Source organism: Enteroscipio rubneri (assembly GCF_002899715.1).
Lineage (GTDB): Bacteria > Actinomycetota > Coriobacteriia > Coriobacteriales > Eggerthellaceae > Enteroscipio > Enteroscipio rubneri.
This window is the reverse complement of record NZ_PPEK01000001.1, coordinates 461374-519044: the sequence shown is the minus strand read 5'-3', so window position 1 is coordinate 519044 and position 57671 is coordinate 461374. Positions and strand designations below refer to the sequence as shown.

At 63.9% G+C, this 57671-nt stretch carries 43 protein-coding genes, 2 tRNA genes and 1 riboswitch (2 of these 46 only partly in view); of the genes, 8 read left to right on the top strand and 37 right to left on the bottom strand.

Annotated elements, in window-relative coordinates; translation table 11 throughout:
- Positions 1 to 370, bottom strand: partial view of an amidohydrolase family protein gene (locus C2L71_RS02165; protein WP_103264123.1) — the 5' portion only. Its footprint begins 932 nt before the window's first position; the window shows 370 of its 1302 coding nt (coding positions 1-370); the start codon lies at positions 368 to 370; its stop codon lies off the left edge, out of view.
- Positions 371 to 499: 129 nt separating this feature from the next.
- Between C2L71_RS02165 and C2L71_RS02160 the strand changes: the two genes are divergently transcribed.
- The gene (locus C2L71_RS02160; protein ID WP_103264122.1) at positions 500 to 1342 is read left to right on the top strand and encodes an Mrp/NBP35 family ATP-binding protein; all 843 of its coding nucleotides are present in this window, start codon (positions 500 to 502) and stop codon (positions 1340 to 1342) included.
- A gap of 33 nt (positions 1343 to 1375) precedes the next feature.
- On the opposite strand, the gene C2L71_RS02155 is transcribed toward C2L71_RS02160, so the two are convergent.
- Positions 1376 to 2887: a response regulator transcription factor gene (locus C2L71_RS02155; RefSeq protein WP_103264121.1), complete on the bottom strand. Its 1512-nt coding sequence runs from the start codon at positions 2885 to 2887 to the stop codon at positions 1376 to 1378.
- A gap of 380 nt (positions 2888 to 3267) precedes the next feature.
- Here C2L71_RS02155 and C2L71_RS02150 point away from each other — a divergent pair, with 380 nt between their 5' ends.
- Both C2L71_RS02150 and C2L71_RS02145 read left to right on the top strand, forming a co-directional pair.
- Positions 3268 to 5073 (top strand): FAD-dependent oxidoreductase, encoded by a 1806-nt coding sequence (locus tag C2L71_RS02150; RefSeq protein WP_103264120.1) that lies wholly within the window; start codon positions 3268 to 3270, stop codon positions 5071 to 5073.
- Positions 5074 to 5152: 79 nt separating this feature from the next.
- Positions 5153 to 6421: a hypothetical protein gene (locus C2L71_RS02145; RefSeq protein WP_103264119.1), complete on the top strand. Its 1269-nt coding sequence runs from the start codon at positions 5153 to 5155 to the stop codon at positions 6419 to 6421.
- Positions 6422 to 6511: 90 nt separating this feature from the next.
- Here C2L71_RS02145 and C2L71_RS02140 read toward each other — a convergent pair whose 3' ends face one another.
- Positions 6512 to 6991, bottom strand: a complete 480-nt coding sequence (locus tag C2L71_RS02140) for a hypothetical protein (protein ID WP_103264118.1) — start codon at positions 6989 to 6991, stop codon at positions 6512 to 6514.
- Between the two features lie 264 nt (positions 6992 to 7255).
- Here C2L71_RS02140 and C2L71_RS02135 point away from each other — a divergent pair.
- A tRNA-Ala gene (locus C2L71_RS02135) sits at positions 7256 to 7331 on the top strand.
- Positions 7332 to 7438: 107 nt separating this feature from the next.
- Here C2L71_RS02135 and C2L71_RS02130 read toward each other — a convergent pair.
- The 3 genes from C2L71_RS02130 to C2L71_RS02120 form a co-directional block, all read right to left on the bottom strand.
- Positions 7439 to 8551 (bottom strand): NADH:flavin oxidoreductase, encoded by a 1113-nt coding sequence (locus tag C2L71_RS02130; RefSeq protein ID WP_103264255.1) that lies wholly within the window; start codon positions 8549 to 8551, stop codon positions 7439 to 7441.
- A 118-nt stretch (positions 8552 to 8669) separates the two neighbouring features.
- The gene (locus C2L71_RS02125) at positions 8670 to 8969 is read right to left on the bottom strand and encodes a CDP-alcohol phosphatidyltransferase (protein ID WP_103264117.1); all 300 of its coding nucleotides are present in this window, start codon (positions 8967 to 8969) and stop codon (positions 8670 to 8672) included.
- A 231-nt stretch (positions 8970 to 9200) separates the two neighbouring features.
- The gene (locus tag C2L71_RS02120; RefSeq protein ID WP_103264116.1) at positions 9201 to 10037 is read right to left on the bottom strand and encodes a TspO/MBR family protein; all 837 of its coding nucleotides are present in this window, start codon (positions 10035 to 10037) and stop codon (positions 9201 to 9203) included.
- A 96-nt stretch (positions 10038 to 10133) separates the two neighbouring features.
- On the opposite strand from C2L71_RS02120, the gene C2L71_RS11890 reads away from it, so the two are divergent.
- The gene (locus C2L71_RS11890; protein WP_129588462.1) at positions 10134 to 10364 is read left to right on the top strand and encodes a hypothetical protein; all 231 of its coding nucleotides are present in this window, start codon (positions 10134 to 10136) and stop codon (positions 10362 to 10364) included.
- A 55-nt stretch (positions 10365 to 10419) separates the two neighbouring features.
- Here C2L71_RS11890 and C2L71_RS02115 read toward each other — a convergent pair whose 3' ends face one another.
- From C2L71_RS02115 to C2L71_RS02005, 22 genes are all read right to left on the bottom strand, one after another.
- Complete coding sequence (locus C2L71_RS02115; protein WP_239926232.1) at positions 10420 to 11595, bottom strand: peptidase U32 family protein; 1176 nt, start codon at positions 11593 to 11595, stop codon at positions 10420 to 10422.
- Positions 11596 to 11723: 128 nt separating this feature from the next.
- Positions 11724 to 13226: a cysteine--tRNA ligase gene (cysS, locus tag C2L71_RS02110; protein WP_103264114.1), complete on the bottom strand. Its 1503-nt coding sequence runs from the start codon at positions 13224 to 13226 to the stop codon at positions 11724 to 11726.
- Positions 13227 to 13296: 70 nt separating this feature from the next.
- Positions 13297 to 13812, bottom strand: coding sequence for a 2-C-methyl-D-erythritol 2,4-cyclodiphosphate synthase (ispF, locus tag C2L71_RS02105; RefSeq protein ID WP_103264113.1), 516 nt, complete (start codon positions 13810 to 13812; stop codon positions 13297 to 13299).
- 145 nt (positions 13813 to 13957) lie between these two features.
- Complete coding sequence (gene ispD, locus C2L71_RS02100; RefSeq protein WP_103264112.1) at positions 13958 to 14800, bottom strand: 2-C-methyl-D-erythritol 4-phosphate cytidylyltransferase; 843 nt, start codon at positions 14798 to 14800, stop codon at positions 13958 to 13960.
- 146 nt (positions 14801 to 14946) lie between these two features.
- The gene (locus C2L71_RS02095; protein ID WP_103264111.1) at positions 14947 to 17511 is read right to left on the bottom strand and encodes an ATP-dependent Clp protease ATP-binding subunit; all 2565 of its coding nucleotides are present in this window, start codon (positions 17509 to 17511) and stop codon (positions 14947 to 14949) included.
- A gap of 553 nt (positions 17512 to 18064) precedes the next feature.
- Positions 18065 to 20050, bottom strand: a complete 1986-nt coding sequence (lysS, locus tag C2L71_RS02090; RefSeq protein WP_103264110.1) for a lysine--tRNA ligase — start codon at positions 20048 to 20050, stop codon at positions 18065 to 18067.
- Positions 20051 to 20306: 256 nt separating this feature from the next.
- Positions 20307 to 20777: a transcription elongation factor GreA gene (gene greA, locus C2L71_RS02080; RefSeq protein ID WP_103264109.1), complete on the bottom strand. Its 471-nt coding sequence runs from the start codon at positions 20775 to 20777 to the stop codon at positions 20307 to 20309.
- Positions 20778 to 20956: 179 nt separating this feature from the next.
- Positions 20957 to 21226 carry a twin-arginine translocase TatA/TatE family subunit gene (gene tatA / locus C2L71_RS02075; RefSeq protein ID WP_103264108.1) on the bottom strand — a complete coding sequence of 90 codons (270 nt, stop codon included), beginning with the start codon at positions 21224 to 21226 and terminating at the stop codon, positions 20957 to 20959.
- Positions 21227 to 21353: 127 nt separating this feature from the next.
- A tRNA-Pro gene (locus tag C2L71_RS02070) sits at positions 21354 to 21430 on the bottom strand.
- 222 nt (positions 21431 to 21652) lie between these two features.
- On the bottom strand, positions 21653 to 22978 hold the full coding sequence (locus tag C2L71_RS02065) for an FtsX-like permease family protein (protein WP_103264107.1): 1326 nt from the start codon (positions 22976 to 22978) through the stop codon (positions 21653 to 21655).
- Between the two features lie 74 nt (positions 22979 to 23052).
- Complete coding sequence (locus tag C2L71_RS02060) at positions 23053 to 24384, bottom strand: FtsX-like permease family protein (RefSeq protein WP_103264106.1); 1332 nt, start codon at positions 24382 to 24384, stop codon at positions 23053 to 23055.
- On the bottom strand, positions 24381 to 25115 hold the full coding sequence (locus C2L71_RS02055) for an ABC transporter ATP-binding protein (protein WP_103264105.1): 735 nt from the start codon (positions 25113 to 25115) through the stop codon (positions 24381 to 24383). The genes C2L71_RS02060 and C2L71_RS02055 overlap by 4 nt, the downstream gene beginning before the upstream one ends.
- A 192-nt stretch (positions 25116 to 25307) precedes the next feature.
- Entirely contained in the window at positions 25308 to 26261 is a 954-nt protein-coding gene (locus C2L71_RS02050) for a helix-turn-helix transcriptional regulator (RefSeq protein ID WP_103264104.1), read from the bottom strand.
- A gap of 285 nt (positions 26262 to 26546) precedes the next feature.
- Entirely contained in the window at positions 26547 to 26990 is a 444-nt protein-coding gene (locus tag C2L71_RS02045) for a PaaI family thioesterase (RefSeq protein WP_103264103.1), read from the bottom strand.
- A gap of 175 nt (positions 26991 to 27165) precedes the next feature.
- Positions 27166 to 30174 (bottom strand): bifunctional diguanylate cyclase/phosphodiesterase, encoded by a 3009-nt coding sequence (locus C2L71_RS02040; protein ID WP_239926230.1) that lies wholly within the window; start codon positions 30172 to 30174, stop codon positions 27166 to 27168.
- A gap of 84 nt (positions 30175 to 30258) precedes the next feature.
- Positions 30259 to 31734 carry an extracellular solute-binding protein gene (locus C2L71_RS02035; protein WP_239926228.1) on the bottom strand — a complete coding sequence of 492 codons (1476 nt, stop codon included), beginning with the start codon at positions 31732 to 31734 and terminating at the stop codon, positions 30259 to 30261.
- A gap of 178 nt (positions 31735 to 31912) precedes the next feature.
- The gene (locus C2L71_RS02030) at positions 31913 to 33139 is read right to left on the bottom strand and encodes a lysylphosphatidylglycerol synthase transmembrane domain-containing protein (RefSeq protein ID WP_239926226.1); all 1227 of its coding nucleotides are present in this window, start codon (positions 33137 to 33139) and stop codon (positions 31913 to 31915) included.
- Between the two features lie 30 nt (positions 33140 to 33169).
- Positions 33170 to 34318: an ATP-grasp domain-containing protein gene (locus C2L71_RS02025; RefSeq protein ID WP_103264102.1), complete on the bottom strand. Its 1149-nt coding sequence runs from the start codon at positions 34316 to 34318 to the stop codon at positions 33170 to 33172.
- 399 nt (positions 34319 to 34717) lie between these two features.
- On the bottom strand, positions 34718 to 35566 hold the full coding sequence (locus tag C2L71_RS02020; protein ID WP_103264101.1) for a J domain-containing protein: 849 nt from the start codon (positions 35564 to 35566) through the stop codon (positions 34718 to 34720).
- 155 nt (positions 35567 to 35721) lie between these two features.
- Complete coding sequence (locus C2L71_RS02015; protein WP_103264100.1) at positions 35722 to 36900, bottom strand: phosphoribosylaminoimidazolecarboxamide formyltransferase; 1179 nt, start codon at positions 36898 to 36900, stop codon at positions 35722 to 35724.
- A 19-nt stretch (positions 36901 to 36919) separates the two neighbouring features.
- Positions 36920 to 37555 carry an IMP cyclohydrolase gene (locus tag C2L71_RS02010; RefSeq protein ID WP_103264099.1) on the bottom strand — a complete coding sequence of 212 codons (636 nt, stop codon included), beginning with the start codon at positions 37553 to 37555 and terminating at the stop codon, positions 36920 to 36922.
- An 84-nt stretch (positions 37556 to 37639) separates the two neighbouring features.
- A riboswitch (ZMP/ZTP riboswitch) is annotated at positions 37640 to 37723 on the bottom strand.
- A gap of 179 nt (positions 37724 to 37902) precedes the next feature.
- Complete coding sequence (locus C2L71_RS02005; RefSeq protein WP_103264098.1) at positions 37903 to 39780, bottom strand: MDR family MFS transporter; 1878 nt, start codon at positions 39778 to 39780, stop codon at positions 37903 to 37905.
- Positions 39781 to 40007: 227 nt separating this feature from the next.
- On the opposite strand from C2L71_RS02005, the gene C2L71_RS02000 reads away from it, so the two are divergent.
- Positions 40008 to 40523 carry a MarR family winged helix-turn-helix transcriptional regulator gene (locus C2L71_RS02000; RefSeq protein ID WP_157938916.1) on the top strand — a complete coding sequence of 172 codons (516 nt, stop codon included), beginning with the start codon at positions 40008 to 40010 and terminating at the stop codon, positions 40521 to 40523.
- 9 nt (positions 40524 to 40532) lie between these two features.
- On the opposite strand, the gene C2L71_RS01995 is transcribed toward C2L71_RS02000, so the two are convergent.
- The 6 genes from C2L71_RS01995 to C2L71_RS01970 form a co-directional block, all read right to left on the bottom strand.
- Complete coding sequence (locus C2L71_RS01995; RefSeq protein WP_103264096.1) at positions 40533 to 41522, bottom strand: XdhC family protein; 990 nt, start codon at positions 41520 to 41522, stop codon at positions 40533 to 40535.
- A gap of 144 nt (positions 41523 to 41666) precedes the next feature.
- Complete coding sequence (purN, locus tag C2L71_RS01990) at positions 41667 to 42284, bottom strand: phosphoribosylglycinamide formyltransferase (RefSeq protein ID WP_103264095.1); 618 nt, start codon at positions 42282 to 42284, stop codon at positions 41667 to 41669.
- Between the two features lie 343 nt (positions 42285 to 42627).
- Complete coding sequence (gene purM, locus C2L71_RS01985) at positions 42628 to 43773, bottom strand: phosphoribosylformylglycinamidine cyclo-ligase (RefSeq protein WP_103264094.1); 1146 nt, start codon at positions 43771 to 43773, stop codon at positions 42628 to 42630.
- A gap of 120 nt (positions 43774 to 43893) precedes the next feature.
- Positions 43894 to 45360, bottom strand: a complete 1467-nt coding sequence (purF, locus tag C2L71_RS01980; protein ID WP_103264093.1) for an amidophosphoribosyltransferase — start codon at positions 45358 to 45360, stop codon at positions 43894 to 43896.
- Positions 45357 to 46232: a class B sortase gene (gene srtB / locus C2L71_RS01975; RefSeq protein WP_187143224.1), complete on the bottom strand. Its 876-nt coding sequence runs from the start codon at positions 46230 to 46232 to the stop codon at positions 45357 to 45359. The genes purF and srtB overlap by 4 nt, the downstream gene beginning before the upstream one ends.
- 626 nt (positions 46233 to 46858) lie before the next feature.
- The gene (locus C2L71_RS01970; RefSeq protein WP_103264091.1) at positions 46859 to 48631 is read right to left on the bottom strand and encodes a polyphosphate--AMP phosphotransferase; all 1773 of its coding nucleotides are present in this window, start codon (positions 48629 to 48631) and stop codon (positions 46859 to 46861) included.
- A 347-nt stretch (positions 48632 to 48978) separates the two neighbouring features.
- On the opposite strand from C2L71_RS01970, the gene C2L71_RS01965 reads away from it, so the two are divergent.
- Positions 48979 to 49902 carry a Ppx/GppA phosphatase family protein gene (locus C2L71_RS01965; RefSeq protein WP_103264090.1) on the top strand — a complete coding sequence of 308 codons (924 nt, stop codon included), beginning with the start codon at positions 48979 to 48981 and terminating at the stop codon, positions 49900 to 49902.
- A gap of 49 nt (positions 49903 to 49951) precedes the next feature.
- Positions 49952 to 52663: a polyphosphate kinase 1 gene (ppk1, locus tag C2L71_RS01960; protein WP_103264089.1), complete on the top strand. Its 2712-nt coding sequence runs from the start codon at positions 49952 to 49954 to the stop codon at positions 52661 to 52663.
- Between the two features lie 296 nt (positions 52664 to 52959).
- On the opposite strand, the gene glmM is transcribed toward ppk1, so the two are convergent.
- From glmM to C2L71_RS01945, 3 genes are all read right to left on the bottom strand, one after another.
- Positions 52960 to 54294, bottom strand: a complete 1335-nt coding sequence (gene glmM, locus C2L71_RS01955) for a phosphoglucosamine mutase (protein ID WP_103264088.1) — start codon at positions 54292 to 54294, stop codon at positions 52960 to 52962.
- 1 nt (position 54295) lies between these two features.
- Complete coding sequence (locus C2L71_RS01950) at positions 54296 to 54787, bottom strand: phosphoribosyl-ATP pyrophosphatase (protein WP_103264087.1); 492 nt, start codon at positions 54785 to 54787, stop codon at positions 54296 to 54298.
- 317 nt (positions 54788 to 55104) lie between these two features.
- Positions 55105 to 57671: the 3' portion of a DNA-directed RNA polymerase subunit beta' gene (locus C2L71_RS01945; RefSeq protein WP_103264086.1), read on the bottom strand. The gene runs 1849 nt beyond the window's last position; the window shows 2567 of its 4416 coding nt (coding positions 1850-4416); the start codon falls outside the window, past its right edge — the gene reads right to left on this strand; it ends in the stop codon at positions 55105 to 55107.

The following is a 57671-nucleotide window of genomic DNA, read 5'->3' as shown; positions in this document are numbered from 1 at the left end:
AGTACATGTCCGAGAAGGCCACGCAGCCGTAGCGCGCCATCTCGGCGCAGGCCAGAAGCGCGGCCCAGTAGCAGTCCTCGGGCGTGATTTTTGCCTCGAAAGGAAACACGGCGTCGTTGAGCCATGCCTGCAGCGGCAGGTTCTCCGCATAGCCGCGCAGAAGGGTCATGGGCGCATGGGAGTGCGCGTTGAAGAACGCCGGTATGAGCAGCCTGCCGCGCCCGTCATACACCTCGCCATACGCCGCGGCCTCCTCGCCCGCCGGCGGCTCGGCGCCCAGGTAGGCGATGCGCCCGTCGCGCACGCCGACCCACTGGCCGCTTCGATGGTCGAGGTTCTCGTCCAGAAGGTCAATGTTCGCGAACAGCATGCTCCGCTCCTTTTCGTCAGCGCGCTTTCGGGCGCACCGTGCGCCGTCGGGCCACTATGCTATCATGCCCGGTATGACGAGCGGCGCGCCCGCGGAGAGCGGACGCTGAAAATCCGGAAAGAGGGAATCATGGCAGAAGATTGCACGCATGAATGCGGGAGCTGCGGCGTGTCCGGCTGCGGAGACCGAACGATGCAGGGGCCGTTGACGCTTGACGCAAACGCACGGTCGAACATCAAGCACGTCATCGGGATCGTCTCGGGCAAGGGCGGCGTGGGCAAGTCGCTCGTGACGAGCCTTCTGGCCAGCGAGATGCAGAAGCGCGGCTGTTCGGTGGGCATCCTCGACGCGGACGTCACGGGCCCGTCCATACCCAAGACGTTTGGCATAAACGCCCCGCTGACCGCCGATGCCGACGGCGTAGTGCCCGCCTCCACCGCCAGCGGCATCAAAATCATGTCGACGAACCTCATGCTGCCGAAGGAAGACGTGCCCGTCGCCTGGCGCGGCCCCGTGGTGTCCAACGCCATCAAGCAGTTCTACTGCGAGACGAACTGGGGCGACATCGACTACCTGTTCGTTGACATGCCTCCGGGAACCTCCGACGTGCTACTCACCGTGTTCCAGTCGCTGCCGGTGGACGGCATCGTCACCGTGTCGGCCCCGCAGGAGCTCGTGGCCATGATCGTAGGCAAGGCCGTGAACCTGGCGCACAGTATGAACGTGGAGCTGCTGGGCCTCGTGGAGAACATGGCGTACTTCGTCTGCGACGACTGCGGCAAGAAGCACCATATCTTCGGCGAGCCCCAGGGCGCGGCCGTGGCTGAGCGCTATGGCATCCCCGCCTACGCCACACTGCCCATCGACCCCGCGTTCGCCCGCCTGTGCGACGCCGGGCGCGTGGAGGACTACGACGTGGACGGCGCGCTCAACGCCATCGTCGCCCAACTTGAGAAGGCGGCCGCGAACTAGCGGAGGCCGCAAGCGATCAAGGGGCGCGTCCGCTCACCCGTCGTCGGCGCGGCGGGCGCGCTCTTCTAGATACGAGATGAGCTCCTGCTGGGAATGCACGCCCACCTTTCGGTAGATGCTCTGCATATGGCTTTTCGCCGTCTCCTTCGAGATACACAGCTCCTCGCTTACGGTCTGGCGGTTCTTGCCGCGCGCGACATGGGCGAGCACCACCCCCTCGCGCTTGGTGAGCCCCGCATCCGAGGCGAGCATCGCCACGGCTCGCCCGAACGCATTGTCGAGACCCGATTCCGTGTCGGGTTTCGCAAGCCCCCATCCGGTGCGCAGATTATGACTGCTCATCATGCACAGCGCCGCGCCGAGCACGATAAGGAGCATCGTGACGTTAACGCGGTCGAGCATGTCGGAGGCGTCCGCAAACTGACCGGCCGCCGCGCTCACCACGCCTCCGACAAGCTGCCCGAGCATGAACAAGCACGTCGAGGTGCCGATGACCCATGAGGCTGGCATATCGAAGCTCTTGATGAGGAACGCGCACGCGCCCCACATCACCAGATGGAGGAAGCAGAACCCCGCAAGCTGCACCGACACGCCCACGAGCGCCGCGTCGTCGACCGTTGCAATAAGGTAGATGCCCACGGCGATGATGGGGAACCCGATCTGGTAGATCAGCGTATTGAAGCTCAATCGCGCCGAGATGGCCGCGGCCAGGATGAGCGCCGCCGCAACGGCATATCCCAGCACAGCGCAAGCCAAAAGAGCGCGGTTACCGCTCTGGAACAGGGGGTTTCCCAGCAGCACGCCCAGGGACACGCCGTGGAGCAGGGCGGTCACCAGCAGCTTGTACGGAACGTTCAACTCCGCGTCCACCCCGCGGCCGAACAGCTCTTGCTTCGTGAAGCCCCGGCGCACGCGCAGCAGGCACGGCGCGATGGGCAAAGGCGCGAGCACGAACACCGCACACTGCACAGCCTCGGGGACGAACGAGAGCACGAGGATGGCCGAAACGGACACGAGCATGGCGACCGACCCATGGAACAGCACGTGCTCGGACCCCAGGCTGCCGAATATGCGCTGCAGCTCTATGCAGAGAAATGCTGACGAGGCGCCGAACAAGACCGAGCCGGTGGCGTACAGAAGCGCGCTCGCACCCGCCATCGACTCGTGCAGCAAGATCATCGTGCCGCCCGTTCCCGAAGGGGCCATCGTGAATGCCAGCCACGACACGATGAACGCCGAGGACACGGACATGGCGACGCACACTGCCGTGACGAACGACCCACTCTTGAACGTCCTGCGCGAACGGGCGAACCAGACGCTGATGGCAAGGTAGGCCGCGGCGCTCGCGAACAACGGCCCGAGCTGCGAGGGCACCGAGATCCCCGCACCCATCACTACCGGGCGGAACACGACGGGCATCTGGAACCCCAGATTGATCCACAGCCAGTAGAACGTCATCGCCACGCATAGCAGAGGACGCTCAGCGACGGAGGCGACGAGTCGTCGCCACGAACGCGATCCCCTGCCACCCGATGTCCTGCGCATAGCAACCCTCCCCTTGTTGCATTATAAGCGCATCGAGCGGCCGTGCGGACGCGGGCGATGCGGGCTCGGCGCGAAGCAGGCCCATCATGCGCCGAGAGGCCGTCCGAATCCCTCCCCCTAGCTGGGGGATTTTCCCAAAATCGCCCAAACTACCCGGCTGATGGGTGACGCGCCGCCGCCTCGCCATCCTATAGTCGAGGCGTCCGCCGCCCTCGTGGGCGATCGGACGCGCTCCTCGCGACGAAGCGGAGCGCAGGCGCGTCCGGCAAGGGCGCGCATTGGGGAACACGGGCCATCATGTTCGGGAACGGCTGCGAACGGCGGCCCCATTCGCAGGGGAGCCGGAGCGCGCAAGCGCCGGCTCGGAACAGGAGGGCACCATGAGCATAGGGAAGAACACGCAGAAGAGGTCGTTGTCGCGCAGGCAGTTCCTTATCGGGTCGACGCTCGCAGGCGCGGGTATCGCCGGGGGCGCGCTCGCAGGATGCGCGCCCGCAAGCCAGGGCGGCGCTCCGGCTTCGGAGAGCGCCGCCGCTTCGGCCGAGCACGAGATATTCGACCTCGACTCGAAGAGCATGACGCAGGGCACGTGGAGCTGGAGCACGCCGCCCGAGGACATTCCGGAAGGTGACATCGCGGAGACGGCGGAGTGCGACGTGCTCGTCATCGGCGCGGGACTGGCGGGCTGCTGCTCGGCCATCGCCGCGGCCGAAGAGGGGGCGCGCGTCATCGTGGTGGAGAAGAGCCCCACCGACACCGTCTGCGGTCGCGGGCTAGACATCGCGGCATTCCACACGAAGAAGCAGCAGGAGCTCGTGGCGGAAGGCCTCATGGAGGAGCCAGACTACCGCCAGCTCATCCGCCGGTGGATCTACTGGGCGCAGGGCCGTGTGAAGGAGCCGCTCTTGTGGGAGTGGTCGCGCAAGAGCGGAGCGTGCTTCGACTGGCTCGCAGACCTCGTGGAGCCGAAGGATCTGACCACCTACGTCTGGGACGGCTACTACAAGGGCCCCGACTACACCGAGTACCCGGTCACCCACGCGTTCTACATCACGGGCACCGAGGAGCAGACGTTCAACTTCACGTTCTACGGCGAGGACAACACCTTCGGCAACATCGTCCTCATGCCGCGCCTCTACGAGGTGCTGGCTGACAAGGGCGTCGACCTGCGCTGGAGCCAGAAGTGCGTGCGCCTGCTGCGCGACGGCGACGGGCCCATCGCCGGAGCCGTCACCGAATCCGATGACGGCGCGCTCACGCGCTACGAGGCGGGCAGCGTGGTCATCGCCGCGGGCGACTACGGCTCGAACAAGGAAATGATCCAGTGCTACGCCCCGTTCCAGAACTTCTCCACCGATATGTACGTGTACATCCCGCCCGAGGCGAACCAGGGCGAGCTGCACCAGCAGGCGATGTGGGTCGGCGCGGCCATGCAGAAGTCCGAGCCCCACGCCTCGGTCACGCACCTCGACTTCGGCGCGGCCAGCTACGGGTTCCTCCATGTGAACGGCTTGGGCCAGCGCTTCAAGAACGAGGACGTGAACACCCAGTCCAAGAGCATCACTAAGGCGTTCCAGCCGACGAAGCAGGCCTACACAATCTACGACGCGAACGGGCTGGCGGAGGTCAAGCGCCAGGTGGACGCCGGCATCGGCGGCGGTTTGCAATGGGGCCAGCTCACCCAACGTATCGGCGGCGAGTACAGCCTCGAGGCGCAGCAGGCGGTGCTCGAAGGCGAGGTGGAGCAGGGCCTCACGTTCGAGTCCGACACGCTCGAAGGCCTGGCTGAGCAGATCGGCTGCGACCCGGCGGTGTTCGTCGCCACCGTGGAGCGCTACAACGAATTGTGTGTGCAGGGCGACGATGTGGACTTCGGCAAGCGCGCCGAGATCCTTGCACCGATCGTGCAGCCCCCCTTCTACGCGGGACACCTGCAGGCCTGCCTGCTCACCATGTGCGGCGGGCTACGCCAAGATCTGGAATGCCGCGTTCTCGACATCGACGACCAGCCCATCGAGGGCCTGTACGTGGCAGGCTCGTCGGCCGGCGACTTCTTCGGTGCGGGCGACTACCCCACCTTCGTGGCCGGCATCGGGCACGGGCGCTGCGTGACCTTCGGGCGCATGGCAGGTATCAACGCCGCAGGCGGCAACGCCCACGAGCAGATACCGAGCATCGACATCTAGAACGATTCCCTCGAACGCGGGCGCCGCTACCCTCCCTCCCGGCGGTGCCCGCACGTTCGAGCGGCAGTGAGGTTTCGCTATGCAGAATCGAATCGAATCGTACCCGTGGCTTGCCGCACATAAGCGGCTCGCAACTGCGGTGCTGGAGCGAAGGCGTGATCGCGATGCGCTCATCGATGCGCTCGCCTATGCGCTCGAAGAGAGCTGCGTCTCGCTGCCTATTATCGAAAATGGCGAGGATCTGAACGACATCTGCCCGTTCACGATCTTCGCCGCCTTCTGTCGTCCGTTGGACAATAATCGGCGCGTTCGTCTTTTCACCTGCCTGTGCGATGCGCTCGGCCTTCTCGACGTCCGCCCGCCGGAGTCCTTCGAAGGGCTCGCCCTCGTCCAGGACCGGCAGGCGCGCCTCTTTGGCCGCGGCGCGGCCGAGCCGCTTCAGATTGAGGCGCTCTGGAACCTGTTCGCCGTCGCCATGGAACGCGATTCGGACGAGGCTGGGATGAAGCGGGTGCAGGCGCAGGTGGAGAACCTGCGCCTGCCGGGCCGAACCGTGTTGCCCATCGTCCTGTCATGGGTGCGGCCCGATGCGTTCCCGCCGCCACGCGCCTGCACACCCGAGACTCCCGTGCTCGATCCGAAAAAGACGGCGAAGCTGCTCGATGCATACGGCGCACACCTGTTGCAGCACGATCGCGACGATCGGACCCGCCGGGCTGTCCGATGTTTTCAAGCTCGATGGAACGAGGAAGCGGACGATGTTGCAGCCATGCTGTCCGACGCGCTTGCAGAGAGCCATCATCTGCTGTTCAAGGGATACTTCTTCAACCCTCACAAAGAGATGCTCGCGTTTGCCCAGGCGGAGCCAGAAGCGACGAGGCATGCTCTCCGATCGCTCTTCGACGAGAAGGAGCCGCTCATCGAGCGCATCTGTCGATTCGAGGCCGAGACAGCACGCCTGTTCGAGCAACATCGCGCCCTCGTTGCGAACGCGGTCCCTCGACGGTCGTCCCACGGGAACTACTATACGGCTTGCGTGTACCTGTTCCTTCGGTATCCTGATCGGCATCCCCTGTACTCGCCGCGCCGCCTGAAGGCGCTCGACCAGGCGACCGGCTACGGATGCTCGTACCGCATTGCGCATCCTGAGTCGGTCACGCGCTTCGCGGAGCTTTGCGAGGCCCTGAAGCCCGCACTGCGCGGATGGATCGGCGTGCCGGGGCGGCGGCCCGACTCGGCAGGAGCGGAACTGCGCATGACGACGAACGCCGACTCCTCACGCGACGCCGAGCTCAACCTGCTCATCGAGGAACTCGCGCTCTTCGCATGCGCCCGAACTCCGGCCTAGGGCGAGCCGCCGAGCATCTTCCGTATGACGCGCATCGCGGTGCTGCGCACAGCCTCCGGCGCCTTCGGATGCGCATCGGGGCGTCCTTGCTCAGGGATGCTCGTCGAAGTACCCCGTCTGGCCGCGCACCTGCCAAGCGCATACGGCGAGCGCGATGACGAATAGGCCGCTCACGAGCGAGGTAAGGTCGCATCTGCCATACGATATACTACTGGCTAGGGCCCACGCCGTCAGCATGGCATCCGCGAACACGATCCAAAAGAAAAGCGTGATCCTGCGCGGGTTCTTCGCCCCGCGCATGCCGAGCGCACCTATGGCCAAGTTGAGAAGAGCCCCCAAAAACGCCATAGCGCCCGTCTGGGGCACGACGAGATCGCGGCCAACCGAACCGAGCAGCGGCATATCGACCGCATAGGCCGCCCACAGGGCAGATCCTCCCACAAGTTCGACCAGCGCCCATGCGACCATGAGCACGCACAAGCTGTGGAGACACCGCTGCCAACGCGTCATCGGCGCGCCGTCGTCCCCCATCGTGCGTGGCCGTGCGGCCGCACCTGCATTTTCAGCCATTGTCTCCCACCTCAGCAGCACGCGCCGAAACCGAGCCGCCGAGGACCCGACCCGGGCAATCGCCCATCGAAGGCATCCAGTATACCAACCTTTCGGGGCAGTCGCTCGCGCGCAGGGGCAAGCGGCTCGCAATCGCAGGCGCCGCACGCAGGCTCGGGGGCTCCCTCCTCAGCCGGCAGCGACCCTGATACCGGGGATCGTAGATTTCCAAAAAAACCTCTTGACCGGATGTGCGCTTGCGTTATACTAAAGCTCGCACTTTTCGGGGCCTTAGCTCAGCTGGGAGAGCGCATGGCTGGCAGCCATGAGGTCAGGGGTTCGATCCCCCTAGGCTCCACCATGAATTCGCAAGCCGTCGGCATAAAGCCGACGGCTTGTTTCGTTTTTCAGCTTCAGAACCGTGCCGTAAGAGCGCGCTGTGCACGTTCGGCACAATCCCGGGCACGATCAGGAATGCCCTATGCCCTCACCCGGATCGACTCGGCACTCCGCCGCTTCGTCGCGCTTTCTCAGGATGCAACGGCGATCGGGAGACGCGACGCATTGGTTGCAGGATACGCAACGCACCGAATACGCAGGATCCTCCTTCCACCGAGCGACAAGATCGGGCTCGCAGAGCAGCGGACGGCTCAAACCGAACGCGGCAATCCCGTCTTCGGCCACCATGCGCTCCATTACTTCGAAGCTCCTGTTCCCGCCCGTCACCACCACCGGCACGTCCACCTCGCGCGCCAAACGCCGTGCGTAGGCGCCGAAGTATGGCTCCCCCGCAAACGCGCGCGTCTTGCAGGCTCGCCAGACCCCGCTCGCCTCGACGGCATCGATGCCGCCGCGCACGAACAACTTCGCCGCTTGAAGGCTATCGTCCTCGGTGAGTCCCCCGCCCGCACCGTCGCTGCTGTTCAGTTTGATCATGAGCGGAAACGCCAGCCCCACCTCCCTGCGCGCTGCTTCGATAACTTCGACGACGATGCGAGCACGGTTCTCGATCGACCCTCCGTAGGCATCGGTGCGCTGGTTCATGCGGGAACTCAGAAACTGGCTGAGCAGGTAGCCATGGGCGGCATGCACCTCGACGCCGTCGAACCCGGCGTCGCGCGCCCTTCGGGCGGCGCGGGCGAACGCTTCCACCACGTCGTCGATGTCTTGCTGCGAGGCTTCCTCCGGGATAATGCCCGTGCTCGGCTCCGCGATGGCGGACGGCCCGAGAATGCGCGCGCTGGGGGGATCGAGCCGCGTCGCCGAACCCCCGTAGACGATCTGCGCCACGATGCGCGCTCCTCGTGCATGCACGGCCTCGACCAGAGCGCGATACGCGGGAACGAGCGCGTCGTCGTGCATGCCCAGCATGCGGGGATTGGGCTGCTCGTCTGCCATGACGTGCGCATACCCGGTGATGATCGTGCCGACGCCTCCTTCTGCGAGCCTTTCGTACACAGCCTGCAGCGCCGACGTCGGCCGCCCGGCGTCATCGGCGAGCGCCTCATAGGTGGCGGCGCGCACGAACCGGTTCTTGGCCCGTAGCGTCCCAATCTCGAATTTCTCGAACAGCTTGCTCACCTTGCCCACTCCCTTGCACGAGAAACGACCGCACGCGGCTGCTTCAGACGAGCCCCCGCCAATCGCGGCCGTTGCGCCCTTGAATCGGAAGCGGCCGCTTGCACGGCCGCCATCGCTGCTATTCGGTTTTCTCGGACGCGTAGAACGTCGCTTGGCCGAAGAGATCGGAGATCGATTTCCCGTCGGCGAAGGGGAGCGTCAAGAACTCACTCACCGTGGGCACGAGTTCGCTCGCATCGACGTAATGACCCTTTTCGTTCAAACGGGTCGTGTCCTGCACCCGCCAGTACCGGTCGTTCACGTCGGTGAGGTAATACGTCGCTCCGTCAACCTCCATGTACACGGAATGCTTCGCGTGCAGGTAGGTTGGGAGCTCGTCGAGGGATACGTCGAGTGCCTCCGCTGCCTTCGTTCCCATAGCGACCCCTTTCGTCCGGGTTTCCTTGCCGCTTATCATAGCAAGAAGTACCGGCGGTTGCATCGGGAAAAGCTGATTCGCCGCGCTGCTGCACGCCGCGCAGGGCATGGTGCGCACGGCGCCGCGCAGGGCCGCCTTACCCGGAGGACAACCGGAAGAAGGCAGCCGCGCTCGCCCGGAAGACGGCTGCGCCCGCCTGGGTGCCGGGCGGGCGCGAAACCCGGCGCAAGCCTAGCCCCGCATCGCGGCCAGCACCTTGGAGACCGGCACGAACGTGGCGATCGCGGCCACGACGAGCATGATGTACACGAGAGCCGCCGTGAAGCCCGACACCTCGCCCACGTTCACGGCGACGCCGATAAGCGCCCAGAAGAACACGAGCGGGAAGGCGATGTCCTGGTAGCGCTTCCTCATGACGTAGCCCAGCACCAGCACGCCCGCGGTGAGCAGCACCACCGAGAGGCCGTTGAAGAACGGAACGCCGCCGTCGAGGGCGCGCGTGATGAGGATGGCCAGGTTCGCGAGCGTCGCCACGGTCACCCAGGCCGTGTAGATTGAGATGGGCACCCAGCCCCATCCCGTCCGCGCCGTGCGGCGCACGTTCAGGTACAGGGACGCGAGCACCACCCACTCGGCGACGATGACGATGAGTGAGATGCCCACCAGCTCGAAATGCCAGAGCGCCAGCCACAGCACGTTCAGAACGCAGCTCGCGATGAACAGCACGGACGTGAAGCTGAAACGCTTCGGCCGAGTAGGCGCCTCGCGCGTGTAGGAGACGAGCCAGCCGATGAGCGCAACGTAGATGAGCGACCAGATGGAGAAGACGTAGCCGGCCGGCGTGAACCACGTGAACACGCCGTATGCGACCGTGGCCGACGTATTCCCGCCCACTTGGCCGGCTTCGATGATGACGTTGCCGAGCAGCGTGAGGGCGTAGACGATCCAGAGCGTGACGGTCTCGGGCGTGAGATAGCCGCCGCGCTCGAGCTTCCGGCCCGTCTTCGTGCTGCGGACTCGCTGGGCGACGCCGGGAGCCGCCGTCGAGCGATAGACATGGTTGGGCATGATGCACCTCGCTTTCCTTGGAGCGATGATGTCGTTCCTTTTCGTAGAGTGCAGCCCAGTGTAACGCGCCGGATCACAAGCGCGATAACGGCCTCTTTGCAGAACTCCATCGCTTCGACGCAGTTCACAGGCCCTATCATCAACGATGAGACACAAAATCACCCTAAGGCAGCCAACCGCGGAAGCATCGACGAACACCTTTCCCCTCAGTCCCATGCGCGGGATTTCTGCCTGTGCGGGCTGTTAGTTTTAGCCAACTCCAACGTTCGCGCCGATCTCGGCATCGTGCCTGTTGACTCTTTTTCCACCACGCCGCATATCGAGTAAGCTGCGGAAAACAGCCCGCACAAGAGCACGCCCCGCGCAAAGCGTCTTGACCGTGTCAGTCGGCGCGGATGCGCAGGTAGCCGCCCGGGGAGAGGGGTTCTTCCGTCTCGAAGGCATAGCGTTCGGCCGAGCGGTTCGCCGCGGACACGGCAACGGGCGCGGGATGCGGGTCATCCTCATCGGCCTCCGGCAACCAGACCAAATTGCGGACCCGCACCGGCACGACAGAGCGATGAGGACAGAGCGCCTCCAGCTCGTCGCCCTCGCAAAAGCGGTTGCGACACATGGCCTCCACGCGCCACGCGCCCGGGCCGGCCGGCTCGCATGCGCGCACGTCGGCCGCGTGCAGGCACTCCCTTATGTAGCCGTCGCGCTCGGACGACTGCTCGGCGGGCCCGTAGTAGAAGCCGGTGGAATAGGGACGGTGCGACACGCACGCGAGCTCGGCCGCGCCCTCGGCCGGGTCAGCCCCGTCGAGCACGCGGCGGTAAGCGTGCACGACCGTGGCCACATAGAACGCCTTCTTGTTGCGGCCTTCTATCTTAAGCGAGTCCACGCCAGCCGCGATCAGGTCATCCAAGTGCTCCACCATGCACAGGTCCTGCGCGTTCATGACGTAGGTGCCGCGCACATCTTCCTCCACCGGGTAGAACTCGCCGGGGCGCTGCTCCTCCACAAGCGCGTAGCTCCACCGGCACGGCTGGGCGCAGTGCCCCTTGTTGCCCGAGCGGCCGGCCATCGCCGAGCTCAAGAGACAGCGCCCCGACACGGCCATGCACATGGCCCCGTGCACGAACGCCTCCAGCTCCAGCCCGCGCGGCGCGTCGGCGCGCATCCGCGCGACGTCCTCCACACTCATCTCGCGGGCGCACACCACACGGCTCGCGCCCAGCTCGTACCACATGCGGGCGGCCTCGGCGTTCATCACGCCGGCCTGGGTACTCACGTGCAGATCAACGTGCGGCGCATGTCGACGCGCGAGCGAGAACGCGCCGAGATCGCTCACGATGAGCGCGTCGGCGCCCGCGGCGTCGAGGGCCTCCAGGTACGCGGGCAGCGCCGCCACGTCGTCGGCGTCCATGAGCGCGTTCACGGCCACGTAGGCCTTCGCACCAGCCGTATGCGCGCAGACCACGGCCGCGGGCACGTCGTCGAGCGCGAAGTTCGAGGCGCGCTGGCGCAGCCCGAAGCGGTCGCAGGCGAAGTACACCGCATCCGCGCCGAAGCGCACGGCCGCCTCCAGCTGCGCCCGCCCGCCGACCGGCGCGAGGAGTTCAGGTGAAGATGTCTCTCGGTTTCGCATGCGCCGTATTGTAGCGCAGGTTTCGGAAAAGACGCGGGTTGGCGTTGCGCCGACCGTCAGGCCAGCGCAACCCTCGGACCTTGCGGGGTGTCCTCGATGACGAAGCCGAGACCGCACAAACCGTCGCGCACGGCGTCGGCGCAGGCCCAGTCCTTGGCAGCGCGTGCTTCGGAGCGAGCATTCAAAAGCGCATCCATGGCCTCGACGGCATCGGCGCCGTCGTAGCCGGCAAGATCGGCGGCCAGCGCCACGACCTCGGTCGGATATGTGTTCGCGGCGCAGGCGCCCGACTCTGCAGCAACGTCGATGCCGAACACGCCCATGAGCTCCACGACGAGATCCCGCACGCCTTGCACTGCATCCGCATCCTCGCGCGAAAGCGTCTTTTCGGCCGTCATCCCGTTCGCCTCAGCGATGAGCTCGAACACCTCACCGAGCGCCTTGCACGTGTTGAAGTCGTCGTCCATCGCCTGGATGAAGGCTTCTTTCGCCTGTTCCGTGCGGACGGATAGCGCAGCGGCATCGAGCACGGACGGGCCATCCTCAGCGTTCTTTAGAAGCCAGTCGAGGTTTTTCACCGCGTTGCCAATACGGCAGAGCGCGACGGACGCCTCAGCCACACGTTCCTCGGAAAAGTCGAGCGGCGAGCGATAGTGCGTCTGCAGCATGAGGAAGCGCAGCACGGCCGGATCGGTGGTTTTCAGGATGTCGCGCAGCAGCTTGAAATTGCCGAGCGACTTGCTCATCTTCTCGGAGTTGATCTGCAGCATGCCGCCGTGCATCCAATAGTTCGCGAACGTGCAGCCGCACGCCGCCTCGCTCTGGGCACGCTCGTTCTCATGGTGCGGGAACACCAGGTCGCCGCCACCGCCGTGGATATCGAACGGCAGCCCCAGGTACGTGCGCGACATGGCCGAACACTCGATGTGCCAGCCCGGGCGCCCCTGGCCCCAGGGAGACTCCCACGCCGGCTCGCCGGGCTTGGCGGCCTTCCACAAGGCGAAGTCGAGCGGATCGCGCTTGCGGTCCTCGATGCCCTTGCCGTCGGCGCGCAGCTCGCGGTGACCGCCCTCCATCTCGTCGATGTTGCGGCCCGACAGCTCGCCGTAGGCAGGGTACGAGCGCACGCTGAAGTACACGTCCCCCTCCACTTCGTAGGCATGGTCGCTATCGATGAGCTCCTGGATGAGCTTCAACATGGCGGGGATCTCCTCGGTGGCCTTCGGGCGCACATCGGGGTCGAGCACGTTCACCTTGCGCATATCCTCGATAAACGCCTCCGTGTACTCGGCGGCCACTTCAGCGGCCGTACGTCCTTCTTCGAGCGACTTCGCGATAATCTTGTCGTCGACGTCGGTGACGTTCTGCACGAACGTCACATCAAAGCCCCGCCACATGAGGTAGCGACGGATGTTATCGAAGGAAATGAACGTGCGTGCATTTCCCACGTGGATGTAGTTGTACACGGTGGGGCCGCACACGTACATACCTACCTTGCCCGGCTCGAGTGTAACGAGGTCGGTCTTGGTGCGCGTCTTGGTATCGTAGAGTCGTATCATGGTGGCTGTACCTTTCGGCTGATTCGTTCGGTGGAAAGCGAGGAGTGCGGACGGGCTGCAGGATCGCGTTTCAGAACTCGCGACATCGGCAAAGCAGGCAGACCGCCGTCGCCGATATGCCTTCTTCGCGGCCCTCGAAGCCCAGCTGCTCGGTGGTGGTGGCTTTCACGCCCACGTTTTCCACCGCAACGCCCATAGCGCGCGCAAGGTTCTCGCGCATGGCCTCACGATACGGCGCAAGCTTGGGAGCCTGGGCGGCAATGACGGAATCCACGTCGAGTATCTGAAAGCCTTCGGCGCGCACCTTCCCCGCCACAGAAGCCAGCAGCTTGAGCGAGTCGGCGCCCGCATAGGCCGGATCGGTATCGGGAAACAGTTTGCCGATATCACCCCCGCGTATGCCGCCGAGCAGCGCATCGGCAACGGCATGCGCCAGCACGTCGGCGTCGGAGTGGCCCAGCAGCCCGCGGACATGGGGAACGTTCACGCCACCCAAGATGAGCTTGCGCCCCTCGGCGAACGCGTGCACGTCGTACCCCTGCCCGACGCGCAGCGAAGTCGGATCGAACGTCGCAGGCTGCATCATTCGCTTCCTCCGATCTCAGCATGCGCAGACGATGCGGCAACGTCCGCCAAGCGAGTTCCGCACGAGCCGAAACGTCCAGCGGGCGTTTCGTGCGAGCAGGACCGTCCGAGCGGCGGGATATTGCCGCATCGCCTTCCGCGGATGCTCATTCTTCCCCGCCCTTCATGTACATGGTCCGAACAGCGGCAGCCAGCATGAGGTAGTCCTCGGGCACGGTGAGCTTGATGTTGTCGCGCTTGCCTTCAACCACGAGCACGCGCCCGCCCAGCCGCTCGATAAGCGACGAGTCGTCGGTGCCAACAAAACCGTCTGAAAGCGCCGAGGCGTGTGCGCGCCGGTAAATGCCCGCGCGAAACACTTGCGGCGTCTGCGCGTTCCAAAACACACTGCGATCGGGCGTGCCCACGATCACCCCGTTCTCGACCACCTTGAGCGTGTCGACGGCCGGATGAGCCACGATTGCGCCATCGCAATCAATGTTGCCCTTGAGGGTCGCAATGGTGTGAGCGATGAGATCGGGCGATATAAGAGGCCGGGCACCGTCGTGCAGAACGACGTATTCGTAGTCCTCAGGAACGAACTCGAGACCGGAAAATGCCGATTCCTGGCGACTCGGACCCGAAGGGGCCATCACCACCGGCGTGACGAACGGGAACGGATCGATCGCGTGCTTCAAGTACTCCGCCTGGCGGTCCTCAGGGCACACGATAACGATGAGGCCGATATCCCCCACCGCATCGAAGGCCTCGGCCGACCAGGTGAGAATAGGCTTGCCTGCAATCTCGACCAACTGCTTGCCGCCCTCTTTGCCGAAACGCTCTCCCGTGCCCCCCGCCAAGATGATAGCCGCCGTCTGCGGATGCTTGTCTACCTCCCCCTTAAGCCCGCCAATCGTCTGCGTGAGCGCATCGAAGTCGAAATCGCCCATGGCCAGCTCGGCAGCGCCCAGCACCTCGGGGGAGAAAACGGGATCGATTGTTTTCGGCATGATCGTCCTTCTCGGGTCGTTTTGCGATGCGCATTAGTATACGACAAATCTCGTTTGGCGGCTTGGCGAGCCATATGCTATGCCGATCATCCCCTGAAAGCGACGAGGGCCGCCCTCTCGGACGGCCCTCGCGAACGCTCGGATGCCTAGTCGGCGGCTCCACCGGACATCGAGCCACCACCGGTCACACCGGCATGGCCCAAATCGTAGTTCGTCAGCAGAAGCTCCGCTTCCCGGGCGATGCTGTCGCGCTTGCGCGGCGCAGGAATTGATCCCGAACCCGCCGAGAACACCAGCTCGCCGTCCACGGCATCCACGTCGATGACCGAACCGCTCGTCCACATGCCCTCGAGAATCTCCTCGGACAGAGGATCCTCCAGCAAACGCTGGATGGCCCGGCGCAGAGGCCGCGCGCCGAACGTCGCGTCGGTACCTTCCTTCGCGATGAGCTTGCGCGCCGCCTCGGTCAAGTTGATGGTCATATTCTGCTCGATCAAGCGTTCGCGCAAATCGGCCACCATGAGCTCGACGATCTTCTCGATCTGCTCGTCGTTGAGCGACTTAAACACGATGATCTCGTCGATGCGGTTTAGGAACTCGGGCCGGAACAGCTTCTTCATCTCCGCCATGACGCGACTCTTGATCTCCTTGTCGGAGAGGCCAGCATGCTCCTCGACCGAGAAGCCCAGGGTCGTCGGCTCCGCGATCTCGCGGGCGCCCACGTTCGACGTCATGATGATGACCGCATTGCGGAAGTCCACCGTGCGCCCCTGCGCGTCGGTCAAGCGGCCTTCCTCCAAGATCTGGAGCAGGATGTTGAACACATCGGGGTGGGCCTTCTCGATCTCGTCGAACAGCACGACCGAGTAGGGACGCTGACGCACGGCCTTCGTCAACTGGCCGCCCTCATCGAAGCCCACGTAGCCCGGAGGCGAACCCACGAGACGCGAGACACTATGCTTCTCCATGTACTCGGACATATCGAAGCTCAAGAGCGCGTCCTCGGAGTTGAACAGGAACTCGGCCAGCGCCTTGGAAAGCTCCGTCTTACCCACACCTGAAGGGCCGAGGAAAATGAACGAACCGGCGGGGCGCTTCGGGTCCTTCAGACCCGAGCGCGAACGGCGGATAGCCTTCGAGAGCGCCGTCACGGCCTCTTCCTGGCCCACCACGCGCTCGTGAAGCACGGCTTCCATGCGCAGAAGCTTCTCGGTCTCAGCCTCGGTGAGATTCGACACCGGCACGCCCGTGGTCATGGACACCACGTCAGCGATATCCTCCACCGTCACCTGGTGGATGGATTTCTGAGCGTCCTCCTCCCACTTCTTCTCGGCTTCTTCGCGCTTGGACTTGAGCTCGGACTCCTGATCGCGCAGCTGGGCGGCGCGCTCGAAGTCTTGCGCAGCGATGGCGGTATCCTTCTCTCCGCGAAGCTTGCGCAGCTCGTCGTCAAGGTCGCGCAGTTCTTTCGGCAGCGTCATGTTGCGAATGCGCATGCGCGCGCCGGCCTCGTCAAGCACGTCGATGGCCTTGTCGGGCAGGAAGCGGTCCTGGATGTAGCGGTCGACCAGCGCCACGGCCGCCTGTAGGGCCTCGTCGGTGAAGTGCACCTGGTGATGCGCTTCGTACCGGTCGCGAAGGCCTTCCATGATGCGCAGTGCCTGCTCCTCGTTCGGCTCACCCACGGTGATGGGCTGGAAGCGCCGCTCGAGCGCGGAGTCCTTCTCCAGGTGCTTGCGGTACTCGTCGATGGTGGTGGCGCCGATCACCTGGATCTCACCGCGCGACAACGGCGGCTTGAGGATGGCAGCGGCGTCGATCGAGCCCTCGGCCGAACCGGCCCCGATGAGCGTGTGCATCTCGTCGATGAACAGGATGATGTCGCCCGCATCCATAACCTCTTTGATGCATTTTTTCAGGCGCTCCTCGAACTCGCCGCGATACTTGGAGCCCGCAACGAGCGCACTCACATCAAGTGTGAACAGACGTTTGCCTCGCAGGATGTCAGGCACCTGGTTCGATACGATGAGCTGCGCCAGGCCCTCGACGACGGCGGTCTTGCCCACGCCCGGCTCGCCGATAAGCAGCGGATTGTTCTTCTGGCGGCGGGAGAGCACCTGCATGACCCGCTCGATCTCGCCTGCACGGCCGATGACCGGGTCGAGCTTGCCGTCGCGCGCCTTCTGTGTGAGATCGGTGCCGAACTCCTTGAGCACGCTGTCCGACGACCCAGCGTTCGGGTCGAACGGGTTGCGGCCGGCGTACACCGGGCTCTGCCCCACCAGGTCGTTGAGCGCCGAGCGCACATCGTCGCCCGAGACGCCCAGGCGCGTGAGCACCTCGAGCGCCGTTCCGTCGCCCTCGCGCACGATGCCCAACAGCAAATGCTCGGTGGATATGTAGGATTGGCCCATCTGCATGGCCTCGCGCAGGCTGTTCTCAAGCACGCGCTTCACGCGCGGCGTGAAGGAGAGGTGCCCGGACACGTCGGTATCCTCGTCGATGGTCACAACTTGACGGATGGCCTGCACCACGGCGTCGTACTTGACGTTCAGGCGCTCGAGCGCTTGGGCGGCCAAACCGTCTTTCTCCTGGATAAGACCGAGCAGAATGTGCTCGGTGCCCACATAGGGTTGATGAAGCGATCGTGCCTCATCCTGAGCAAGGACAAGCACTTTACGCGCTTTGTCCGTGAATTTCTCGAATGACATCTAAAGCCTCGATTCTCGCGGAGCTTCTTGTGTTTCGTAGTACATGCTAGCACTCTCGTCAAGAGAGTGCCAACGCGGTGGCTGCCGCACACGCGTGCTCCATAACTTGCGCTCACGCGCGACGGAGCCATCGTACCACAACCTCGCACGGCGCGCGTTCGAGCGGGCGGATGACTCCGAACGTGCTCGCTTTTGACGAGGAGCTGAAACGTAGGCGAATGTCGAGAACCCGTTCGCTGGCGGAGGAGTCTCGTCCTCGGACGGCCCCGCCCTCGCGCGAGGCATTCGCAGAAGATGCGCAACGCGTGCCGTTCGCGAATCAGCGCCTGGACAGGACTCGAGACGGTCGCGGCGCAAGGACGGCCCGATCCGCCCTCCAGCGCAGAGCAGCAGGTTCCGCATTTGCACACGTGCAGGGACCCGAGTCGGACCCGCGAAGCCTCCGTGCCTGCACGGAGGAGGCATCATGAACCACGCTGCTATGCTGGACCCCCTCGACTGCACCTCTTTCGACGAGCAGCTTCCTTCATCGAGGTCGCTTCTTGACAGGACGCTAGTACAGCTTCGCGCCGGCGGGGATGCGGTCGTCCACCATCAGCAGATTGAGGCGTTCCTCGGGTTCGCCGTCCTCGCCCGGCTCCTCATGGATGGCCGAAAGCAACATGCCGCACGAGTCGACACCCATCATAGTGCGCGGCGGGAGGTTGGTGATAGCGATAAGCGTGCGGCCCACCAGCTCCTCCGGCTCGTAGTAGGCATGGATGCCGGACAGGATGACGCGGTCGGCGCCCGTGCCGTCGTCGAGCGTGAACTGCAGCAGCTTCTTGCTCTTGGGAACGGCCACGCACTCCTTCACCTTCACGGCGCGGAAGTCCGACTTGCTGAACGTGTCGAAATCGACCTCGTCCTCAAACAGCGGCTCGACGACCACCTTCGAGAAATCGATGGGAGCGGCCGCCCTGATAGGAGCGATCGCTGCGGCCTGGGCCGAAGCCACCGGCGCGGCACCGCCGCGCGGATGCCCGCCCGCAGGCGCCTCATCGCGCATGTGAGGAAAAAGCAGCACGTCGCGAATGGACGGCGCGTCGGCGAGCAGCATCACCAGACGGTCGATGCCCAAGCCCACGCCTCCGGCGGGCGGCATTCCGTACTCGAGCGCGCGCACGTAGTCGTCGTCGTATCCCATGGCCTCATCGTCGCCGAGATCCTTCGCCTCCACCTGCGCACGAAAACGCTCGGCCTGGTCAACCGGATCATTCAGCTCGCCGAAAGCGTTGGCGTACTCGTGCCCGCAGATGAACAGCTCGAAGCGCTCGGTGAGGTCCGGATTGCCCGCTTTCTTCTTGGCCAGCGGCGACACCTCAAGTGGATGGTCGATAACGAAGGTGGGCTGAATGAGTTTCTCCTCGGCCACAGCCTCGAAAATCTCGGCGATCAGCTTGCCCTTGCCCCACGTCGCATCGGCATGCCCGCCGTTACGCTCGAGGATAGACGCAAGCTCGTCGCGCGTGCGCTCGAAGTTCACTTGCTCGCCTGCTCCTTCGGTGGCCAGCTCGATCATGGATGCGCGGCGCCACTCGCCCGACAGGTCGATGTCCTGTCCCTGGTAGGTGATCTGCAACGTACCGCACGCAGCCTGCGCCGCGGCTTGGATGTAGCCCTGCGTGAGCTCCATCATGCCCTCGAGATCGGAGAACGCCTGATAAGCCTCCATGGTGGTGAACTCCGGGTTGTGGAACGGGTCCATGCCCTCGTTGCGGAACTGGCGCCCGATCTCGAACACCTTTTCGAACCCGCCCACAAGCAAGCGCTTGAGGGGCAGTTCCGTAGCGATGCGCAGGTAGTAGTCGCGGTCGAGCGCATTGAAATGTGTGACGAACGGCTTGGCGTTCGCACCGCCTAGGATAGGATGCAGAAAGGGCGTTTCCACCTCGTAAAAACCCTGATCCTCCATATAACGGCGGATGGCGGCAACGATCTTGAAGCGCTTCTCGAACGTATCCTTGACCTCGGGGTTCATGACGAGGTCGACATAGCGCTGACGGTAGCGCGTCTCCTTGTCAGCCAGGCCGTGGAACTTCTCGGGAAGCGGACGAAGGCTCTTGGACAGCAGCTCGAAGGACTGGATAGCCACAGACAGCTGCCCGCGCTTCGTGCGCATCATAGTGCCCGCGACGCCGATCCAGTCGCCCACATCGAGGTTCTTGAGCTCGGCGAATGCGTCTTCGCCGAGCGCATTGATGCGGCAGAACAGCTGGATATCGCCCGTCGAGTCGCGCAGTTCGAGGAAAGCGATCTTACCCTGGTCTCGCTTCGCCATGATGCGACCGGCAACCTGCACCTCGTCTTCGGTTGATGCGCCGTCCTCCAGGCCCTCGTACTGGGCGGCCAGGTCCGCCAGGTGGTGCGAGTACTTGAACGCGTGACCGTACGGATCCTTGCCAGCCGCCAGCAGCGCATCGCGCTTGGCCAGGCGCACTGCGACGGGATCGTCCTCGATGATCTGTCCGGTGGTGGTCGTGTCGTTGATGTCGCTCATTGTTCAGCCCCTCAATCTCGTACAGCCCGCATAGCGAGGCTTGCCCGCCAGGGACAAGCCCTTCGCGCGAAGCGCGAAAACCAACCGCGCAGGTTGGCGTAGTAAGTCAGCGAGGCCCGCCGTCGCACCCGAAATTCGGGAGATGGCGCAGGCGTTGCGTACCTGGGTACGCAAGCCCGCAGCATCGCGCGAAGATCGGGTGCGACGGCGGGCCGCAGCGTCAAGAAGTTCCGGCGGCCGTCAGGCCGACGAAACCCTAGTGCTCGATCTTAGTAATGGTCATGACAATCTCGCGACCGGTCGGGCCGGTCGTTTCCACCTTGTCGCCCTTTTTGTGGCCCAAAAGCGCCGAGCCCACCGGCGATTCGTTCGATATTCTGCCGGCGGCGGCATCGCTCTCGGCGCCGCCCACGATGGTGAACACGCGTTCACGGCCGCCCATGTCGACGGTCACCGTCGAGCCGATGTGCACGTTGTTCGAGCGCTTCGGCGTATTGACCACCGTAGCCTCCGACAGGATGCGGCTGATCTCGGCGATGCGCGCCTCCATCATACCCTGCTCGTTCTTCGCGTCGTCGTACTCCGAATTCTCGGAGATATCGCCGAACTCGCGCGCCACTTTGATACGCTCGCCGATCTCAGCGCGTTTCTCCGTCTCGAGAAAATGCAGTTCTTCCTCGAGCTTATCCTTGCCCTCCTGAGTGAGGATGAAATTGCTGTCAGCCATATTCCGCCGCCTATCCAAGTGCAAAACAGGCACGCCCGCACATGCAAGCGTGCAATCCGATATCCTATGCTGGTGGTAGAAAAGCACCCGCACCGTGCGCTGGCGCTATATGAAAAAAGCGGTATGCGCAAGACGCGAGCCGTCTGCACATACCGCACACCAAACAAAACCCGCTTAGACTACTCGGCCTTCTTCTTGGCCACCGTGGTCTTCCTGGCAGCCGTGGTCTTCTTCTTGACCGGCTCCTCTTCTTCCTCGACGACCTCTTCCACATCGTCTTCGTCGGCCTCTTCGATGGCCTTGTCGCCACCGCCGATGCCTTCGCGGAGGTTCTTGACGGTCTTGCCGAGCGCGCTGCCAAGCTTCGGAAGGTTCTTCGGCCCGAAGATGAGCAGAATCACCGCGAGGATGATGAGAAGCTCCGGCATTCCCATTCCAAGGATTTTCATACAGCCCTCCAAGTTGCTCGTGCGGAGCCCGCCTTCGCAGGCCCGCCCACTCCAGCCTCGCCAGAGTAGCACTTCTATGCAAAAAAGGGATGTTCTTTATGTCGAAAGCACATCCCTTTCAGCTCCATGGTCGGGATGACAGGATTTGAACCTGCGGCCTCTGCGTCCCGAACGCAGCGCTCTACCAAGCTGAGCCACATCCCGATGCCGCTTAATGCAGCGACGGTTATGATAGCACAACGGATTGAAAAGCAAAAGAAAATGCCTCGACATTTTCGCTTTCACCGCATCTTCACCGGAAAGGAGAACGTGCCGAGCAGGAGGCCGATCCTCGGCAGAAACGCACGGTGCCGACAGGCGTCCGCCGCGCATTCCGGTCGGCGATCGGCGGCAATGAGAGAGCGGCAGCAAGGAAGCCTGACCGGCCTACTCCCCCACAGCCAGAACCCGCGCAGGCTCCCGGCGAAGGGCGGAGCAGGTGGGAATGAGAGTGGCGGCCAGCAGCAAGACGAAGCCCACGAGCGACACGAGAAGCCCCTCGCCGAAAGCGAGCCCGGTAAGCAGCGGCATGCCCACCGCAGAAGCTACGACCGCGTTCGAGGCGAGCGCAGCGAGCGCGGCGACGAGCGTGGCAGTGACGGCATGGATGAGCGCTTCGCATGCGGCCGCTGCTACGAGCGTCTCCGGGCGCGCGCCGGCGGCAATGAGCAACGCCGTATCGCGCGTGCGGGACTTCGACGTCATCACCACGCTCACCGCTGCGCCAACGGCGCACAGGAGCACCGGGCCTCCGAACAGGATGAGCGCTTCTGTCCAATCGAGGCCGGTGAAGCGCAGGCCGTGGAGCGCGTTGTAGTCCGCCCACACTCCCATGACCGAAAAGATACCCGCCACCAGCCCAAAGCCCACCATGACTGGCGTCTGAACCGACGTGCTGGAGCCCAATCCGTAGCGTGCGGTGCGCCGCGCCACGAACCAGGCATTCCAACGCGTTCCCGGCACAAGCGACGTCCACGCGTCCATCGCCGCCGACAACGCCAGAGGGGAGATGCAGGCCAGCACCGCAACTGCGAGAATGGGCAGGTACAGCGACCAGTTCATCACGACGTCCGGCGCAGCGCCGACCATGAGGAAGACCGTCCAGCCCGTGCACGCGGTCAGGACTGCGAACAGCGCGATACGCAAACACGTCATCCCCCTGCGCTTCGGCTCCGATTCACGCAAAGCCATGAGGGGCGGCGTGTTTCCCGCGCTGCGGGCGCCTTTAAACCCGCCGCAGAAGAACACGCCCGCCACCGCAAGCCACACCGTCGGCATCATCGAGAAGCTCACGTGGGGCGTCGCTTGAGCAAGCGCCTCCTTCGCGCCGAACACCATCGGGAAAAGCGGGACGAACGTCGCCGCCTCGAGCAGGGTTCCGACGATCGCGCCGAGCACGGCCACAACGACCAGCTGGGCCAGCACCACGCAGCTCACCCGGCGCGGGCTCACGTTAGCCAACCGCCACAAGGCGTAGGAGCGCCGCTGTGCGGACACGGTCAGGTTCGACGCCGAAACGAGCACCGCAACCGCGGCCACCGACGAGAATGCCAGCACCACGGAGCCGATGTAGCGCATGCCTGAGAACGTCGCCGCCGTCTCTTCGAGCGACGCCGCCCACCCGCCGACGTACCCGCAGGCCACGGCCACGCAGAACGCGCCTACCCATGTGGCGGCATGGTCGCGCAGATCACAGAACACAAGCTTTATCATGGTCGACCTTCCTTTCTCCCAATGCGTCGACAAGAGTATCTTTCAAAAATGATGCTCCGGAAACCTCCCCCCTGCTACTCCTCTACGGCCAGTACGAGAGCGGGTTGTTTGCGCAGAGCCGACAGAGTAGGAACGAGCGTGGCGGCCAGCACCAGGACAAAGCCAGCGATCGACACCACGAGGCCCTCGCCGAACGCTAGGCCGCTGAACAGAGGAAATTCCACCGCAGCGGCCACTACAGCGTTGGATGCCGCTGCGACCGCCATGCCGGCGAGCGTGGCAGTAGCAGCGTGGATAAGCGCCTCGAACCCCGCGGCCGCGACGAGCGTTTCCGGGCGCGCGCCGCTCGCGATAAGAAGCGCCACGTCGCGGGTGCGGGTGCGCGACGACATGACCACGCTCACTGCCGCTCCCACCGCGCACAGCAGAATGGGGCCGCCGAGCAGCAGGACAGACGTGGTGAAGTCGAGCGTCGCGTTGAGGGTCAAGCCATACTGTTGTATGACGGTCTCCAATAAGCTGCTAAGCGAGAAAATACCAGCAACCAGTCCAAATCCTACCATGATGGGCGTCTCAACCGAGGTGCTAACCGAAAGGCCATGGCGGGCGATATGGCGCGCTATGTACCACGCATTCCAGCGGTTCTGCGACACGAGCGACGTCCACGCGCTCAGCAATGCCGAGAACACCGCCGGAGCCACGGACACAAGCGCTGCCGCCATAAGAAGCGGGAGGAACAGCGAATTACCCAAAGCATCCAGGTCTTTTCCGAACAGGGAGGAAGCAAGCTGCCAGGTGCCGAATACCAACCCTGCGAACAGCACGACGCGCAGCCATGTCATGCCCTTGCGGGGCTGATCCGTCGCGCGCAGAACGGTCATGGGCGACGTCCTCCCCGCGCCGCGGGCGCCCTTCAAGCCCCCGACGAGAAACACGCCCGCCACCGAAAGCCATACCAAGGGCATAAACGGCAGTCCAGCGTCGAGAACCACCTGGTCGATGGGCTGGTAGAAGGGCGAACTGAACACGAGCGGGAACAGCGGGACAAACGAGGCTGCTTCAACAAGCGTGCCGACCACCGCGCCGAGCACCGCCACCACGGCCAGCTGCGCGAGCACGACTGCAGCCACCCGCCGCGGGCTCACGTTTGCCAGTTGCCACAGGGCGTAGCTTCGCCGCTGCATCGCCACCGTAAGATTCGCCGCCGACGCGAGCACCGCCATCGCTGCCATTGCAGAGAACATGAGCATGGTGACCGCAAGCGATTCCATGTTCGGGTACGACTTCGCCGTGGCCATCAACGACGCCGCGAAGCCACCGATGAATCCGCAGGCCACGGCCACGCAGAACGCACCTACCCATGTGGCGGCATGGTCGCGCAGATCGAGGAACACAAGGCGCATCATCGCGCCGCCTCCAGTGCCTTGAGGATGTCCGTCGGATTCGATCGCCCCAACTCGCGAACCACCCGACCGTCCTTCAGCACGAGGATGCGGTCGGCCATCGAGGCCGCCTCCAAGTCGTGGGTCACCATGACTACCGAGCGCGCCGGATCGTCCGCGATGCCGCGCAGAAGCCCGAGCGCCTCGCGCCCGTTCTTCGAATCGAGCGCACCGGTCGGCTCGTCGGCGAACACGACGTCCGCGCCGCCCGCAAGCGCCCGTGCGATGGCCACTCGCTGCTGCTCGCCGCCGGACATATCAGCGGGGCGGCTCTTCTCGCGCCCTTCGAGGCCCACACCCGCAAGCACCTCGCGCACCTGCGCGGCCGTAAGCGGCCGCCCGGCCAGGCGCGCAGGCAGCGACACGTTTTCGCCCGCCGTGAGCGAGGGGATGAGGTTGTACGACTGGAAAATGAAGCCCACATGGTCGCGCCTCGTCTTGAACAGATCGTTGCGACCGGCGCCCACCACCTGCCGGCCCATCACCTCGACGGAGCCCGCGTCCGCTGCCTCCAACCCGGACAGGCAATACAGTAGCGTCGATTTGCCCGAGCCGCTCGGCCCTACGATTGCCACCATCTCGCCGGCAGCGACGTGCAGGCTGACGCCGCGCAGCACGTCGGTTGCACGCCGTTTGCTTCCGCGTCCGATAACGAATGATTTGCACACTTCGCGTGCGACAACGGTACAGCTCATACGATCTCCTTTGAATGGTTTTCGGCACAGGACTGCTGGAGCGAAGCGCGCTTCGCTTTTATCGGCACGGTATGGGGACTGGAAGGGGCTATGTCCGGGCGACGACCGGGAGCATGCCGCTCGCGCCGTTCGAGAACGTCACAGCGCAGCTGTGCGGGGCTCGATCGGAACGCAGGAACGTACCGCCCTCGTCTAGGGACGGAGCGCCTTGACGGCGGCGCTGATCAGACCCCCAAGAGGCCAGGCCAGCCAGAACCACCACTGCCCGCCCAACGCGGGCACGAACAGCAGCACGAGAGCGACAGCCGTAGCGGCGCACATAATGGCAACGTACAGGCGATGATCGCTTTTGGCTCGACGCGCGCGTTTTGCCAGATTCTCGTCGAGATCGTCGATGCGCGCCTCATCCACGACATGCAGCGATCGCAAGTTGTATTTCTCCACATTGCAGCGCGACGCGAGCAGCCACCCGCGCAGGATGCAGAACGTGCCCGCCGCAGCAAGCAGCAGGCAGACGGCGCTCGAAAGCGACGGCGCCGCAGGCAGCACGATGGTCGCCGCCAGCCCCGCCACGATCAAGCCGATGCCCACCACCAAACCGATGGACAGGGCGCGTCGGGCCTCGGTTTTCTGCTCGGCGGTGTAGAAATCCTCGACAAAAGGATGGGCTACGCGAAATCCGTTCCGCTCGAACGAGGCCGGCAGGATGATGGCCAGCCCGGCCACGGCGCCCACCAGCATGAGCACGCTCGAATAGCTCTGGTAGGAGCTTCCCGGCATCAGCGTTGCGTCCGTTAAGAACATGGCCAGCGCGAATCCCAAGATGACGACAGCCACGCCAAGCGGCAGCTTCCATGCGAATGCACGCATGGCCTCGTCGTAGCCGGTTACGTCTTGGGGAGGCTGCGCAATGGGCAGGCTTGCAGTCGGGGCGGCCGGGCGCTCGGTCAGATCGCCGCACACCAGATCGTCGAGCGTGCACTCGAACAGGGCACACAGGCGCAGCAGCTTGTCCATCTCCGGGTAGGCGCGCTCGGCCTCCCACTTGGAAACCGACTGGCGACTCACACCCAAAAGCATCGCCAGCTGCTCCTGGGTCATGTTGCGCGCGGCGCGCAGGTGCTGCAGGTTGTCGCGGAAGCTCATAGGTCCGTCCTTCGGTCGTGCACGCCCACCCCTACGGCCGGCGCATCAGTCGGCCCCGGTGCGCCGACGCCTCCATACTGGGGGCGCGCGAGCCGCCGCTCAACCAACTTGCGGCTTCTTTTTTGCGTATCGCCTGTCAACCCGTGGTATCGAAATGCAGGTCAAAGCCCTATAGTGCAGGCAGCGGGAAAATCTCGCGCTCAAGGCCGGTGATTTCGCGCGGCACCGTCGGCGTCGCCATGCAACCGACGGAGCGGCAGTCCGCGCGTTCGCGACGGCGCTCGACTACACCCGCTTGGCACTCTTCGAAACTGCACGCTCGCGTTCCTTGGCGGCCAAGTATTCTAGGGTGACGATCTTCGTCACGATGACGCCATCGGACACCACATCCCCCTCTTCGTCGTAGGCGGCTACGTTCCAGAACTGCTTGACAGCGCCCGTGCGCTCGGAGGTCTCCTCGTGGTCGAGCTCGGCCACTCCGCGCAGCATGCCCTCTTTCCCGCTCTTCCTGTGGCGCACGTGCACGTCGACGCCGAACGGACGCTCTGTCTCGAAATCGGCGTTCTCCTCCGCGCCGCGGCTTGCAGCCGACTCGAGCATCGCGATGGTCGCCCCCCCATGCAGAAAGCCGAATGGCTGGTACAGATCGGGCGTGATGGGCATCGCAGCCTCGACGCGCGTCGTGGAGGACGATATGATCTCTATGTGCAGCGTCTCGTTGAGCGCCATAGTAAACTCCTTCTCGTTGTTTCTTCGCGCTGTGCATACATCCCGCCCGGGGTGAACTAGAGCGAGCTGTGTTCATCCTCGTCAGTATACTGTGTTCACCCTCGTCAGTATATCGCGATGGGCGAAGCGGCTGCCCCGACGGAGCCGCAAGTGCTCGCGCAAGGCGCATCCTGTCCTACGAAAGCGAGCGGATGAGGCGTTTGATGTCCTCGGGAATGTCGCGCAACTCCGGGGCCGGACGCGCAAGCAGGTACCCTTGCAGGTAATCAGCACCGAGCGCTATGAGCGCGCGCAGTTCGCCTTCGGTCTCGACGCCTTCGGCAATGACGCGGATCCCGCGATCGTGCGCAAAGCTGATGAGATTTTTGGCGATATCGCAGCGATCCCTGACCGTATCGATATCCCGGACGATCTCCATGTCGAGCTTTACGTAGTCGGCCTGATAATCAAGCAGCGATGTCTCGCCGTTGTAGCCGCTGCCGAAATCATCGATGGCCAGGCGGGCGCCGAAACGATGCGCAAGCGCCTCCTTGTACATGGCCATTTCGCGGCTGTAGTCATTTTCGGTGATCTCGATCACCACGCGCGAGAGCAAACCGTCAAACCGTTCGACCAGCTCAGCTTCGTCATCGGCCGAAAGGCGCTGAGTGGCGATACTGTTGACGAACAGCGTGGCACTGCGGTCTCCCTTGCAGCGCGCATATGCCTCGAGCGCTCCGAAGAACGTCATATGCTCGACGCGGTAGAGCTTCGACTGAGAGCGGGCGAGTGCGAGCACGAGATCGGGTGTCGGTATGGTGTCGAGCAGCGGGCGCATGAGCGCCTCATACGCGGCCACCTCGCCCGCCCGCGCATCCACGATGGGCTGGAAATGGTAGTCAACCAGCTCCTCGTCGAGCAGCCTGTTAAGCTCCTCGCGTCCGTTCACCATGATCGATTGCTTTTCGTAGGTTTGACGATCGAAGGAGATGAGCTCGCCCTTGCGGCTGTTCTTCGCCAAATACATGGCGAAGTCGGCGTACTCGCGCAATTGCACGTACTCGCAAGCGTCGGAGGGGTAGTAGGCAACTCCGGTGGATGCGCGAACCTTGAGCACCTTGCCGTCGGGCGCCTCGAGAAGGCTCGCATCGAGGGCGCGACGGAATTCTCCGAGCAGCGCCTCAGCCTCGTCCCGATCGGCGCACGCGTCCACGAATACGAGGAACTCATCGCCGGATATGCGCGCAAAGCAGCCTTTCCCGCTGAACACAACCTCGACGGCTCGGCCGGCCGCTTTGATGTACTGGTCTCCCCAATCATGGCCATAGGTGTCGTTGATGAACTTGAGGTTATCGAGGTCGAGCATGAGCATGGCACCGAATGAAGGTGGATTCTGATCGAGCAGCTCCTTGACGGACTGTTCGAACGCACGTCTGTTCGCCAACCCGGTAAGAATATCGTGATCGCGCTCGTGCTCTATGCGCCGGCGGGTCTCGATCTCCTGCGTCACGTCCTCTGCGAGGCCGTAGGTCCGCTTCCTCTCGTCGTCGACCACCACAACGAGACGCACCCATGCTGCCCGATGAGGGCCGGAAATAAGATAGCGCCCCTCGGCCTCGGATTCGATATAGGGAACATAACCCCTCATAAGTGTCTCGAACTCTTCAGCCGACGGTGGATTTTCGGCCATGCGGCGCGGGTTGAAACGGGGGCTGTCGGGCGGTTCGAGCACCGCGAGCGTGGAGAAGAAGCCGTCAGTATAGGTGATCGAACCGGTTTCTTGGCTGTACTCAAGCGCTCCAATGCCGCGATCAGACAGCCGCAGTATCTGCGAGAGGCGCGATGCGGACAACGCCACTTCCGCGCCAAGCGCGGCGATGGAATCCGAAAGCTCGTCCACCTCCACGATACCGGTCGGCGTAAAAGAGATGGGCTGTTCGGGCTTCGTTTTGCGCACTTCGGCCATAAGGTGGCGCAGGCGCGACGATGACAGCCATGCCGTGAGCGCGGCCACCGCCAGCCCAATAAGCAGCGAGGCGGCGAACACTTCGATCAGGCTTTTTGCGAGCGAGTGCGAAGCAACGAACAGGTCGTTCTGCCGTTCGAGCCCCACGAGCGCCCAATGCTCCGAGGCAAACGGCGAAGTGCTGTCGTAGAGCATGATCTCGGCGGCGCTCGCCGCGGCACGCATGTCGGGCGACGGATCGGACGGCGCATCGATTACCATACGCTTCTGCTCGTCGAGCAGTGCCGTAAACGAGCCGTCCTCCACGTACAGGCTTTGAGTCGCGCCTGTTGCCGCCAGCACTTCATAGGAACGTTCGACGCTCTCGGCGGGCTCTACCCCGTCATCGCGCGTGAAGCCCTCCTCGTCGGTGACTGTCAGCAGATACGAGCCCTCGCCCTCGGCGTTCAAATTGACATAGGGGAAGAAGGACTCGACGCGATCGAGGCGGACCTCCACGCCCAGCACGCCGACGATGCCGCCCTGCGCGTCCTTGATCGGCAGGCTATAGGTGATCGACGACGTGCCCACCCAGCCAAAGTCCACCGGCCGCCCCCAATAGCCAAGATCATTCACATCGGCATCCGGGTGCTGCTCAGCCGCTCGCAAGGGTTTGTAGTAAAACGCGCTGCGGTCGTCCCCTTCGGCCGCAAGAGGAAACGTAGCCGACCACTGGCTGTCGAGCGCCACCCCCGATTCTCGGCCGATGCTGATAGGGCAGGCGGCCAACAGCAGATCGGAACGATTCGCGACGCTGACCTTCGGGTTCGAGTCGCGCACATACAAGGCCGTGCGCGCATCCTGCCGCCCTTCGGCCTCTCCGTTCGCCAGCACCAAAAACACGCCGTCCACCTCGGCCCGCTGCGCGAACAGCAGCATATCGTCGCTCACGGTGCCAACAAGCGAAATGGCAAGGTCGCCGCCAGCTTTGATGTCAGACGCCGTCGCGCCGCGCGCCGCCAGCTCGACATCGATCTTCGAGGCTATCTGATCGGACGCTTCTTCGAAGTCCGACCAGCGGAAGATCATGTCGTTCTCCAGGTAGCCCGCACTGCTCGCGACGCGCTCCGAGAACAGATCGTAGGCGTCGTCTTCCATTTGGCCGAGCATCTCGCTTCGCGCAAGGACGAACGCGCACACGACGACCTGGATTGCAAGCGCGATGCAGAAGGGCACGACGACAAGGACCTTAAAGGTCAATCCGTGCCGTGAGCCTTCGCCGTGCCGAGAACCCCAGATCATGTCGTCGCCCCGGCCCCTTCCTCGCACAAACGCACCCCTCCGTTAGGCGGTCGTCGCCTTCAAGCGCGCCGTAAGATCCTCCAACCACTCATCGAACACGCGATCCTCCAAAAACGGCGCCGCAGCCTCCTCCGGGCTTGCACCCGCAGCGACGGCGCTCACGACAGCCTCGCGATCGGCTGTCGCCTTGTCGGACAGAGCGCTCTCGAGCACGGCGCGAGCATCCACCCCGCCGTCGAATGGACGGTTCGCATACACGCCTGCTTCAATCGTCTCGAGCGTAGCCGGAAGGTTGATCGAGTAATTCTCAGAACCATCCGAACCGGATGCGGCAGCCTCGAGGTTCTCAAGCGTTAGCGCCTCCTTCGTCACGGGCATGTACCCCGCGCTCACAGAGAAGCCGGTGTTCTGCTCTTTGGCGGTGAACCATTTCAGGAATTCCACGCAGGCCGTCTCACGCTTCTCATCAGACTTCGTCACGACGAACCCTGCACCCTGCTGAGGTGCACACGGCTCCCCATCGGCGAATGTCGGAGCGGGAAGCGCAGCCAACTCGATGGGATAGCTGGTCTCGTCGTCCAACGTGACGGTCTGCGGGAAGTAGACAACCGATGATGACGAGCCCACATAGCAGAGGAGGTCGCCCGTCTTCACGGCATCCGAGCGGAACTTGCCCTCAGCCGAGAACCAGCCCTGCACCATGGGAACGTAGTAGTTGTCCCACAGCGCCTTCATCGTATCACGGTCGATATCGAACGTGCAGACCCCGCCCTCCACATCGAACAGCTCGTGTCCGAGCTGCTTGGAGCCGGTGATCAAATAGTTCGCCATCGCATCTCGACCGAAAAACGGCTTGCCGTCGCCTGCAACATCCGGCGTCTGGGCATCGGTCCACTCGCAGTAGCGCTGCGCCACCTCCGTGATGCCTTCGATCGTCGAAAGCTCCTCGAGCGTGGAGCCCGTCGCATCGGCGAAAACCTGCCAGTCGGTGGCGTTGATCTGAAGCGTCTCGGTGGACTTCGCCACCGGGAATACCTTCAAGGATCCGTTGCCGTCGATATCGCCCTCATCAAGGAAGGACTCGACGTAGAGCGCCTTCTCCTCATCGGTCAGATAACCCGCCAAATCCGCCACGCGGCCGAGGCCGTCAATGACCGACGCGGTGTCTGAATACGAAAGGAAGGCATCGGGCATCGCCTCGGAGCCGACGAGCTCTTGCGCCGAATCGGTCACGGCAGCGGCAAGATCGTTCACACCGCCTTGGCTCGAGCTTGTCACAACAACGCCCAGTTCTTTGCCACGTCCCTCGTTGAACTCCTTGACCAAATCCTCGAACGCCTGCTGCTGCGTGCCGTTGTAATACGTCCACAGCTCTATCTGCACCGGGCTGGATGGATCGAGCGCCGAAGCAGGCTCTGCATCGCTCGATTCGTTCGACCCGGCCGAACAGCCGGTCAACGCCATCAAGCCTGCAAACACGCATGGCACGCATGCGCGCATGATCGTGCGAATCCCCACGTCCCTCACCCACTCTTTCCTGTCGAAGCGGTCCAACCGTACGCACCGCCGTGCATTAACCTGCCCATTGTAGTTCATGATTCCAACCCGCGAACCATGAACTTGCCATTGAGTCGTTCGATGCGATACGAAATCGGTCAAGGACTGTTATATGAGCCTTATGCGACGCCGGGAAACGTCACCGAGCGTGCGGAGCGGCGCTTTTAGACGGATCGGCAACAGAGCTCGCACCGGAATCCGCTTCGGCCGCAGACGGTCGCTGCGCCTCGGGGCCGCCCGCAGCGGCCTGAGGACCGCCCGTTGCGTCCCGAGGTCCTTCGACATGGGCATCGATCTGCTTGGCGGCGGCTACAGTCCCGCTCAGGCGATCCTTGCTCTTCTGATTGCGCGCCGTGCGCTTCGCATCATGGCGGAACGTCTTCGTCGTCTGGATGAGCACTGCCCCAATAAGAAACGGCATCCAGAACACGATGCCCCGGTACACAAGCGCGATCGAAAGTCCTGCGGCGCTCGACGCGCCGAACGAGGTGAACGCCACCACCACGGCCGCCTCGACCACGCCCACACCCTGCGGGGTGATCGAGATCATGGCAAACAGGGTCGCGACAACGTAACCGCAGATGAGAGCCTCGGGGTACGTAACGCCGAAGGCGACGCCCACCAGACAGAAGCAGGCGAGCTCACACGAACTTGCCACGATCGAGCAGCCGAACACCTTGGCCGTCGTCTTCGGATTGTGCCCGATGAGCCCTGCCGCATCCGAGAACGAAGCCACAGCCCGCTCCACCCACGAATCGAGCGGCGGCTTCTTGAAGCGCGCGCGAATACGGTCGACGAGCCGCTCGATCGGTCGCAGTATGCGCAGCACGAGCGCGGGACGCTTCCTGCCGAGCACGAGGATGAGTACCATGACGCTGACCAGGGCTATAACCACCAGTCCAAGCAGAAACCACAGCGGCGATAGACCAACTGTAGCCGCCAGGATGGCGAATCCGATGAGCATGATGGTGGCGAACCCGGAGTCCACGGTTATCTGCATGAGCAACGCCGCCGACGTCGCTTTTCCCGGCGCGATGCCGCGACGGCGAGCGTCGTCTACCACGAGCGTGGTGCCAGCGAGGTTGAGCGAGGGCGCGATGGTGTTCATGAAGAACGTGCCGAACACGAGCGGCAGCGTCGAGCGAGGATCCATATGCTCGTCGACCGCCTCGAATGCGAACGAATAGGCGAAGCTCTGCGCGAAGTACTTGCCCAGCTGCGTGCACAATGCCGCGATAAGCGGGATGGCCGCACCTTTTTTCATCGTCTCCACCAGCTCAACCAGCTGGTCACCGCGCAACAGCACCACCGCTAGCACGATGACGATGACAAGGCCGATCAGCAGATTGCGTATGGAAAGCTTCACGGTCTTCTCCGACCCGTCGCGTCCTCCGCGCTAGCGGAGGAACTCTTCCAGGTCGGAGTGCTGCAGGAACGTCAACTCATCGGCAGTGTCTGCGTCGGTTTCGAGGAAGAGAAAGCCGTAGTTGCCGACACGGTTCAGATCGAACGGACGCATGTCCAGCACGTGCGAGAACCGGCCGAGAAACGCGTCATAGTCGAACCGTTCGCCGCCCGTCGCATTCTGCGGGGGATTCAGCAACGACATGGAGTACACCTTTCCCTCCTTGTCGGCGAACGCTACATCGAAATCGGGTACATCATCCTCGAGAAATGCCTGGTAGGTGCGAAAACCGTAAGCGTACAGGCTCAGATCGGTGCCGCCGAGTCCTGCGAACCGCAGAGGATTGAATTCGATGGGGCACACATGCCCGTCCGCAACGCGCACCTCGACGTGCACCGGGAAGTTGCGAACGCCCACGAGCGCGTTTACGCGGTTGAGCCACGAGGTGAACAGGGAGGTCGTCTCCCGCACGATGGACGGACTTGTCATGTACAGACGATCGCTCGTGTCCTCTGACGAGGCGAAATCGTGGCGCAGCACGTTGAGGACATGAGGAGCGCCTGTTTCATCGAAAAAGGCATCGAGGGCGTATTCGGTGCCGTCGATATAGCCTTCGAGAATGAACGACCCGGCGCCGATGACGCTCTCGGGATACAAGTCGTGCCAGGCGGAGGCGTTCTGAGCGATATCGGCGAGCGCCCGTTCCCAATCCTCCCTGCTCTGCACAGCGTACACGCCCACACTGCAGAATCCGACGGAAGGCTTCAAAACGAACGGCGGATCAAGCCGGGCATAGTCGAGTTTGAACAGTTCGTCCACCGAGCAGGTTTTGAAAAACAGGTCGGGATCGAGCGGTGCCAGTGCCGCACGCATAGCCGCCTTGTCCTTGAACAGTCCGATGCCGCGCACAAGACTCTCGTTGTGAACGTTGTCCATGATCCACGCGAGGGCGTTCTCAGAGTTCGTGTACACGCGCTCGCCCCCGTCGATCCGGCGAACGGCCTCGTCCTCCGCCACGATGTTGAGCGCCCTGCCCTCTCCCTGCTCGCGAGAGACGGCATTATCGAGCACCGGATGCTGTGATTCCTCCAGCCAAGCAGCCAGCGGTTCGGACACGTACGGCTCTTCGAGCACTATCATCGTTTGCCTCCTCCTTCGGGAGCACGGGGTAGGCGGGGCCGCGTTCGTGCGCGACGACGGTTCGCCACAGGCAGTATACCCTTTCACTCGGAAATTCAACGAATTTCCGCGTCTTTCCCGGCGGGTTGTTCCCAACCCGTTTTCCGTGGTAGGCAAACGGCATTGAGCAGAGGTCAGTATAGCACGATCGCACGCGCGGCCGATCTGAGGCGATGCGCTCACCGGCCAGCAGAAGGCCGGACGTAACAAGCGGGCGCGAACGCAAGCGACGAAGGCGCAGCGGAGGCGCAAGAAACCGCCGCAAACATGGATTCGCCCAGTGCGGGTGCAACGGGACGCGAGCGCGCATTCGAAAGCGGCGCATGTGAAGCAGCACGCACGCCTTTTCAGCGAGATCTGCTATCGAATGGCCGAGCGGGCCGTCCGATAGGAGCGCACGAGATCGCGTAGATTCGACGCATCGAACAGCACGGCCACGAGGAAGAACACGGCCAAGCCGATGGTGACGGCCCCCTGACGCGGCGCGATGAGGAACACGAACGGCATCGCAAACAGAGCAATAGGCAGCAGCAGCCCGATGAGGCATGAACCGAACCGCTTCCACAGACCGTAGACAAACGATGCGACCACGTACAGGAACAACCCTGTTGCCGCCGAACCGACAAGCGCGAGCACGACGAGGGCCGCCGCCTTCGCCACGACGATGCCGACCTCGCGCCCGAGGGCGGTTCGCGCCTCATCGAGCCGCTCCTGTGGCGTCTTCTGCTGCTCGCGCGCAGCTCGGAAAGGCGCGAACGGGTCGAACGGGTCGAAGTCGAACGGCATGTTGCCCGGGGTTCCGCCGTCCGCCGTCCGACTGCCGTCCCACGAGGTCCACACATAAGCGGTACGGCCCCCTTGGGAAGAGGTCGGCTGCCCTTGGCCGAACGGCCAGTCGGCAAACGGATCCCATCCGTCCCGAGGCGCACCGGGCTGTGGCGCGGCGGTCGGATGCGCGAACGGATTGCCCGCATAGGGCCGCGGGTCGCGGCGCGGATCGAACTCAGGCGTCCATGAGCGGTTGAGCAGCACATCGCGCGCTTCGTTGATGCGCTTGGTCAACTCCTCGGCATCGGCGCGCTCCTTTGATTCAAGAGGGAACTTGTCGGGATGATGCGCGATCACCAGCTTGCGATGGGCCTGCTTGACCTCGTCGTCGGTTGCGCCGTCGACTAGCCCGAGAATTTTGAGCGCTTCGGATTTCTTCATGGGGCCACTATACAAAACGGCAACGGGGTGACGGAAGGCAGGACAGGCGCGTTGCCTTCCCGTCAAAGAACAACCATAAACCTCTCCGCCGGAGCCCCGACTGCCAAAGGCGCAAGGGGCTCCGGCGAACGCGGGCTCCTGCACCCGCAAGCAGCCTAGTGGTGGAACAGCCTCATGCCCGTGAAGGCCATGGCAATGCCGTACTTGTTCGCCGCCTCGATCACGTTGTCATCGCGGATGGAGCCGCCCGGCTCGACGATGTAGGCCGCGCCCGACTTGCGCGCGCGTTCCACGTTATCACCGAACGGAAAGAACGCGTCGGATCCCACCGTCACGTCCTCCAACGTGGCAGCCCATTCCTTCTTCTCCGCAGCGGTCAGTGGCTCGGGCTTCACGGCGAACACCCGCTGCCATTCTCCCTCGCGCAGCACGTCCTCCCACTCGTCGGAGGTGTACACGTCGATGGCGTTGTCGCGATCGGGCCGGCGAATGCCGTCGACGAACTGCAGGCCGAGCACCTTCGGATGCTGGCGCAGCCACCAATTGTCGGCCTTGTTCCCCGCCAGGCGCGTGCAGTGGATGCGACTCTGCTGCCCGGCGCCCACGCCGATGGCCTGGCCGTCCTTCACATAGCACACGGAGTTAGACTGCGTGTACTTCAGCGTGATGAGCGCCACCATCATGTCGATCTTGGCGGATGCGGGCACGTCCTTGTTTTCGGTCACCACATTCTCCAGCAGCGCTTCGTTGATCTCGAAGTTGTTGCGACCTTGTTCGAAGGTGATGCCGAACACGTCCTTGCGCTCGGCTTCGACGGGAACGTAGTCCGCATCGATGCGCACGACATTGTACTTGCCGCCCTTCTTGGTCCTGAGAATCTCGAGCGCCTCGTCGGTATAGCCGGGGGCAATGATGCCGTCGGACACCTCCGTCTTCAGGTAACGGGCCACGTCGGCGTCGCACACCTCGCTCAAGGCCGCCCAATCGCCGTACGAGCACAAACGGTCGGCGCCGCGCGCGCGAATGTAGGCGCAGGCGATGGGACTGAGGTCGCCCCTTTCGTCCACGAAGTACACCTGCCGCTCGACATCAGAGAGCGGCCGACCCACCGCCGCACCCGCCGGCGACACGTGCTTGAATGATGCAGCCGACGGCAAACCCGTGGCCTGCGCGAGCTCGCGCACCAGCTGCCAGGAGTTGAAGGCATCCAGAAAGTTGATGTAGCCTGGCTTGCCGTTCAGCACCTCGATGGGCAGATCGGAACCATCCTTCATGAATATGCGCGAGGGCTTCTGGTTGGGATTGCAGCCGTACTTCAATTCCAGCTCGTTCATAGGGTTTGCGTCTCCTTCGTTAGTCGCCGAGGTTCTTGTTGTACAAGGTCACGCTACCTGCCACGTTGGCATACAGCGACACCTTGTTGTCTGGGTCAAGCGCGCGCCATATCGCGTCGGGTTCGGGGAGAACCACTTCCACCGGCTCGCCTGCGAAGGTGGGAAGGGGATCGCCGTCGCCCTGGTACGTACTGATGAAGTAGCCTGTACCCTCGTCGCAGCCCTCGTAGGCGAAGAACTCGCGCAGGCAGCGGCCCGATGGCTGGTGCTTCAGGATGGAGAGCTCGAACGAGCCGTCCGCGTAGACGATCGACGAGATCCGCGGCGTGAAGTTGGGCGCGTCCGGCTCGAATTCGCGCGCCATGCAGCCGGCGCGGAAATCGCCGGCATCCACGATGGTGTCGGTCTGATCGCCGTTGGTGACCACGAGCGCATCGCCCATTGCGCGCACCGGGTGGTAGATGATGAGGCTGGGATCCTCCAGCAGGGCCGGGTCGTGGGCTTCGGTGCGGATGCCGTCGTCCGTTTCCACGAAGATGCGGTTGCGGCTGTTCCGGCTGCGGCCCATGATGAAATAGTATACGCGGTCCTTGCCGACCACGATGCCCCGTCCGGGGTACGGGTTGCCTTCCAACAGTTCGATGAGTTTGTGCATCAGCTCTCCTTGTCTTTCGCGTTCGCCAGCCGTCCGCTCCGTCCGCCGCCCATGCATGAAAAAAGGCAAGCTGCTCCTATTCGAACGGCTTGCCCAGACGGTCGGCTTGTATGTGCGCGCCGCTTCCCCGTGGTGCCCCACGTTAGCCCGTCAGTCACGACGCGTCTCTCTGTTGCGCAGAATACCATGACAGCCGCCTGCCCGAGAAGGGCGGTTCGGAATAATCCCGACACCGGACACGATTCCCGCATTCGCGCGACGCTCGTAGCTTCATCGGCTACCGCAATGCCCGCGACGCCTGCGGCTTGCGCGCGACACGATGCCGATCCGCAGGCGGATCCCCCCCCTTACGAGAGACCCTCGACCACGTTCCGGACGATGTTGCGACGGCTGAGCGCCCCGACCAGCCTGCCGCCGTCCACCACGGGCACCTTCTTGATGCGACGCTCAGCCAGCACGCGGCAGGCTTCGCCCAAGTCCATCGAGCTTTCGACCGTGACGACGCGCTTGGTGGCAAGCTCCATCACGTTCTTGTCGAGCAGCGACGCCAGGCGCGACTGGAGCTTCTCGTCGTCGACGAAGCGGTACATGAACAGCGCCGTGTCCACACTTCTATCGTCTTTTCCCAGGTAGTTCATGATATCTCCGTCGGAGATAAAGCCGACCACGCGCTGGCGGGCGTCCACCACGGGCAGCCCGCTCGTATCAGCCTTCGCGATTTCAAGCAGCGCCTCGCGGACGGAAGCCGTCTGGGAAATCCAGCTTGCGTCGCGATTCATCGCAGCTTTCACCAGAATCGCATCATCGTCTTGGGCCGCAACGGCTTGAGGCGCCGCTTTCGCGGGCGCGCTCCGCTTGTCGCGCACGAACGCCAGCACCACCAGCAGCAAGCAGACGGCCAGAACCATGACGACGGCGAACGACAGGTGATAGCCCGCGTACAGCTGCTCGGCCGCGCCCGCCTGCGGGGCCACGACGGAGCCCATGGCCGACACCGATATGAGCAGTGCCGTGCCGAACGAAGCCGCCACCTGGTTCAACGTGTTGGAAAGCGCGTTCGCATGCTGGATGACGCGGTTGTCGAGCGAATTGATGCCCCAGGTGTTGAGCGGGGTCATAGACGCCTGCAAGCCCAAGATGAGCACGGCGTTCGCGCCCGCGATGAACAGCACGCCCGCGGCGGCCGGCAGAAGGAACAGACATACCGCGCCCGCCAGCATCACCAAGCTGCCGCCTACCACCACGCCGCGAACGCCGCGCTTGTCGAAGATGCGCCCGGCGAACATCGACATCACCGCGCCGAGCAGCGCGCCCGGCAGCACGATAAAGCCGCTGACGGTGGCGGAATAGCCGCACACGTTCTGGATGAATAGCGGCAGGGCCGACGAAAGGCCGATAAGCACGGCTTGCAGCGTCACGATGCAGATGACGGCGATGCGGTATCGCACGGTCCCCAACACGCCCACCTGCAGCATGGGGTTGTCGAGCTTCGTCTGACGACGGACGAACAGCGCCAGCACCGCCGCACCGGCCACGATCAACGCCGCCGGGACGGCAAGGTTGCCAGCCGACGAGAACGACGACAGGCCGTAGAGCAAGCACACCAGGCCCACCGAGCTCATCAGCACCGACGGCACATCGAGTGTCGTGCGCTCGAAGTCGCCGTAGTTCTCCAGCGCGAATACGCCTAGCACCAGCACGACCACGGCCAGCACCGTCACGATCATGAACAGCACATGCCAGCCCACAGAGTCCACCAGCAAGCCCGAAACTGCAGGCCCTATGGCAGGCGCGAAGCCGATCAACAGGCCGATCAGGCCCATGGCGACGCCGCGCTTCTCGCGCGGGAACAGCAGAATGATCACGGTGAACACCATGGGCATGACCACGCCTGTGCCCGCGGCCTGTAGGATGCGACCCGCCATGACCACGACGAAGTCCGGGCCCCAGGCAGCCAGCGCGCTACCCGCGGCGAACAGCGCGAAACTCGTGATAAACAGTTTGCGGGTGGAGAATCGCCCGATCAAGTACGCCGACAGCGGGATGATGATGGCTTCCACCAACGAATAGCCCGACATCAGCCATTGCGCCGTGGGCGCCGAAATGCCGAAATCGGCCATGATGGACGGAATCGCAGGCGACAGCAGCGTCTGGTTCAAGACGGCAAGAAACGTACCGCCCAACATCACCGCCACCATGACCGCTTGTTTTCTTGTAAGACCCATGAAGTGCGCTCTCCCTCCGTCCGGCCGCCCGACCGGATACGGTTTCCGATACAGAAAGGCTGCCTGGTTTGGCAGCCTTCGATAGTTCGGCAATGCTTGCAATGTGTTTCTCGGCTGTTGCAAGCAACCTGTCTCTATCCGTGCTATACTTGATATAAATCAAATATTGATGTTCCGCTATTATAGTAGACATCTTCGATATGGCAACGGCCACGGAGGAAAATTCCATGATTGCTTCGAAGCGCGGTTCAAGGGATTCGAGAGACGATGGCAGCGACACCCTCACCCAGCGCGAGGAACACGGGGAGATCATCGGCGCCTTCTTCGCGTATCAAGGACTCATAAAGCATACGCTGTTTTCCGGACAAGCGGATCTCACCAAGTCGCAAATCATGATCATGTGCACCATCAACGAGCTGGGGGCCGCCAACATGGGCGAGCTGGCCCAGCGCATCGCCGTTTCACGAGAGCAGGCAACCCGGGCGGTGCAGCCTCTGGTGAAAGCCGGATATGTGGAGCGCCGCCATAACGAGGAGAATCGCCGCACCGTCACCGTGTCGCTCACCTGTGCGGGAACCCGACTGTTGCTCGACTACTTCGATTTCGTCGACCAGCGCATTTCCCAGGAACTGCAAGCGCTCACCGACCAAGAGCGGCGGCAGCTGGTCGAAACGTCACGCCGCGCCAACGATCTGCTCTGCAAGGCGATGAGCTGCGGAAAATACTCCGAAGCAGCCGGGTGACCCCGATTCCTACCGGCCCAGGCTTTTCTCGTGGCGCTCGCGCGCTTCCTCGCCGTAGCGCTCGCGGTAGCGCACGTCCACCAGCTCGGCGACGATGGCGATGGCCAGCTCGGCGGGCGTCTTCGCGCCGAACTCGAGGCCGATGGGGCGCTTCACGCGCTGCCAGTCCTCCTCGGTGCCGCCCTTGGCCAGCACAAGGCCGTGCACGGTATCGTTCTTGCCTTTGCAGCCCATCATGCCCACATAGTGCGCGCGATGCCTGGTTGCCCACACGCAGCCCTCGGGGTCGAACATGTGGCCGCGCGTGAGCACGCACACGTAGTCCTCCGGCGCGCAGGCGAGCCCGGCCAGCCCGTCGAAGGTGCCGCCGGGCAGCACGATGCGGCGCGCCCGCGGAAAGCGTGCCTCGCTCAGATAGGCGGGATCGTAGTCCACCACAGTGACCGAGAAGCCCACGTGGTCGGCAAGCGCCGCCACTTCGCTCGCGGCGTCCGACGCGCCGAGCAGCCACACCTGCACCTGGTCGAACAACGGCACGGAGAGCCAGGTAAGGCCCTCGAACTGCTCGTTATGCATCGAGGGACCGCGCGTGGCGTCCTTCATCTGGAACGTATCGCGCGGGCTGAACGGGCGCGAGGCCACGATTTCCTTGGCGTCGTTGCAGAAGAACACGAGCGGCTCGCCATCGGCAGAGCCCACGTCGCCGTACTTCTTCGTCACCTCGTTGTCGGTGTTGGCCTGGGCCTCGGCAGCGTCGTAGACCACCTTGAAGCCAAGCCAGGCGAGGTCGCCCTCCTCCATCGCGCGCAGAGCGCGCTCGAACGTGGGGGCATCGGCTGCAGTCAAGCTCGCGGCAACCACGTCAAGGTACGACGGGTCCACATGCTGGTTGCCCTCGAGCGCCTCGGCCGAGAAGCACGGGAAATCCTCGGGCGAGAGCCGGGGCGTACGCCCCGCCCGCAGGTCGTCGACAATGATTTGCAGCGTTTCCTTGTTCATGAGCAGGGCTCCTTACGATCGACAAACACGATTGCAAGCTGCGCGCTGGACACGGCCGAATACCGCATGCCCCTCCCCGCGCGCCGGAAGAGGGGACCTACACGTCAGACGCGCATTCGCACGACCGGACAGGGAAAGCGAACGTCAGGCAGGGGCGATATGCACTTTGCGGTCCTCACCCACGCTCACGCGGCCCTCGGCCACGAGGCGCAGCACCTCGGGGTACAGCGCGTGCTCGGCATCGTGGATGCGCGCCTCGAGGGACTCAAGCGTGTCGTCCTCGCGCACCTCCACGGCGCGCTGCGCCACGATGGGGCCCTTGTCGTAGTCCTCGTTCGCGAAGTGGACCGTGATGCCCGTCACCTTCACGCCCGCATCGAAGGCTTCGCGAATAGCATGCGCACCCTTGAACGAGGGCAGCAACGCCGGATGCAGATTGAGCACCCGGTTCGGGAACGCGCCCAGCATGACCGGCGTGACCTTGCGCATGTAACCCGCCATGACCACGTATTCCGTCCCCGCCTCGCGCAGTTCAGCCACGATGCACGCGTCGGCCGCCTCCGGGTCGGCGTACACGTCGCGGTTGAGCACGGTCACGGGAATGCCCGCCGCCTTCGCGCGCTCGATGCCGTAAGCGTCCGGCCGCGACGATACTGCCCGCACGACCTCCACCGGCAGTCCGTCGTCCGCAATCGCGTCGATAATGGCCTGCAGGTTCGTGCCGCCGCCGGAAAGCAGCACCCCGATCTTAAGCTTCTCCATGCTCATCTCCTTCGCTTCGACCCGCCCCCTCACCTCATTCGGGCAGACTGCCGAGCCTAGGTTCTGCCGCGTTCGGAAGGCTGTCAGGCCCAAGCTCCACCACGGCTTCTAAGAGGAGCCGATCGATCCCCGTTAACGCCCATAGACCGAAGGTGGCAGAAAATCATCGAATTCGGAAGAATCGCTTGGCCTCAGCGTAAAGTCCCTCGAAACGACCTGGCCTTTTGCGAAAAGTCCTCCTCGATCCTCGCCGTGAGACGGCTCAAGACTTCCGATGGTTTCATGCCGCATCGGCGCGGAGGGCGCCTGTACGGAATCTCCGAACCGTTGCCCTCTTTGGGCCTTACTCCTCGTACCCGTACAGCGCGCCGTCGTTCGCGTAGCGGACCTTGCCCTCGCCGGCCACGATGCGGCCCACGCGGTACGTGGCCTCGCCGGCCTTGGCCAGGGCAGCCTCCACCTCGCCGGCGCGCTCGGGGTCGACGATCAAGACCATGCCGAGACCCATGTTAAACGTCTTGAGCGCCTCGGCCTCGTCGAGATGCGCCGCATCGCACACGAACGACGCGATGGCAGGCACCGGCCACGTGCCCAGGTCCACCTCGGCGTCGCAGGTCTTCGGCAGCGCGCGGTCGAGGTTCTCGGAAATGCCGCCGCCCGTGATGTGCGCAAGTGCGCGCACGGCGCCGGGGCACGCGTCCAGCACGGCACGCACGGGCTTCACGTAGATGCGCGTGGGCACCAGAAGCGCGTCCTGCAGGCTGGCGCCGCCCAGCTCCTCGCGCTCGATGCGCAGCTCGTAGTGGGTCTTGCCCTCCACGCACACCTTGCGCGCCAGCGAGTAGCCGTTGGAGTGCAGGCCGCTCGACGCCAGGCCGATCAGCACGTCGCCCTCGCGCACAGCCGTCGGATCGAGCATCTTGGCGCGATCCACCACGCCCACGCAGAAGCCGGACAGGTCGTAGTCGTCCGGATCCATCACGCCAGGGTGCTCGGCCATCTCGCCGCCGATGAGCGCGCAGCCGGCCTGCTTGCAGCCCTCGCCGATGCCCGCCACGATCTCGGCCACGTTCTCGGCCTTGAGCTTACCGATGGCCACGTAGTCCAGGAAGAACAGCGGCTCGGCGCCCGTGGCCAGGATGTCGTTCGCGCACATGGCCACGAGGTCGATGCCCACCGTGTCGTGCTTGCCGGCCAGCTGGGCCACCTTGAGCTTCGTGCCCACGCCGTCGGTTCCGCTCACCAGCAGCGGGTCGTCCATGTCCTTGGCCGCTGCGATGGAGAACAGTCCGCCGAAACCGCCGATGTCGCCCACCACCTCGGGCCGGTACGTGTCGTGCACGACGCCCTTGATGGCGTCCACGGCACGCGCGCCCTCGGCCGTGTCTACGCCCGCCTGCGCGTAGGTCGTGGCCTCCTCGTCCATCCAGCTGGGCATCGCGGGAGCATCGTCTGCATCGGCCGGGCTCACGGTTATTCTTTCGGTCATTCTTGCTCCTTGCATCCTGGGCTGGCGTGCTGCCGCCCCCTTCATTCGCTCGGCTACCCAAAAACGAGTGCCGTCTTTTCCACAGTGTCCATGTATGCGCAACGCACTTGGCACACCTTATCAGGCATCCTCGCTCGCGTCACGCCTCATCGTCGCACCACTCTTGCGAGCCGCCGCCTCGGGAACGGCCACCGGATAGTCCCCGGTAAAGCAGGCATCGCAGAACCCCTGGCACCGCGCGTCGGGCACGGCGGCTCGCAGACCCGCGAGCGAGATGAACGCGAGCGTATCCGAGCCGATCCACGCGTTCATCTCGTCAAGCGTCATGTTCGCCGCGATAAGCTGGTCGCGCGTGTCGGTGTCGATGCCGTAGAAGCACGGCCACCTGACCTCCGGGCTCACAATGCGCAGGTGCACCTCCGCCGCCCCCGCGTCGCGCAGCATCTGCACGAGCTTCTTGGAAGTGTTGCCGCGCACGATGCTGTCGTCGATGACCACGAGGCGCTGCCCCTCGATCACCGAGCGCAGCGGGTTCAGCTTCAGGCGAATGCCCAGCTGCCGCATGGCCTGGGTGGGCTCGATGAACGTGCGGCCCACGTAGCGGTTCTTCACGATGCCGTCGGCATACGGGATGCCGCTCTCGGCCGCGAACCCGAGGGCCGGCGGCACGCCCGAGTCGGGCACGCCCAGCACGAGGTCGGCCTCCACGGGCGCCTCCTGCGCCAGGATGCGCCCCATGCTGCGGCGGGCCTGGTACACGCTCTGCCCGTCGATCACGCTGTCGGGGCGGGCGAAGTACACGTACTCGAAGATGCACGCGGCCGGCCTGCCTGCGGGAACGCCCTGCTCAGCGTGCATGCCGTCCTCGTTGAAACGCACGATCTCGCCCGGGGCGACGTCGCGCACGTAGCGCGCGCCCACGATGTCCAGCCCGCACGTCTCGCTGGACACCACCCAGCCGCGGCCGTCCGGCAGCTCGCCGATGCACAGCGGGCGGATGCCGTTCGGGTCGCGGAACGCGTAGAGCGAGTCGGGGCTGGCCAGCACCATGGCGTAGGCGCCCGACAGATCCTCCATGGCGCGGCGGATGCCGTTGCGCAGGTGGTGCGTGGCCCGCGTCACCTGGCCGATAACCTTCGCGGCCACTTCGCTGTCGGTGTTCGAGCGGAACTGCACGCCCTCGTCCACGAGGCGGGCGCGCAGGCGGCTCGTGTTCACAAGCGTGCCGTTGTGCGCCAGCGCAATGAGCACGTCGTCGATAGCCGAGATGTGCGGCTGGGCAGCCTCCCACGACGCGGCACCGCCACTCGTGGAGTAACGGGCATGGCCCACGGCCACAAAGCCCTCGAGCGCCGCGAGGGTAGCCTCGTCGAACACCTGCGTCACCAGGCCCAGGTCCTTCGCCGCCATCACGGTCTCGCCGTCGCCCACGGCGATGCCGGCGCTCTCCTGCCCGCGGTGCTGCAGCGCCTGCAGCCCGAAGCAGGCCATGCGGGCAACGTCCTCGCCGGGGGCGAACACGCCGAACACGGCACACTCCTCTTCCGGGCGGTCGGGACGCCCACCTGGTAGCACCGATCCGCTCACGAAGTCGCCTCCTTCGACGCGCCGTCGACGGCTGCAGGGTCGTCAGGGTCGACAGGAGCTGCGCCCCCATCTGCGGAAGCAGCGAACGTACTCTCTACAACGGATGCGAACAGCACGTAGCGCCCGTCAGTGGGAAGGCTGTCGCATGTGGAGAATGCGAAGGTCTTCGTCGTGTCAGAGGCAGCTGGAATGTCAGAGGCCAGGACCACCGACCGGTCCATCTTGTCCTGGACGTACGACACGCGCTCTTCCTCGCTCGAAAACGTCATTTGAGCGAGCGGATCGTCGGCCGCGCAATGCACGAGCGAAAACGTCCGCAGACGGTAGTTTCCCTGTGGCGTGAGGATGTACACGGTGCGAAGCTCGTCGAAACGCGCTTGGTCGGTCATGCCGGTGATGGAGGCGAACATGGAGCCGTCGCGCATGTTGTGGCCGTAGACGAGGTTGTTCGGATCGGAGAAATCGCCCTCGTTCTCAGCCGCGAGGAAGATGGCGCCGTGCTTGGCAAGAAAGCCCTCGGTCCCTTTGAAGTCGTGCGTAAGATAGTATTCGTTGTCGGCCGTATGCACGATGGGATAGTTTATCTCCGAACCGGGCACGAACACCCAACCCACAATATCAGGATTAATCGCGCGCAATGCATCCCAGTCGACGGAAAAATCAGCCAGACTCGCGCCTTCGATGTCGTCGGGCGCCGTGAACTCCTGTTCGGCTAGTTCTTCATAGGAGCTTTGCCCCTGCCAGTAGCTGAAGATAAGAGCGCCAAGCGATGCAAGCGACGCCACGAGCACAACGAGCGCAATCCAGAATACGACACGCCACGGACCGCCCTTCTTACGAGGCGCTCCCGAGGAATGCCGGCTTGCGCCCATTCCCCTCCTACTGCCCGGCTGCACTGCGCGGAATGCTCCCTGCGGTGATTCTGCGGCCCGATGCGCCCCCTGGCGAGCGACGGGCCGCGTCGCGCTTTGTCGGCCCGCTGCAGAACGACTCGCACCGGCTCCGCCTGCCACATGCCCAGGCTTCGCAGGACCAGCCGCAGGCCGCACGCTGCGCGGCGCCGGGGCGCCGGCTCTCGCGTCAGAACGATCCCGCGCCGGACGTTCACGCCGGGGAGGATCGGGATGCTGTCGAGATTCGACCATATCCACCTTTCGAACGATCGTCGTGGAAGGGATGCCGCGAGACGTTCCTTGCCTCTGCAGGCTCACCTTGCCGGATCGGTATCATAATAAACAAACGCCCCCGGAAAGGGGGCGTAATGCAAACAAAAGCGCAATTATCGCGACCGACAGGGCCCGTACGCCTACTTCTTCATCTCGTCGATGAATCCCTTCGCAATGAACGCGATGATGATGAGCACGATGACGGCCACGATAATCCAGATGGCCTCCATGGGAACATCGAATCCAAATATCGACATGCTGATTACCCCTTTTTGTTCAAGCGCTCGAAAGCGCACGGTCGCTCAAGTGTTGCAGCCCATAGTAACGCGATCTCAGTTTTCGCGCAAGCGCGCTTCTAGGGCCTCGTTGATTATTTTGAGCGCTTTGACCCGCGCATGACGCTTGTCATCGCTTTCGAGCACGATCCAGGGGGCGAACGGTGTGGATGTAAGGCGGAACATATCCTCTACTGCGGCTTTGTACTGGGGATACTTATCGCGGTTGCGCCAATCCTCATCGGTTATCTTCCACTGCTTGGCCGGATCGTTCTGTCGATCATGGAAACGCTGCAGCTGCTCCTCAGGACTCACGTCCACCCAGAACTTCAAGAGGATGGCTCCCCAACGCACAAGTTCAAGCTCGAACTCGTTTATCTCGTCGTAGGCGCGCGCCCATTCGGAAGGCGCAGCAAAACCCTCCACGCGTTCAACCAGCACGCGCCCATACCAGCTGCGATCGTATATGCCCACGTGCCCCGCCTTTGGCAGGCGTGTCCAATAGCGCCACAGGTGGGGGTGCATGAGCTCGGGCTTTGTAGGCGCGGGACTCGGGAAGATCGTGTAGGCGCGCGCATCGAGCGCCTGCGCCACGCGCTTGATGCTGCCGCCTTTGCCAGCAGCGTCCCAGCCCTCGTACATGATCATAAGAGGAATGCGCTTCTGGTACATCTCCATCTCAAGCCGGTTCAGCCGCTTTTGCTCTCGTTTAAGTGCGACCTTGTACGCATCGGGATCGAGGATAAGGGAGTGGTCCACCTCGTCGAGCCGAGGAGGCTTCTCGATCAGGCGGAACTTCGAGGCGCGCGGAGCGCGGGCGCTCGCCTCGGCGGCTTCGCGCTCGGCCTCTTTCCGAATGCGCGCCTCTTCCTCGGACGGACGGCCAAACAGCGGCGCTTCCTCGATCGCGCCCGAGGAGTTCGCCTGCGCCTTGGCCGCAGCCGCGGAGGCATCCTCGTCGGGTTGGGCCGAGAGCGCTTTCTCCAATTCCAGCACCAAGGTTTCAGCGATCTCGAGATTGGCGCGGCGCTTGTCTTCGCCATTGAGCAGATGCCAAGGGGCGTACGAGAAGTCGCTGCCCTCCAACAGGTTGTCGTAGAGCCGATAGGCCTGGGCGTAGTTGCGCGCACTCGCAAGCTTCTCTTTGCTGACGCGCCAGCGCGTCGCCGGATCGTTGCGCAAGCGCAAAAGACGCTTCTCCTGGGCTTCCTGCGTCACATGGACGAAGAACTTCACCACCAGGTACCCGTCGTCGACAAGCTGCTGCTCGAAATCCGCAACGGATGTGAGATAGCGACGCAGCGCGTCGCTTTGCCGTTCATCGCGCGCCTGGGCGACGAGCGCCGCCGGTCCCTTCTTCTCGCGCTTGTCCTTCCGGGTGTCGTCCGCGCCCTTATGCTTCTCGCGTACCTCGTCGAGGGACAGGTCCCCGAATTCGGTGTAGAGCATGTGCTGCGTCGCGGCCGTGTACCAGCCGCGATCGTAGAATGTGATGTTGCCCCGCGGACCGAGTTCCTCCCAGAACTTCTGCATGACCGGATAAAAGCCCGTCACGCCGTAGGGTGCGCCGGCGAACGTGCGGGCCGCTTCGATATCGAGATCCTCCGTCACGGCCACGGACGTCGCACGCGCATCGAGATTGAACATGAGGTCGGAGATGCGGCTGCCCTTGCCGGCGCCGTTCCAGCCCTCGAACAAGACAACGAGACCCACGCCCTGCTGCCGCGCCTGCTGCTGCAGAACCACGAGCTGCTCCATGAGCTTGTCGCGACGAACCTTGTACTCCTCTTTCGGCAACGGTTCCAGCGAGAAATCCACGGTTTCCAGCATGGGTCGGTCTCCCCTCTTCCGAGATCAAGACCCCATCATAGCACAGCCTTGCGGGCCTCCTGCACGTAGATGCTTGAGGCCAACCAGCGCATCCTTACGATCACGTGCGGATATCGGCCTCCTCATCGAGATGCGCCCAAGCTCGCCTTCCCTCGTCGCAGAATCCCGGACCGGATCAGGTTTGCAGCACGTCGGCAATGCGCACTTCGGCGGCTTTCGTCAAAATTCGGTAAAACATAATCGTCGGATTCGAAAACCCTGACCGGCGAAGGCCGCTTTTGTCTACAATGGAAAGGAAGCGAACCCGACTCGCCACGCCGATACGACCGGCCGGACAGGATGGCGCTATGCTGAACTACGGAGTGATAGACCTTGGATCGAACTCGATCCGCCTCGTCGTGTACGAGGTGAAGGGGAACGGCCCCGGAGACTGTGCGCCCAAGAGCTTCAAAAGCCTTATCAACGACAAGGTAATGGCGGGCCTGGCTGCTTACGTGTCCGACGGCGTCTTCACGGAAGCAGGCATCGAGAAGGCGGCGAGCGTGCTGCGGGGCCATGCGAAGCGCGCGCGGTACTTCGACTGCAGAAGACTCGATGTCTTCGCCACTGCCGTGCTGCGCAATGCTTCGAACTGCCAGGAGGCCGTGGACGCCATCGAGAAGCGCTCCGGGCTCTCCATCGCGCTGCTATCCGCGCAGGACGAAGCGCATCTCGGCTTCGTGGGCGCAACGTGGGACCGCACGGTGGAGCGGGGGACTCTCGTGGATATCGGCGGCGGCTCGACGGAGCTCACGCGCATTGACGGAGGACGCGACTTCGACAACGCAAGCATGGGCCAAGGGTCGCTTTCGTCATTCGCACGCTACGTGCGAGGCATCTTGCCGACCGCTACAGAGTCGGAGGCCATTGCCTGCCGCCTGCGCGCGCGTTTGGGAGCGCTTCCGGATGCGCGGGCCTATCGCGCATCGGTTCTCTACGGCATCGGCGGCAGCGTTCGCGCCGCCGCCAAGATGCAGGCGCAGGCCGCAGGCGACATCGTCCGGCCGAAATCCATGACGGCGGACGAGATTCGTGCGATACTGGAATGGTGTCATGAGGATCCCGACACGTTCGCGCACACCGCGCTCAAGGCATCAGCGGAGCGCATACACACGCTCGTACCGGGCTGCGTCATCCTCCTCGCCCTCTTCGAGGAGCTGGGCGCCGAGCGTCTTGAGATCTGCAAATACGGCGTGCGCGAGGGGTATCTCATTGAGCGCATGCTGAGCTAGCACGAGAGGGTCCGAAGGGGCACGGGGAGAGCACGGGAAGGGAGCGCCCATGGAAGCCAAGCAATCATCGATCGGCTCGGAATCGGCAGCATCATCGGATAACGCATCGAACAGCCTTGGAAGCGCCACTGGCGTCGAACGGCAGGCCGAACCCGATGGGCGATCGCCCGAAGACATCGAAAGCGCTGGGGCGCAGAAGGCTGCCCCTTACATGCAGAACCGCGAACTATCATGGCTCACGTTCAATGAGCGCGTGCTCGACCAGGGTGCCGACGAGACGGTGCCCTTGCTTGAGCGCCTGAACTTCATCTCCATCTTCTGGAGCAACCTGCAGGAGTTCTTCATGGTGCGCGTCGGCAGCCTGACCGACCTGTCGCTTGTAAAGAAGCAGATCATCGACTCGAAGTCCGGCATGACCCCTTCCGAGCAACTCGACGCCATCTACGCACGATGCCACGAGCTCTACCCCATCCAAGAGCGCACGTTCGAGCAGGTGCGCCACCTGCTCGCCGAGCACGGCGTGAATCACCTGCGCCCCGAGGATTTGACCGAAGAGCAGCGCGCCTTCCTAGCCGAACACGTGCGCAAAAATGTCATGCCGTTCCTCTCGCCGCAGATCATCAATGCGCGTCACCCATTCCCCCACCTTGAGAACGGCGCGCTTTACGTTGTCGTGCGCCTCAACGAAGAAGAGAGCGCCAAGAAGAGCAAAGGGGTTGAGAAGCCGGCCAAAACCGACAAGGCCAAGAATCTCGGCGCCGAAGGCGTGACGCTGGGCCTCGTGCCCATGCCGCGGCAGTGCGATCGCGTTATCGCGCTGCCAGAGTCCGGCATGCAGTTCATCCTGCTCGAACATGCCATCGAGATGGTGGCCGCCGAAATATTCTCGATGTACACGGTCAAGCACACCAACGTCATTTGCGTCACGCGTAATGCCGACCTCGACGCCACCGAGGGCACCGACGAAAGCGACGAGGACTACCGCGAGCACATGAAGCGCATCCTCAAGAAGCGCGCTCGTCTGGCGCCCGTGAGGCTAGAAAGCGAGCGACCGCTCTCGTCAACCGTCGGCAAGCTCCTGCTCAAGCGGCTGAACCTCAAGCCGCATCAGGTGTACTCAACCACGGTCCCGCTCGACATGAGCTACACGTTCGGGCTTCCCGGACGCCTGCCGGAAAAGAAGCGCGCACCACTGACAAACGTGCCGTTCTCGCCACAATGGCCCGCCTGCCTCGACCATAACCGTCCCGTCATCGACCAGGTGCTCGAGAAGGAAGTGTTGCTGTCGTACCCCTACGAGAGCATGGATCCCTTCGTGCAGCTTCTGCGGGAGGCGGCAAGCGACCCGTCGGTCATCTCCATCAAGATCACGCTGTACCGCCTAGCCAGCCAGTCGCACCTCGCCGAAGCGCTTATCGCTGCAGCCGAGAACGGCAAGGAGGTGACTGCGCTGTTCGAACTGCGCGCGCGATTCGACGAGAGCAACAACATCGAGTGGTCGCAGCGTTTCGAAGAGGCCGGCTGCAACGTCATCTACGGCTTCCGCGACTTCAAGGTGCACTCGAAGATCTGCTGCATCACGCGCCAGACAGAGCGCGGCTTGCAGCACATCACGCAGCTGGGCACGGGCAACTACAACGAGAAGACAGCGAAGCTCTACACCGACCTGTCGTTCATCACGACCGACGAGACGTTCGGCCGTGACGCGACCGAGTTCTTCCGCAATATGGGACTGGAGAATACCTCCGATAACTACGACATCCTCTGGGTTGCTCCGCTGCAGATCAAGCCAATGATCATCACAGGCATCGACCATGAGATCGAGAGAGCACGGGCAGGAGAGCCGTGCGGGCTCTACTTCAAGACGAACTCCGTCACCGACAAGGATGTGATCGAGAAGATCGTCGAAGCGTCGCAGGCAGGCGTGCCGGTGACGCTGTTTGTTCGCGGCATCTCGTGCATCGTGCCGAGGCTTGAGGGCTTCACCGACAACGTGCGGGTGATCTCCATCGTGGGCAGGCTGCTCGAGCACAGCCGCATCTACGGATTCGGTCCGCGCGAGAACATGAAGCTGTACCTGTCAAGCGCCGACCTCATGACGCGCAATATGGACAAGCGCATCGAGATAGCCTGGCCTATCCTCGACGACGAGCTACGTGACCAGATCGTCGGCTACCTGGATCTGTGCATGCGCGACACCGCCAAACTGCGCGAGCTCATGCCGGACAAGAGTTACACGCCTCTTGGTGCGTTCGCCGAAGAAAGCGACGACGGCGTCACAGAGCTGTTCGAGTCACAGGAGTTCCTGATCAGGCGCGCACAACAGCGCAGGCTTGAGGCTGCGGAAGAAGAGGCTTCCCGCGACGCTGCGCGTCGGCGCGCAGCTCAGCTCATGGCAGCGAACGAGGCTGCCGAGGATACCCTGGCGGTTTCAAGCACGGAGCCCGAAGTTGCAGCGCTGGATGCCGCCGCCGCGGCCGAGGCGGCGGCGCTTGCGGCAGCGCGGGCGGCCGAGGCGGCGCGCGTATCGGTGCAGAGTGCAGCATCGCCCACGACGCAGTCGCCCAAGGCGCCTCGTGCACAGAATGCATCACAGCCCGCAACGCATCCGGCGCTCGAAGCCGACGAGATCGAGCCGCCCCGAACGGGCACGATCCCGGCCAGCGCTCCAGAGCAGACGCTCGCGAAGCATCCCGCCCCAGGGGCCAAAAGCCGCAAACCGAGCCTGCTCGTGCGCCTGTTGGCAAAGTTCGTGCGCTAGGGTTCCTTGCGAGGTGATGGGAGCGCCGTCCGACACCTCCTATCCCCTCGTCCCACGCAGCCTCTGCGCTCGGAGATACGTAAAAGCATCAGCTCGGATAGCCGAACGGATCGACCAGTCATGCAACGAGGATCTTCGCGGCGCGCCCCGCGCTTTTGAGGACGCGTCGCGGATTTACACGTCACGGCGAGCAGCCCTCCGGATTTTTCGAGGGCTGCTCGCTGGAGCGCAAATAGCAAGCATTCGCTCGAGACCCGCCCTCCGAAGAGGCAGAGAGCATGGCGAGGGACGCCTTGCTAGACCTCGCGCTCGACCACGTCGGCGATGGCGCGCGCGTGGCGGTCGGCCTCCTCGGCACTCGCAGCCTCCACCATAACGCGAACAACGGGTTCGGTGCCGGAGGGGCGCAATAGTACGCGACCGGAATCGCCCAGCTCGGCCTCGGCCGCGCTGACGGCGGCTTGAACGGCTGCGTTGCCGTCGACGGCATGCTTGTCATTCACGTGAACGTTGACGAGCGTCTGCGGGAAGCGCGTCATGACCGCGGCGGCTTCGGCGATGGACTTCCCCCTGCGCCTGCATGCAGCCAGGAACTGCAAAGCTGTGACCAGGCCGTCGCCGGTGGAGTTGTATTCAAGGAAGATCATGTGGCCGCTCTGCTCGCCTCCCAGCACGAACCCGCCCGCACGCATGGCCTCAAGCACATAGCGGTCGCCCACCTTCGTTTGGACGAGCTCGATGCCCGCGTCGCGCATCGCATGGGCGAGGCCGAGATTGCACATGACCGTGGACACGGCGGTGTTGCCGGCAAGGAGTCCACGTTCCTTGAGGTCGAGAGCGCACACGGCCTCCACCACGTCGCCGTCGATCTCGTTGCCCTCGGCATCCACCAGCATCACGCGGTCGGCGTCGCCATCGTGCGCGATGCCCACATCCGCGCCAGTCGCGGCAACCAGCTCGCGCAGGGGCTCGAGATGGGTGGAGCCGCACCGCACGTTGATATCGGTGCCGTCGAACTCCTCGTTGATGACCGCGACTTCGGCTCCGAGGCGACGTAGCGCCTCGGGACTCGTCATGCACGATGCGCCATGACCCACATCGAGCGCAACTTTGAGGCCCGCGAAATCGATGCCTTCGTCGGCCACCGTGGACACGGCATGCGCGACGTAGAGCTCGCACGCATCCTCCACCGGAAGCGCCACGCCCACGGCATCGCCGGCCGGCAGCTCGTCGGCCGCCGCGCCGCCGCGCGCGACGAAGGCCTCGATCTCGTCCTCCACCGCGTCAGGCAGTTTGAAACCCTGCCCGTCGAACAGCTTGATGCCGTTGTACTCCGGCGGATTGTGCGAAGCGGAGATCACGATGCCGCCGTCGCAATGCAGCTCGCGCACCAGAAGGGCGATGGCCGGCGTCGGGATGATGCCGGCCAGAAGCGCCGTGCCGCCCATCGACATGATGCCGGCCGCCACGGACGACTCCAGCATATCGCCCGAAAGCCGCGTGTCCTTGCCGATGAGGATGGTGGTCCCCTGGAACGCCACGGCCGCCTGGCCAAGTTTGAACGCGAGGTCGCACGTGAGCTGCGTGTTGGCCACACCGCGAACCCCGTCGGTTCCGAAAAGTCGTGCCATGTTACTTTCCTCTCTCAACATGCTCTTCATACAAACGGACGCCGCCGTTGGGACGCTCGGCGTCTGTCATGCGGTTGTTGAGCTCCGCCGCGAACTCATCGAGATCAATGCCGTAGCGCTCAAGCACGACGAGCAGGTGGTACACCACGTCGGCCGCCTCATAGCGCAAATGGTCGATGGCTGCATCGTATTCGGGCGGCAGCTGTACGGCCAACTCGTCGGCCGCGCCGTCGGCTCCTGCCGCCGCAAGCGCCGCTGCCAAAGACGACGTTGCCCAGGCCTCCACGTCCTTGGCCGCAAGCGCCACCTCGCCCGCCTCCTCCATGACCTTCTTCAGCACCTCGTCGGGCGAACTCGTAAGCAAGCGATACGTGTAGCTTTCCTCTCCTGCTCCGCGCCGGCCCGCGATAGTGGCCGCAAGCGCCTCGAGCGTGGACCCGATCTGCAAAGCAGGCGCCTCCTCGCCCGAGGGTATATAGGTTTTATCGGACATGCTATCCCTTCCAAGTTGAACCCTGCCCAGCAAAAGCCGGCCTGACCGCCTCTCGCAGGTTGGGGGCCACGTCCTGCTGTCGCCGCATGGGATCCTTCGGTTTCGGCGGCTTGTGCCGCCTCCGACCAGGATTGCAGAAGACTCGCGAAGGGGCTCGCCGGACAGTGCCCACCAAGCGAGTTCCGCACGAGCCGAACAGCCCGGCGGGCTGTTCGCGCGAGCTCAGGACCGTCCGAGCGACTGGGCGTTGCCCGGCGAGCCCCGCTCCGAAGGCTCCCAACAGAGAGGGGCGCGCCTCAGCGCGCCCCCAGTTTCCGCTATTCCTCGATCTCGTCGTCTTCGGAGGCGTTGGCCGCTTCCTCGGACTCCTTCGTGGTCAGGCCGAAGCCGAGCGACCCCACCGAGCCCAGAAGCGCGTCGAGCTCTTCCAGGTTGCGCTGGTAAGAGCGGGGCGGCAGGGCCTCGCCCAGCATGTCCTCGCCCTCCGTGTTGAAGGTAGGGGGCTCGTCGCCGCCGATCAGGATGGTGTCGTCTGGGCTAAACACCATGTCGAGCAGCTGCGACATATCGTCGCTCGTGGCGGCCAAGTCGTCTTCAATCATGTACGAAAGATCATGCTCGGCCAGACCCTCCTTCAGCTCCTCGATGGCTTTCACGCCGATGCCCTCGATTCGCAGCAGATCCTCTTCGGTATGGCCCACGAGGTCGGCCACCGTCTCGATACCCGCCTCGCTGAACTTGTTGGCCCACCGCTGCGACACGCCCAAATCGTCGTAGATGTACAGGCGCGCATCCTCGTCGGACAGCTGCGGTCCGCGGCGTCCGAGCGAAAGCCCGCTGTAGTAGCTGCCATAGTTCGAACCCATGTTGAGGTAGCCGTCGTCGAGCGACCAATCCTGCGGCTGCGGCAGCAGGTCTTCGATCTCGCGAAGCGCCTCCGGGGCGAAGTCGGGCAGCGTCTCGCCCTGCACGCCCGCGACCGGACGACCCTTATAGGTGAGCCCCACCTCGTGGTAGCGCGCAAGCCCCGTACCAGCCGGGATGGGCTTGCCGATGATAACGTTCTCCTTGAGGCCGGCCAAATGGTCGATCTTGCCCTCGATAGCGGCGTCGGTGAGCACCTTCGTGGTCTCCTGGAACGAGGCGGCCGACAGGAACGAGTCCGTGGCCAGCGACGCCTTCGTGATACCCAACAGCAGCGGCTGGCCCACGGGCGGCTCCTTGCCCTCCGAGATAAGCTCGTTCGCCGCCTTGTCGAACTCGAAGCGGTTGACCTGACGGCCGGGCAAGTAGTCGGAATCGCCAGCGTCGAGCACGGCCACCTTGCGCAGCATCTGGCGCGCGATGACCTCGATGTGTTTGTCGTTGATGTCCACGCCCTGGCTCACATACACGCCCTGAACCTGGCTCACGATGTAGCGCAGCGTCGTGTTCGGATCGGTGAGGCGCAAGAGATCGTGCGGGTTCACCGAGCCCTTGGTGAGCTGCTGGCCCACCTTCACTTCGCAGCCGTCCACGACACCCGGCACCATCTGGGCACGGGCGCTCACCACGTACTCGCGGTAGTTGCCCTGCTGGTCGTGGATCGTGAGGGTCTTGGACTGCTTGTCGCCTGCGATCTGCAGCGTGCCGGAGATCTCCGCGAGGACGGCGAGGCCCTTGGGCTTGCGGGCTTCGAAGAGCTCCTGGACGCGGGGCAGACCGTGGGTGATGTCCTCGCCGGCGACGCCGCCGGTGTGGAACGTGCGCATGGTGAGCTGCGTGCCCGGCTCGCCGATGGACTGAGCGGCGATGATGCCCACCGCCGTGCCGATGTTAACCGGACGCGACGTGGCCAGATCCCAGCCGTAGCACTTCTGGCAGATGCCGTGGTCAGCGTGGCAGGTCATGACCGTGCGGATGACGACCTCGGTCACGCCGGCATCCTCCATGGCCTGAAGCTGGCTCATCGCAGTGATGTATTCGTCACCAGCCAACACGACATCGCCATTCGTGCCCACGGCGTCTTCGAGCAGGCAGCGCCCGATAAGGTTCTCGTCGAGGTCGCCCTTCTCGTTGTGCAGCGGGTAGGGCACGCCATCGGCGGTGCCGCAGTCGATCTCGCGGATGATGACGTCCTGGGCCACGTCCACCAGGCGGCGGGTCAAGTAGCCCGAGTCGGCGGTGCGCAGCGCGGTGTCGGCCAGACCCTTGCGGGCGCCGTGCGTGGAGATGAAGTACTCCAGCACCGACAGGCCCTCGCGGAAGTTCGCCTTGATGGGTCGGTCGATGATCTCCCCCTTCGGGTCGGACATCAGGCCGCGCATGCCGGCAAGCTGGCGGATCTGCTTGATGTTGCCTCGAGCGCCGGAGAACGCCATCATGTAGATGGGGTTGAACTTGTCGAAGTTCTCGGCCATAGCATCGCCAACTTCTTCGTTGGCGGCGTTCCAGATGTCGACGACCTGCTTATGGCGCTCGTCGGGGCTCATGAGGCCCATCTCGTAGTCCTCGTCGATGGCGGCGACTTTCGCATCAGCCTTCGCCAGGATCTCGGCCTTGTTCGGCGGCACGGTGGCATCGTACACCGACACGGTGACGCCGGCGCGCGTGGCGTAGTGGAAGCCCGCGTCCTTGAGGCCGTCGAGAATTGCCGGCACCCGGGAAAGCTCGTAACGGTTGCACACGTCCTCCACGAGACGGCTGATCTCCTTCTTGTTCATCTCGTAGTTGAGGTACGGGTAGTCCTCGGGCAGCACATTGTTGAACGTGATGCGGCCGATAGTCGTCTCGATGCGCTCGCCGGCCTTGTGCTCTTCGAACACGTTGTAGGCCGTAGCCACCTGCGTGTCCCTGGCAAGGCGCACCCAGATCTTGGCCTGCAGGTCGAGCTCGGCGCGGGCGT

Excerpts from the sequence above, each read along its gene's own strand:
- C2L71_RS02160 (WP_103264122.1), top strand. The coding sequence starts at position 500 with ATGGCAGAAGATTGCACGCATGAATGCGGGAGCTGCGGCGTGTCCGGC.
- C2L71_RS02155 (WP_103264121.1), bottom strand. The coding sequence starts at position 2,887 with ATGCGCAGGACATCGGGTGGCAGGGGATCGCGTTCGTGGCGACGACTC.
- C2L71_RS02150 (WP_103264120.1), top strand. The coding sequence starts at position 3,268 with ATGAGCATAGGGAAGAACACGCAGAAGAGGTCGTTGTCGCGCAGGCAG.
- C2L71_RS02145 (WP_103264119.1), top strand. The coding sequence starts at position 5,153 with ATGCAGAATCGAATCGAATCGTACCCGTGGCTTGCCGCACATAAGCGG.
- C2L71_RS02140 (WP_103264118.1), bottom strand. The coding sequence starts at position 6,991 with ATGGCTGAAAATGCAGGTGCGGCCGCACGGCCACGCACGATGGGGGAC.
- C2L71_RS02125 (WP_103264117.1), bottom strand. The coding sequence starts at position 8,969 with ATGGGAACGAAGGCAGCGGAGGCACTCGACGTATCCCTCGACGAGCTC.
- C2L71_RS02120 (WP_103264116.1), bottom strand. The coding sequence starts at position 10,037 with ATGCCCAACCATGTCTATCGCTCGACGGCGGCTCCCGGCGTCGCCCAG.
- cysS (WP_103264114.1), bottom strand. The coding sequence starts at position 13,226 with ATGATACGACTCTACGATACCAAGACGCGCACCAAGACCGACCTCGTT.
- ispF (WP_103264113.1), bottom strand. The coding sequence starts at position 13,812 with ATGATGCAGCCTGCGACGTTCGATCCGACTTCGCTGCGCGTCGGGCAG.
- ispD (WP_103264112.1), bottom strand. The coding sequence starts at position 14,800 with ATGCCGAAAACAATCGATCCCGTTTTCTCCCCCGAGGTGCTGGGCGCT.
- C2L71_RS02095 (WP_103264111.1), bottom strand. The coding sequence starts at position 17,511 with ATGTCATTCGAGAAATTCACGGACAAAGCGCGTAAAGTGCTTGTCCTT.
- lysS (WP_103264110.1), bottom strand. The coding sequence starts at position 20,050 with ATGAGCGACATCAACGACACGACCACCACCGGACAGATCATCGAGGAC.
- greA (WP_103264109.1), bottom strand. The coding sequence starts at position 20,777 with ATGGCTGACAGCAATTTCATCCTCACTCAGGAGGGCAAGGATAAGCTC.
- tatA (WP_103264108.1), bottom strand. The coding sequence starts at position 21,226 with ATGAAAATCCTTGGAATGGGAATGCCGGAGCTTCTCATCATCCTCGCG.
- C2L71_RS02065 (WP_103264107.1), bottom strand. The coding sequence starts at position 22,978 with ATGATAAAGCTTGTGTTCTGTGATCTGCGCGACCATGCCGCCACATGG.
- C2L71_RS02060 (WP_103264106.1), bottom strand. The coding sequence starts at position 24,384 with ATGATGCGCCTTGTGTTCCTCGATCTGCGCGACCATGCCGCCACATGG.
- C2L71_RS02055 (WP_103264105.1), bottom strand. The coding sequence starts at position 25,115 with ATGAGCTGTACCGTTGTCGCACGCGAAGTGTGCAAATCATTCGTTATC.
- C2L71_RS02050 (WP_103264104.1), bottom strand. The coding sequence starts at position 26,261 with ATGAGCTTCCGCGACAACCTGCAGCACCTGCGCGCCGCGCGCAACATG.
- C2L71_RS02045 (WP_103264103.1), bottom strand. The coding sequence starts at position 26,990 with ATGGCGCTCAACGAGACGCTGCACATAGAGATCATATCGTCCTCCACG.
- C2L71_RS02025 (WP_103264102.1), bottom strand. The coding sequence starts at position 34,318 with ATGATAGTGCTCGAAGAGCCGTACGTGTCCGAACCGCTGGCTGCTTGG.
- C2L71_RS02020 (WP_103264101.1), bottom strand. The coding sequence starts at position 35,566 with ATGAAGAAATCCGAAGCGCTCAAAATTCTCGGGCTAGTCGACGGCGCA.
- C2L71_RS02015 (WP_103264100.1), bottom strand. The coding sequence starts at position 36,900 with ATGAACGAGCTGGAATTGAAGTACGGCTGCAATCCCAACCAGAAGCCC.
- C2L71_RS02010 (WP_103264099.1), bottom strand. The coding sequence starts at position 37,555 with ATGCACAAACTCATCGAACTGTTGGAAGGCAACCCGTACCCCGGACGG.
- C2L71_RS02005 (WP_103264098.1), bottom strand. The coding sequence starts at position 39,780 with ATGGGTCTTACAAGAAAACAAGCGGTCATGGTGGCGGTGATGTTGGGC.
- C2L71_RS02000 (WP_157938916.1), top strand. The coding sequence starts at position 40,008 with ATGATTGCTTCGAAGCGCGGTTCAAGGGATTCGAGAGACGATGGCAGC.
- C2L71_RS01995 (WP_103264096.1), bottom strand. The coding sequence starts at position 41,522 with ATGAACAAGGAAACGCTGCAAATCATTGTCGACGACCTGCGGGCGGGG.
- purN (WP_103264095.1), bottom strand. The coding sequence starts at position 42,284 with ATGGAGAAGCTTAAGATCGGGGTGCTGCTTTCCGGCGGCGGCACGAAC.
- purM (WP_103264094.1), bottom strand. The coding sequence starts at position 43,773 with ATGACCGAAAGAATAACCGTGAGCCCGGCCGATGCAGACGATGCTCCC.
- srtB (WP_187143224.1), bottom strand. The coding sequence starts at position 46,232 with ATGGGCGCAAGCCGGCATTCCTCGGGAGCGCCTCGTAAGAAGGGCGGT.
- C2L71_RS01970 (WP_103264091.1), bottom strand. The coding sequence starts at position 48,631 with ATGCTGGAAACCGTGGATTTCTCGCTGGAACCGTTGCCGAAAGAGGAG.
- C2L71_RS01965 (WP_103264090.1), top strand. The coding sequence starts at position 48,979 with ATGCTGAACTACGGAGTGATAGACCTTGGATCGAACTCGATCCGCCTC.
- ppk1 (WP_103264089.1), top strand. The coding sequence starts at position 49,952 with ATGGAAGCCAAGCAATCATCGATCGGCTCGGAATCGGCAGCATCATCG.
- glmM (WP_103264088.1), bottom strand. The coding sequence starts at position 54,294 with ATGGCACGACTTTTCGGAACCGACGGGGTTCGCGGTGTGGCCAACACG.
- C2L71_RS01950 (WP_103264087.1), bottom strand. The coding sequence starts at position 54,787 with ATGTCCGATAAAACCTATATACCCTCGGGCGAGGAGGCGCCTGCTTTG.